The sequence below is a fragment of the Vreelandella rituensis genome, assembly GCF_003336665.1.
GTDB lineage: Bacteria > Pseudomonadota > Gammaproteobacteria > Pseudomonadales > Halomonadaceae > Vreelandella > Vreelandella rituensis.
In genome coordinates, this window is the sequence record NZ_QPIJ01000042.1 from 1 (window position 1) to 42,975 (window position 42,975).

A 42,975-nucleotide genomic window follows, 5' to 3' on the forward strand; every position below is an offset into this window, starting at 1 on the left:
GGAACACCACCGCCGCCAGCATCTGCTGGGTGAGTTCGACGGTGCCGAGAATGGGGGCATTGAAGAAATAACGGCCGACGACATCGGCGGTGGTCAGCAGCATCAAGGCAAAGAGGGTGGCGCCCGCCACCCCCTCCAGTCCCAGCTGCATGACCTTACCGACGTTCGACCAGCGACTCGTCAGGGTCTGCATTATCTAGTCTCCCGGGACCGGTGGTTAATGTTCCACGACGCGCGGAGCGATACTGTCCTGCTCGGCGGCAACGTCCAGCTGATCGTAGAAATACGCCAACGCCTCTTCTGCATCGACACCACGTTCGCTGACGGATTCGGACCAGTCGGCAATCAATTGATCGGTAATATCACGCAGCGTTTCGACATCGCCTTCCGGCACGGGGGTGAAGGTCTGCCCTTCCGCCTTGCCGAACTCGACACCGCGCTCGTCGGAAACGTCCATCATGTAGCCGAACAAGCGGGAGAGCGGCTCGCCGGAGACGCTATGCACCGCCTCGCGGTCTTCCTCGGACATCTGATCCCAGATCATCGGGTTGACCACGATGGCGAAGCTGCCGCGGTAAAAACCACCGTCCACGGTCAACGTATGCGGCGCGACTTCCGCCACACGAAAGCTTTTCAGGCTTTCCAAGGTCAGCATGGCCCCATCAACCACGCCTTGAGAAGCCGCCTCGTAGACGCCGGTAGGCGGCAGGGCCACACCGATCACGTCCATCGCATCGGCGAGACCACTCATCACGCCGCCTCCGACACGCAGGCGCTTGCCGGCCAGGCCGTCGATGTCTTCGACCTTGTCGCGAGTGAAGATTTGTCCCGGACCATGGACGCCCATCGCCATGACATCGATGCCACGATGCTCACCGGCCTGAGCCAGATGCTCTTGGTGGGTATGCCAATAGGCGGCAGCGGCATCTTCGGAAGAGAAGTCTTCGAACGTGGGGAATTCCGGCAACTGGGTGGCCAGGAAACGGCCCGCCATATGCGCATGGAAGATCCAGCTGGCATCCGCGACACCATCCGCTACCAAGGCCATTTGCGACGCCGGTGGCCCCATGTCGTGAATCACCTCGACGGTCACGCGGTCATCGGTCGCTTCTTCGATCCACGCTTTCCAGGTCGGCCAGACCATGGTGTTGACCCCATGGTTAGGCCCACCCCAGGTGCTTACTGTAATAGTGGTCTGGGCCAGGGCTTGTGTCCCGAGACTCAAGCCAACCGCTGCCACGGCACCGATCATCAGGCGGGTTGAATTATTCATGTATGTACCTCGTCGTCACGGGTGAGGCGCCTTTGCGCCATATTGTTGTCATGGCTGGCTCTTGCTGAACAGCAGGCGAAGAAGAGACCCAGCCTTAGGCATCCTGACGCTTTTACCATGCCGACAGATACTCTCTTTCGCAACTAATTTGCGAAAATCACTATTATACTTATGTGTTAAAAAACCGAAAAAACCATGATTAGAAACAATTTTTTGACTCAACTTACTAGCTAGCTAACGAATTAACTTGGTGGATTACTGGACACATAGTTTCATTGGAAACTATGATCGAGCGACATCCTCATGCCACGGCAAGTCCCACCGGGAACATTGCCGAGCATGATGCCCTGACGATATTGGAGGAACCATGAGCAAGAAATTCGCATCCCACGCCGACACCGAAGAAAAGAACATCAGTTTTACCAAGCTGGCCGAGGGTCTCTACGCCTACACGGCCGAAGGTGACCCCAACAGCGGCATCATCATTGGCGACGACAGCGTAATGGTCATCGACACCCAGGCCACACCGATCATGGCCCAGGATGTGATCCGTCGCATTCGTGAAGTCACCGACCTGCCGATCAAGCATGTGCTGATGACCCACTACCATGCGGTACGCGTACTGGGCGCCTCGGCGTATAACGCTGAAAACATCTATGCCAGCCAGAACACTTACGACCTGATCGTCGAACGCGGCCAGCAGGATTACGAATCTGAAGTCGGGCGTTTCCCGCGCCTGTTCCAGGGCGTCGAATCGGTACCTGGCCTGACCTGGCCCAACATCGTCTTCCAGGAAGAACTCACCGTCTTCATGGGTAAGCGCGAAGTGCGCATCATCCACCTGGGCCGCGGCCACACCAAGGGCGACACCATCGTCTGGCTGCCTGAAGAAAAAATCATGTTCGCCGGTGATCTGGTCGAATACGGCGCCACGCCTTATACCGGCGATGCCTATCACGAAGACTGGCCCGCCACCTTGGATCGTCTGCAGGCCATGCAGCCGCAGAAACTGGTACCCGGACGCGGCGACGCCCTGGAAACCCCGGAAAAATGTCAGGAAGCGATTCAAGGCACACGCGACTTTCTGGGCGACATGTACGAAAGCGTCAAGGCAGGCAAGGCAGCCGGCAAACCTCTTTCCGAGTGCTATGCCGAGACTTACGCCAAGCTTAAGCCCAAGTACGGCCACTGGGTGATCTTCGATCACTGCCTGCCGTTCGATGTGACGCGTTGTTATGACGAAGCCGGCGGCGAGTATCCGGACCCACGCATCTGGACCGCCGAGCGCGACACTGAAATGTGGCATTCGCTGCAGGACGTTCTCGAAAAGCAGTAATCGACAGCCAGTCACTGAAAACCGGCAATCGAAACATTCAATAGCCGTTAGCTTCCCGGTCAGCCGGGATCAAGATGCATCGCCGGGCTGCGTGCCACGGCGATGCCATGGGAGAGTTGCATGATTACAACCTATAAAAATCCCGTCTATCCCTACCATCGCCCGCCGGAACTGGACCGCAGCGACGTCCGCCATTGCCCGGTGGTTATCGTCGGCGCCGGCCCCAGCGGCCTGGCTGTCGCCATCGACCTGGCCCAGCAGGGCATCGATAGCGTCGTGCTGGATGACAACAACACCGTGAGCGTGGGTTCGAGAGCGATCTGTTTCTCCAAGCGTACCCTGGAAATTCTCGACCGCCTGGGGGCCGCTCAGCCGATGCTGGACAAGGGCGTCACCTGGCAACATGGCCGCGTGTTTTTCCAGGAACGCGAAGTCTATGACTTCAACCTGCTGCCCGAAGAAGGCCATCGCGTACCGGCTTTCATCAACCTGCAGCAGTATTATTTCGAAGAATACCTGGTCAACCGCGCCGACGAGCTCAAGGATCAAATCGATCTGCGCTGGATGCACAAGGTCACCACGGTGGACAGCCAGGCCGAACGTACCCTCGTTTCAGTCACCACCGAAGACGGCGACTACCAGCTGAGCTGTGACTACCTGCTGGTGGCCGACGGCGCCAACAGCAAGATTCGCGACATCCTGGGGCTGGAAAGCAAAGGCCAGGTATTCCAGGATCGCTTCCTGATCGCCGACGTGGTGATGAAAGCCGAGTTTCCGACCGAGCGCTGGTTCTGGTTCGACCCGCCCTTTCATCCCGACCAATCGGTCCTGCTGCACAAGCAGCCGGACAATGTCTGGCGTATCGATTTCCAGCTGGGCTGGGACGCTGATCCGGAAGAAGAGAAGAAGGAAGAGAACATTCGCCCCCGCGTGCAGCAGATGCTCGGCGAGGATGTCGAGTTCGACCTGGAATGGGCCAGCGTCTACACCTTCCGCTGTCGCATGATGGACAACTTCATCCACAATCGGGTGTTCTTCATGGGCGATGCCGCGCATCAAGTGTCACCCTTCGGCGCTCGCGGTGCCAACGGCGCCCTTCAGAGCACCGACAACCTGGCGTGGAAACTGGCGCGGGTACTCAAGGGTCAAGCGCCCCAGGCCCTACTCGAGACCTACAACACCGAGCGCCAGCACGGGGCCAAGGAAAACATTCTCAACTCCACCCGAGCCACCGACTTCATCACGCCCAAGAGCCGTGTCAGCCGGCTGTTCCGCGATACCACCCTGGAACTGGCGGAGCACTATCCCTTCGCCCGCAGCCTGGTTAACAGCGGCCGCCTGTCGCTGCCCTGTCATTACGATGAGTCACCGCTCAACGGTACCGATGATGATGGCTTTCCCGCAGAGTTGCGCCCCGGCACTCCGGCCAAGGATGCCCCGATCAAGCAGGACGGCAACGCTGCCTGGCTGCTCAACCAGCTCGGTGACCGCTTCGTGCTGCTGCTTGACGGGCGCGTCGAAAGCGAGCGGGCGGCCTCCCTGGGTGCCGAGCTCAGGGCGTTGCTGGACAAGCAACCTGATCTGGACCTGTTGATTGTGGGGCCGGCCCCCGCCGAGCTCAGCGAATTGCCACGCAGTCGGGTGATCGACGATGCTCAAGGGTCGGTCCGTGAGCGCTATCGGCTGAGCGGTGGTGCGGGCTATCTCGTGCGCCCCGATCAGCATGTCACCGCCCGCTGGGCCGAGGTTTCCGCCGAGGCGGTGAACAGCGCCCTTGCCTGCGCCCTGGGCGCTCATCTTGACGAAGTGGAGAAACGCTATGCCACGGCTTGAACTCACTCCCAATTTCACGCACCCGGATGCTTTCTACGCGGCCTTGACCGCCACCCACCGCGAGCGTAGCGACGAGGAAAGCGAACGCATCAATGCCCGCCTGATCCTGTTGCTGGCCAACCATATCGGTGACCAGCAGGTGCTTGAAGAAGCGCTAGGCATTGCCGGACAAGCCGTGACCCCACAGCACTCCCTGCAACAAGGCTGAGAAGAGGTTTTCATGAGTACCGAAACACTGGATTATCAGAGTGGTTTTCGTAATCACTTCGCCACGGAAGCCCTGCCCGACGCCTTGCCGAAAGGCCAGAATTCCCCGCAGCGCTGCGCCTATGGCCTATATGCCGAGCAGTACACCGGCTCGGCGTTCACCGCGCCACGCCACCAGAACCTGCGCAGCTGGCTCTACCGTATCCGCCCGTCGGTGGTACAGAGCGCCTACCAGCCGCTGAAGGAAAAAGCCGTAGCTACCGCGCCGCTGGCCAAGCCTGCGGCCGACCCCAACCAGATGCGCTGGGACCCGCTGCCGGTGCCCGCCGAGCCTACCGATTTCATCGACGGCCTGCTGACGATTGCGGTCAATGGCGATGCCGGTGCTCAAAGCGGGGTCGGGGTGCATGTCTATGCCTTCAACCGCGACATGACCGAGCGCTTCTTCTATAACGCCGACGGCGAACTGCTGATCGTGCCGCAACTGGGCACGCTGCGCCTGCGCACCGAGCTGGGCGAGCTGGATATCGCCAATGGCGAAATTGGCGTGATTCCCCGCGGCATCAAGTTCCAGGTGCGTCTGGGCGAGGGCGCGGACGCCGCCCGTGGCTATATCTGCGAAAACTATGGCAACCCTCTGGAACTGCCGGGACTCGGCCCGATCGGTGCCAACGGCCTGGCCAACCCGCGGGATTTCTTGAGCCCCGTGGCCAGCTACGAAGACCTGGAAGGCGACTATTCGCTGGTGGCCAAGTTCTCCGGACGCTTCTGGGAAACCAAGCTTTCGCACTCACCGCTGGACGTGGTGGCCTGGCATGGCAACGTCGCGCCCTACAAGTACAACCTGGCTAACTTCAACACTATCAATACGGTGAGTTTCGACCATCCCGACCCGTCGATCTTCACCGTACTGACCTCGGCATCCGATACGCCGGGAACGGCCAACCTGGACTTCGTGATCTTCCCGCCGCGCTGGATGGTGGCCGAGAGCACCTTCCGCCCACCCTACTTTCATCGCAACCTGATGAGCGAGTTCATGGGCTTGATTCACGGTGAATACGATGCCAAGGCGGAAGGCTTCCTCCCCGGCGGCGCCAGCCTGCATAACTGCATGTCGCCCCATGGCCCCGACGCCGACACCTTCGAGAAGGCCACCCACGCTGACCTGACACCCCAGCATCAGAGCGATACCATGGCCTTCATGTTCGAGAGTCGCTACGTCTACCATCCGACTGAAGCGGCGCTGAATGCCGATATTCGTCAACGCGACTATGTCGATGTGTGGTCGACTTTGCGCTCGCACTTCGACCCGACCAAGCCGTAACGGCACCGTCAAGTAGGAGGGTGCTCTAGCGCGCGAGGGGTTAACAAAAAGCTCGCCCGACAAATCGGCCTCCTACCATAACGCCCCTGACAAGAAGGATTGAACAACGATGAAGCTCGCTACCCTCAACATCGGCCGCGACGGCGAACTGCTCGTGGTCTCGAAAGACCTGACCCGTGCCGTGCGCGCCACCGACATTGCCGCCACCCTGCAGCAAGCCATCGAGAACTGGGATTCCTTGGCGCCCAAGCTCGACGCGCGCTACGCCCAGCTCAATGAGGGCAAGGCCGAAGGTGCTTTCGATCTGGATCAGAGCGCCCTGCACTCGCCGTTGCCGCGCAGCTACCACTGGGCCGACGGCTCCGCCTACCTCAATCACGTCAAGCTGGTGCGCCAGGCGCGCAACGCCGAGATGCCGGACACTTTCTGGACCGACCCCTTGATGTACCAGGGCGGCGGCGATAGCTTCCTGGCGCCGACCGAAGACATCGAAGCCGTCAGTGAAGAGCACGGCATCGATTTCGAAGGCGAAATCGCCGTGATCACCGACGATGTGCCCATGAATGTCACCCCGGAACAGGCCGCCGGTCATATCAAGCTGATCATGCTGGTCAACGACGTCAGCTTGCGTGGCTTGATTCCGGGAGAACTCGCCAAAGGCTTTGGTTTCTTCCAGGCCAAACCGGCCTCGAGCTTCTCACCGATCTGCGTCACGCCAGACGAGCTCGGCGACGCCTGGCAGGAAGGCAAGGTGCACTTGCCGCTGACGGTGCATTTCAACGGCGAGAAATTCGGCGAGCCGCAAGCCGGTCCCGACATGATTTTCAGCTTTCCGCAGCTGGTCGCCCACGCTGCCAAGACGCGTTACCTGGGGGCCGGGGCCATCGTCGGCTCGGGCACCGTTTCCAACCCCGATCCGGACGGCGGCCCCGGAAAGCCAGTGGCTGACGGCGGCGTGGGTTACAGCTGCCTTGCGGAAATCCGCATGGTGGAAAAGATTCTCCACGATGAAGTCAAGACCTCCTTCATGCGCTTTGGTGACCGGGTGCGCATCGAGATGTTCGACGGCGATGGCAACAACATTTTCGGCACTATCGATCAGCGGGTCGTCGAGTACAAGCCCAAGGCCTGAGGAGTTCGCATGACGACGCTACACGGCTATTTTCGTTCGTCGGCCGCCTATCGGGTACGCATCGCGCTGAACCTGAAGGGCCTGGCGCATGAGCAGGCCCCGGTCAACCTGGTCAAGGGCGAGAACCGCGGTGATGCTTACCGCACGCTCAATCCCCAGGGGCTGGTGCCCGTGTTGGAGACCGAGGAAGGCGTGCCGCTCACCCAATCGCTGGCGATCTGCGAGTATCTCGAGGAGCGCTACCCCACCCCGGCCCTGCTTCCCGACAATCTCGAGGAGCGCGCCCGGGTGCGGGCACTGGCGCAGCTGGTCGCCTGTGAAATGCATCCGCTCAACAACCTGCGGGTGCTGAAGTACCTGGTGGGCGAGCTGGGCGTCAGTGAGCAGGACAAGCTGACGTGGTATCGCCACTGGGTCATCGAAGGCTTCGATGCCCTGGAGTCGATGCTCACACCGGCCGCCGGTACCGGCGACTTCTGCCACGGCGATACACCCACCCTGGCGGATCTTTGCCTGGTCCCCCAGGTGTTCAACGCCGAACGCTTTGAATGCGATCTGGCGGCCTATCCGACCATCCAGCGCATTACCGCCAACTGCCGCGCCCTGGAAGCATTTCGCCTGGCAGCGCCCGGCGAACAGCCTGACGCCAACTGAGCAGACGAATACCGACTGAACAGATGAGCGTTTTGCGGTTACAATAAGCAGGCTAATTAAGTGGGTGTGCTCCTTGGGGATCGCACCCACTTCTCGTTCCATTGCTTTCAAGGCAGCCCCGCCCACTCCTCGGCTGCCCAAGGAGATTCGGGTGCTGAAGCTGACGTCCCCCACCACCGTTGCGGTGCTCGCGGCCCTGACGGCGCTGGGCCCCTTGGCAACCGATATGTATCTGCCGGCCATGCCGGCCATGGCCGAAGCCTTGAATACCGGTCCCGACCAGGTGCAATTGACCCTCAGCCTTTACATGGCGGGTTTCGCCATGGCGCAGCTGCTCTGCGGGCCGCTTTCCGACCGGTTCGGCCGCAAGCCGATCATGGTCGGGGGGATTACACTCTTTTTGCTGGCCAGCCTGTTGTGTGCCTTTGCGCCCAGCATCGAGGTGTTGCTGATAGGGCGTTTTCTGCAAGCCTTCGGCGGCGCTGCCGGCCCGGTATTGGGGCGGGCGGCAGTACGTGATATTTACGGCCCCCTGGAAGCCGGGCGAATCCTTTCCTACATGGCCAGTGCCATGGCGTTGGCGCCGGCACTGGCCCCCTTGGTAGGCGCCGGGCTGCTGGTGTTCTTCGGCTGGGAGTCGGTGTTCGTGGTGCTGGCGCTGTATGCCGGCGTGATGTTGCTGATCCTCAGCCTGGCCCTGCCCGAGTCATTACCACTCGAGCATCGCCAGTCGATTCATCCGGGCGCCATCCTGAGCAATTTTCGCATGTTGCTTACCCAGCGCGCCTTCATCGGTTACACCTTGACCAATGCCGCCGCCTTTTCCGGGTTGTTCGCCTATCTTTCCGGTTCCTCGTTCGTGTTGATCGAGTTTCTGGGTGTCGCGCCCTTTCATTACGGGCTTTTCTTTATCCTGATCGTGGCCGGTTTTTTCACCGGGACCTTGCTCAGTGGCCGTTATAGTCACCGTCTGGGACGCGACCGTCTGATACAGCGGGGAACGCTGCTGTGCGCATTGGGGGGGGGCAGCATGGCGGCACTGGCCATCGCCGGGGTCTTTGCGCCCTGGGCGGTGGTCGGTCCCCATGTGATCTTCATGATAGGTGTGGGTATTCTCATGCCGCAGACCATGGCCGGTGCGCTTTCGCCCAACCCCCACTGTGCCGGGGCGGCGTCCTCGCTATTCGGCTTCTTGCAGATGAGCATCGCCGCCGTGGTCGGCGGCGTGGTCGGGCAATTGCATGACGGCACATCGCTCACCATGGCGCTGGCGATCGGTGCTTCCGGGCTGCTTGCGCTGGTGAGTTACCTGAGCCTGGTGCGTCACCACGCAGCACCGGCTCAGGCAGTCGACAGCAAACCGGAATCAGGCCACTGAGGCAATGGTCACCGGCTTGTCTTCGCGCAGCTCCTTGAGCAGCCGGGCCTGACGCTCGGCGGCTTTCTCGGCGGCCTGCTCACGTACCGGGCCGTAGCCACGCACCTCTTCCGGCAGTTTGGCCAGGGCCAATGCCGTGGCGTGGTTGCTGCCGTCCAGACGCACCAGCAATTCATCGACCAGCTGCTCGTAATCCGCCAGCAACTTGCGATCGAGCTTGCGGTCGGCACTGAAACGGAAGGGGTCGAGGGCGGTATTGCGCAAACCGCGCATCTTCGCCAGCACTCCCATCGCCTTCAGCACCCAAGGGCCGAAACGGCGTTTCACCGGGCGCCCCTGGGTATCCTTGCGCCCACCCAGAAGCGGCGGTGCCAGGTGGATGTTCAACCGATAATCACCGGCAAAGGTGGCCTTGACCTCGTCGAGGAAATCGCTCTGGGTGTACAGCCGCGCCACTTCGTACTCATCCTTGTAGGCCATCAAGCGGTAGAGCTGCTGAGCGACTGCCTCGCTCAACGCTTCGCCAGCGCCCAGGGGCGCCTCGGCCTCACGCACCTGGGTCATCCGCGCGGCGTAGCGCTCGGCCAGGGCACGGTTCTGGTAGCGCTCCAGGTAGCGGCCGTTACGCGCCACCACGTCGTCCAATGTGGCACCCGTGGGCAGCGGCACGGCATCCAGGCGCTGTTGGAGGTAGTTGGGTTCCACCGCCGCCAGACGTCCCCAGGCGAATGCCTGACGGTTCTTTTCCACCGCCACGCCGTTGAGTTCAAGGGCCCGCTGCAGCGCCGGTTCGGAAAGCGGCACCAGCCCTTGTTGCCAAGCGAAGCCCAGCATCATCATGTTGGAAAACACCGTATCCCCCAGCAGCTGTTCGGCGAGGCGATTGGCATCCAGGGTGGCGAAACGCGACTCACCCACGGCGTCACGTAGCAGTTGCAGGCGCTTGTCGGGCTGCATGTCGGCATCGCGGTACAGGACGTAATCCGCGGTGGCCAGCTCCGCCAGGTTGGCAACGATTCGGGTGGTCGGCTGCAGCACATTCAGCGCTTTCTGAGAACTTGCCACCACCATGTCGCAGGCGATCAGGGCGTCGGCCTGGCCGGTTTCGATACGCACCTGATTCAGCTCGCCCGGCAGTGGCGCCAGGCGAACGTAACTGAGTACTGCCCCGCCCTTCTGAGCGAAGCCCATGAAGTCGAGCACACTGGCGCCCTTGCCTTCCAGGTGCGCGGCCATGGTGATCAGCTGGCCTACCGTGACCACCCCGGTGCCGCCCACACCGCCTACCAGGAGGTCATAAGGCGCCTGGAGACTGGCAAGCGTCGGGGTCGGCAAGCGTGAAATGCGTTCCCAGAAGGCGTTATCTGCCGTCACGCCCTGACCTTTGCGCAGCTCGCCGCCTTCGACGGTGACAAAACTGGGACAAAAACCACTCACGCAGGACATGTCCTTGTTGCAGGAGGATTGATCGATCTTGCGCTTGCGACCCAGTTCGGTCTCACGCGGCACCACCGACAGGCAGTTGGACTGTACCGAGCAGTCGCCGCAACCCTCGCAGACGTGGTGGTTGATGAACACCCGGCGTGCCGGGTCTTCCAGCAAACCGCGCTTGCGACGCCGACGTTTTTCCGCCGCGCAGGCCTGGTCATAGATCAGCACGGTGCAGCCCGGGATCTCGCGCAACTCACGCTGCAAGGTATCCATCTCCTCGCGCCCGTGAAAGGTCACGCCCTTGGGAAATTCCTTTTCATGACCGCGGTATTTCTCCGGTTCGTCACTCACCACCATCACCCGGCGCACGCCTTCGTCCAGCGATTGGCGGGCGATCATCGGCACGCTGATCTGGCCGTCCACCGGCTGGCCGCCGGTCATGGCCACGGCATCGTTGAACAGGATCTTGTAGGTGATATTGACGTTGGCGGCCACGGCCTGGCGCACCGCCATCGACCCCGAGTGAAACCAGGTGCCTTCGCCGAGGTTCTGGAAGATGTGGCCGTTGCCGGTAAAGCGGCTCTTGCCCACCCAATTGACGCCTTCACCGCCCATCTGGATCAGTGATTCGGTGCTGCGATCCATCCATGAGGCCATGAAATGGCAACCGATGCCCGCCAGGGCCTTGCTGCCTTCGGGCACCTTGGTCGAGCTGTTGTGCGGGCAACCTGAACAGAAATACGGCATGCGGCGTACGCCACCCAATTCCTTGACCCCGGCCTGGCAACGATCGATCGCCGCCAGGTTTTCGCTGAGATCAATCCCGAAAAAGCGCTCCAGACGCTCCGCCACGAAACCCGCCAAAAGACGCGGGCCAAGTTCGCCGACAAAGGGAATCAGCGGCTTGCCGGTTTCATCCTGCTTGCCGGTTACCAGTACTTCGCCGGGGTGATCGGGTTCCGACATGTACTCCTTCAGCTGGCTTTCGATGATCCCGCGCTTTTCTTCAATGACCAGCACCTCGCGCTTGCCATGGATGAACTCCAGGATGCCCCGCCGGTGCAGCGGCCAGACCATGCCGACCTTGTAGAGCTCGACCCCCAGTTCGCCCAGCTTGGCTTCATCCAGCCCCAGCAGGCGCAGCGCCTCGAGCAGATCCAAGTGCCCCTTGCCCGTGGTGACGAGCCCGAAGCTTGCATGCTCGTGGCGGAACAGCCGCTGATCGATGGGGTTGGCCGCAGCAAAGGCTTGCACGGCGGCCAGCTTGTGCTCAAGGCGGGTCTCGAGCTGAGGCCCCGGCAAGTCGGGCCAACGGTAGTGCAGCCCACCTTCGGGCATGATGAAATCGGGCATCACATAGTCGGGCAACGGCGGCACCTCGACCGAAGCACCGCTTTCCACGGTTTCGGAAACGGCCTTGAAGCCCACCCAGCAACCGGAGAACCGCGACAGGGCATACCCCCACAGGCCGAAGCTTTCGTATTCCGCCAATGACGCGGGGCTCACCACCGGCATGAACCAGGCCATGAAGGCCACATCCGACTGGTGCGGCATCGAGGACGACACGCAACCGTGGTCGTCACCGGCCACCACCAGCACACCGCCGGTGGGCGAGCTGCCGTAGGCGTTGCCATGCTTCAAGGCATCGCCCGCCCGGTCGACCCCCGGCCCCTTGCCGTACCACATGCCGAACACGCCTTCCACTTGCCGCTCGGGGTCGGTCTCGACCTGCTGGCAACCCAGCATCATGGTCGCGGCAAGGTCCTCGTTGATCGCGGGCACGAAGTCGATTTTATGCTCGTCCATGGCGGCCTTGGCCTGCCAGATCGCCTGATCGACCCCACCCAGGGGCGAACCACGGTAACCGCTGATCAGCCCCGCCGTCTGGCGGCCGTCACGGCGGTCAAGCTCGGCCTGGCGCAGGGCGATACGCACCAGTGCCTGGGTACCGGTCAGAAAAATACGCCCCTGGCCACGGCTATAGCGGTCAGCCAGCGCATAGTCATCGAGCGTGATATCGACACGAGGAGAGGTTGTCATGAGGTGTCACCAGTCAGGTCGGAAAATTATGGTTGTAATGACCTGAAGTCTAGCCAAGAGCGCGCTAAAGGTGCTTGCTAAAACACTCTTCAAAACCCTATGTTTCAACAATTCCTTTCATTTTTTTAACTTTAACGCAATTATATTCAGCAATTCACCAAAATATGAAATATGACCATGAAAGAGACCACCAAAGAAACCACCCTGGACGGGCATGACCGGCGCATTCTCACGCTACTTCAGCAGCAGGGGCGCATCACCAACAATGAACTCGCCGAACAGATCGGCCTTTCGCCCGCCGCCTGCTGGCGCCGGGTCAAGGCCTTGGAAGAGAGCGGCGTCATCCGCCGCTTCGCCGCACTGGTGGAACCCAGCCGGGTGGGACAGCCGTTATCGGCGTTGGTGATGGTGACGCTGGTTCGCCACCATATCGACAATACCGCCGAGTTCGAAAATCGTATCCTGCAGTACCCGGAAGTGCTGCAGTGCTACGCCACCACCGGCAACGCCGACTTCGTGCTGCGCGTGGTGATCGAGGACATGGCGGCCTATGACCGCTTTCTCAACGAGAAACTCTTCACCCTCAACGGTATTTCCCAGGTCAGTTCCAACTTCGTGCTGCGTAATATCAAGGAAGAAACCGCCATTCCGATTGCCAAGGGCTAGCCCTTTGATGACTACGTTTCCAGGCCGTCGCGCGCTTCCCGTATCGCCGCCATCACCTGCGCCACGTCGGGCACACGATGGGCCAGCGCCAGCGCCAGCTGGGCAAGAAACAACGTTTCCTGCGTCTCGGGTAACGCATCCAGCGTCACGGCCAGTTGCTCATAGACCTCTTCGAGGTCGGAAAACGGCAAGGTTGGCTGTGGCTGTGGCTGTGCTTGTGTCTGCATCGAAGTCGGCGTGGTCATCAGTGTTCTCCCAGAGCAGTCTTGAAGGCGGTGTTCAGGGTGGAAGCATCGAGTGTCTTCCAGCGGGCCGTGACATGGCGATCCGGGCGCACCAGATAAACACTGCCGGGTTCGGCGTCATAGCCATCGAAGCAAGCGCCCTGCCGATCGACCAGGGTGGTGCCCAAGGGTGCCGTTTTGGGATGACGCGCGATAACCAGCACATCCAGGCCGGTCTGACGTGCCTGCAGGTCGGTCAATGCCGCCTGCAATTCAGGCGTCACGCTGCCATCCTCGCTGAACACCAGCAGGTTGAATCCCACGCCCAGATGATCGAGCAGAAAATCGTCTTCGCCCAGGCGGCGGTTGATCAAGGGTGCCCCGGGCATCGGACCGGCGGTGAAACCGGCGTCACCGGCCGGGGTTACCGGGCTTTCGGCATAGGTGTAGGGAGTGACCTGACGCGGGTCGGCGAAGTTGCTGGCGTAGTCGTTACGCAGCGCCAGCGATAAAGCGGCATCGCGCATCAGGCGATAGCCACGGCTGGGCGGGGTCATGAAGCGGGTACTCTTGCCAGCGTTGGTGAAGACTTCCAGTGTGGCCCCACGCCGTTCCGGGCTATAGCTATCCAGCAGCTTCTCCGATGCCTCGCCCTTGAGCACCCAGGCCAGCTTCCAGGCGGCATTGACCGCATCCGCCAGGCCGTTATTGAGCCCGCGCACCCCGAAGATGGGCACCAGATGGGCACTGTCGCCAATGAACAGCACGCGCCCATGACGATAATCATCCAGCGCCAGGGTGTAGGCCTTGTAGAGACTCCACCACTCAAGTTCCCAATCGCTGTCTTCGCCAAGCATCTCGATAATCAAGCCCACGCGTTCGCGGATGGCCGCCTCGGTCACCGCCAAGTCGGGGTCCTCATTGGGCAGCAATTGATAGTCGATACGCCAGATATCGTCGGGCTGCTTGTGCACTAAAAGCGTGGACTCGGGCATCACGGAGGGGCTGAAAAAGGCCCGGCGTTCGGTGGGAAAGTCGGATGTCATGCGTACATCGGCAATCACATAACGGCCTTCGTAAGCCTCCCCGTGCAAGGGCAGATCAAATGCCTTGCGTACCACGCTACGCCCCCCGTCGGCCGCCAGCAGATAATCGGCCTCAAGCCGATAGTCGCCTTCGGGGGTGTTGACGCTCAAGGTCACGCCGTCGTCGCTCTGTGTCACGTCGGTGACCGTTTGCTGCCAGCGCATCTCGATCAAGCCGCTCTGCATGGCCGCGTCGACCAGAAACTGCTCGATGTACTGCTGTTGCAGGTTGTACATCGGCAGAAAACGCTCCTGGTCGGAGTGCGGCATCTCGAAGCGATAGACTTCATGGTCATGAAAATAGGTGCGCCCTCTCGTCCAGCCCAAGGCCTTTTCGATAAACGGCTTTTCGACACCCAGCTGCTGGAGGATTTCCAGGCTGTGGCGCGAAAGACAGATCGCCCTGGACCCGTCGTTGAGCGTGGTCTTGTCATCGAGCACCACCGACTCGATACCCTGGCGGGCCAACTCGAGTGCGGCCGCTACGCCGACCGGCCCCGCCCCCACGATGGCCACTCGATGGCGGGGTTGATCGCCGTTCAATTCAGCGGGACGCACGAAGGGAAAATGCGGATAATCGAAATACAGCGAGTCGAGCTCGCCCTTGCCGGCGGGTCGCATGGCGTCTCCTGTTACTGTTGTTTTAATTTTACGAATAGTAAGTACAAAACGGGTAAGTTCAGCTCAGGGATAGCCTATACCCAAGTCGCCCGGGGGGTTGTCCCGCAAAAGCAGGGACACTGCGATATGTTTAAACCGCATCACTACCAAGGCCTTCCATGAACGAACCTTTCGACACCCAGCTGACCGACTGGCCGAGCCTGTTGCCCGGCGTGGCCACTTGCATCGAGGCGATGGGAAGCGACGCCTTCGAAACCCAATTGCTCGCCTTGCTGCAACAGGCCGTGGGCATTGAGCAATGCATGATCTTTGCCTACGCCGGTAATGACGAAGTCGACTGCCTGTTGGCCGCCAATCAGAATAAACCGCGGGTGGCCGGGCGCCTGGCTCGGCTTTATGCCGGTGGATTGTTTCGCCAGGACCCCAATTACCTGCACCTGCGCCGGTTGGTCGACAGCCGGGGAAATCTTTCCAGCGAAGAATTGACCACCATGCAGGGCGAGGCCATGTCACCTTCGTATCGCAGTCATCTGTTCGCTTTTCCCGATCTTATCGACAAAGTCTCGCTCAACGTGGCGGCCAGTGACGGTGCCTATTATCTCAATCTCTATCGAGACACCCAGCGGGGCCCTTTCACTTCGACCGATCTGGCCTGCCTGAATGGCCTGGCGCCGCTGTTGGCCAGTTTGATTCGCCGCCATTACAGCAGCACCCGCGCCGGGCCCGAGCAACCTAGCGCCCATGAAGTCGCGGTATTGGCGCCGCTCTCCGAGCGTGAGCGTCAGCTGTGCCTGTATCTGTTACGTGGCCACACCCTCAAGAGCGCTGCCGCCGAGCTCCATATCGCGCTTTCCACCACCGAGACCTACCGCAAGCGCGCCTATGCCAAGCTCGGCGTTCCTTCCAAGGCGCGCCTGGTGGCGCTCTGTCGGCAAGAGTCCTGAACGACTAAACCCCGACAGAGCCGGGGTTTACGCGTGAAACGAAAGAGCCTCGAAAGGTTACTCTTTGACCTGAGCACCCATCCGATCGAACGACTCGGCGTTGGGGCAGAAGTCGCGGAAGGTCTCGACATCGGTGGTGTGGCGCAGCGACTTCCAGCAATGGCCAACCACAGGGCATGCATTGCAGGTGGTTTCGAGAGATGCTTGCTTCTCGCCGAGGTTTTCGAGCACCAGGCCGAAGCGCTGCACCATCACCGGCATCAATGATTGGGCGGGGCGAAACCCGACATAGGTACCCTGTGCCAGCTGTTTGGCCACTTCCTGCTCGAAGGTGGCATCCAGCGGCAGGGTGACATCGTTGACCAACTCATGAAAGGCACCCGGCGACTCGTTCTGCATACCTCGCGCCAGCGCGGGGGTGGAAGCCCGATAGCAACGCTCACTGACACGTTCCCACCAGGATGGACGGCTTTCAGGGGCTTGAGATTGGGGATGAGTCATGACGGTTCTCCCTTCTAATTCTAGTTTCATAGACTAACCGCAGTATCGTTGCGATAGTCAGTGCCTGCCTTGACCAGGATCAAATTTGTTTCATTTGAAACTATAAGCCTGCAGGGAACCGGCTGAATATTTTTGCCCACTTACTACCGGACGCCAGATCGTGACTCATTCGGATACTCCCCAACTGACATTGAAGCGTTTCTTCCCCTACCGCCTCGCCAATCTGCAGGCAGCCGTGAGTGCCGCTGTGGGGCGGTTGTATACTGGGCGTTTCAATCTGACGCATCAGGAATGGCGGGTGCTGGCGACCCTCAGCGAATATCCCGAGCTTTCCGCCAAGGATATCGCGATCCATACCAATCTTGAAAAAATGCAAGTGAGCCGGGCGATTTCCCGCATGACCGAGCACGGGCTTCTGTTCCAGCAACCGGCAGCGCATGACCGGCGCTACCTGCGCCTGCAACTGACGGAAAAAGGCCTGCAAACTTACCGGGATATCGTACCGTTGGTACTGGAAAGAGAGGCCTACCTGCTGGACGCGCTGAGCGCTGAGGAACGACAACTGCTCGATGGGTTGCTCGACAAGCTGCTGGAACGCACCCACCAGCTTGCCGAGCAGGACAGACTCAAGGAGTGAATTCTTCCTCGTGCAGCCAGGCGGCATGCTTGGGTGCTTTCTTGGTGACCGACCATTCTTCGATCATGGCGGGGGCGACTTCCTTGAGCTGCTTCATCTGCTCCGCCGTGCCTTTCACGTAGGTCAGCTCCAGTCGGTGGCCATTGGGGTCGAAGAAGTAGATCGAGCCGATGATGCCGTGCTCAGTCGGGCCAATCACGTCCACGCCCTTGGCCTCCAGTTCGGCCTTGGCTTCCAGCAGCGCCTTTTCATCCGCTACCTGAAAGGCAATGTGCTGCACCCATTCCGGGGTATTGGGGTCCCGGCCCATGGGAGGCGAATTGGGAATTTCGAAAAACGCCAGAATATTGCCTTGGCCCGCATCCAGAAACAGATGCATGTAAGGGTCCGGTTCCTTGGTGGAAGGTACCCGGTCTTCGGCAATCGCGACCAGAAAATCCATGTTGAGCTTGTCCTGATACCACTCGACGGTTTCCTTGGCATCGTTACAACGATAGGCCACATGGTGAATCTGCTGGATATTGATCATGTGCTGCTCCGGTTGCTTGTTGTTGGTTACCTGACGTGTTCTGGTGACCCCAAGAATATAGTAACAAACGTTACTACCTGCAAATACTTTCTTGCGTGGCCAGCATTTTCGAGAGGCCGAAGGCTCAACGCCAGGGGAATGAAAGGCTGGTTACTGGCGCCCTGTCCCAGATAACCGCTAAACTGCGCGGCCTCTTTTCCCCTCCAAGAAAGCGGGGGGAGCTACCCACCCCTTCGAGTTACAAGAGTCTTATGAATGCCATTGTTCTTGCCATCCTGGTCATGGTTGGCCTAAGTCTTGCCCGGGTTTCCGTGGTGTTTGCGCTGATTATCGCAGCCTTGGTAGGCGGCCTGTATGCCGGCATGCCTCTGGACGAGATTCTCGATTCCTTCAACGACGGCCTGGGTAACGGCGCGACCATTGCGCTGTCTTACGCGGTGCTCGGTGCTTTCGCCGTGGCGCTGTCGCGTTCGGGCGTCACCGAGCTACTCGCCAGCCGTGCCATCCACCGCCTTAATCTCAACGATTCCAAAAGCGCTACCGGCGATAACCACCGTTTGATCATTTACACCCTGCTGGCAGCACTATTGGCGGCATCGGTCAGTTCACAGAATTTGATCCCGGTGCATATCGCCTTCATTCCGGTGCTGGTGCCGCCCCTGCTCAAGCTCATGAATCACCTCAGGCTCGACCGGCGGGTGGTTGCCTGTGTGATCACCTTCGGTATCACCGCGCCTTACATGTTGCTGCCGGTGGGTTTCGGCTCGATCTTTCTGAATGACATTTTGCTGGCCAATCTCAACGAAAGCGGTGCCGAGCTAGGCCTGGAAGTAACCCGGCAGATGGTGCCCATGGCGATGGTGATTCCCATCGGTGGAATGGCATTGGGGCTGGCTGTCGCGGTGTTATTCAGTTATCGCAAGAAGCGCGATTATGAAGACCGGGACCTGGCCCATGGCGATGAGACGCCCGCCGAGGCGGCACGCCATCTCGCCACCTGGCAAAAGGTTGTGCTGCTGGCCGCGCTGATCGGGACCGTCACCGTTCAGCTACTCAGCGGTTCCATGGTGCTCGGTGGCATCTTCGGCTTCGCGCTGCTCTCGGTAAGCGGCGTGTTCCGCTGGCATGAGCAGGACGGTATTTTCACCGAAGGCATGCGCATGATGGCCCTGGTCGGCTTCATCATGATTTCGGCGGCGGGCTTTGCCAGCGTGATGCAGGCCAGCGGCGAAGTGGAAGGCCTGGTCGCAAGCTCCGCCGACTTGATCGGGGACAACAAGGGGCTTGCCGCCTTGGTGATGCTGCTGGTGGGCTTGTTCATCACCATGGGCATCGGCTCCTCTTTCTCGACGATTCCGATCATCGCCTCTCTCTATGTGCCGTTGGCACTGAGTTTCGGCTTCTCACCGATGGCGACCATTGCACTGGTGGGTACCGCTGCGGCCCTGGGGGATGCCGGTTCTCCGGCCTCGGACTCAACGCTCGGCCCCACCGCCGGCCTGAATGCCGACGGCCAGCATGACCATATCTGGGACAGCGTGGTGCCCACCTTCCTGCACTATAATATCCCGCTGCTCGCCTTCGGCTGGGTGGCCGCGATGACCCTGTAACTCTGCCGCACCTTGCACCAAGCAGCGCTCGCCGTTGACATTCGGCGGGCGAGAGCCCCAGGGAAAGCAGGCGTTTCTCATGCCGCCCTCTGGCACACCCTGGCAGCATGCTAAGATAGCCATACCAGCGCCCCAGCAAGCAACAGGAGCGACATAAAATGAGCGCGAAACGCAAGCTACCCATCGGGGTGCAGACCTTCGCCGACATGGTCAACGGTGAGTACTACTACGTCGACAAGACGCCGCAGATTCGCCGACTGATCGATCAGGGTAAATACTATTTCTTGTCGCGCCCTCGTCGTTTTGGAAAGAGCCTGCTGGTGGACACGCTGAAGGAACTGTTCGAGGCTAACGAGCCGTTATTTCGGGGGCTGTATATTCACGACAAATGGGATTGGCAAGTCCGTCATCCAGTGATTCGGCTGAGTTTTGCCGATGGCGTATTGCAAAGTCGTGACGCCCTGGATGAACGTATCCGCGACCAGCTGTTCGTCAATCGACAACGACTCGGAATTTCACTTACCCGCGATACTGATATTCCCGGGGAGTTCTCAGCCCTCATTCGTCAGACACATCAGCAATATGGCCAACGCGTAGTAGTGTTGATTGACGAGTACGACACACCCATCCTGGATAACATCACCGAGCCCGATGTGGCGCGGGAGTTACGCGAAGGGTTGAAGAATCTTTACTCCGTGCTCAAGGATGCCGATCCCCATCTGCAGTTCTGTTTGCTCACTGGTGTCTCCAAATTCAGCAAGGTCAGTCTATTCTCGGGCCTGAACAACCTGCGTGACATTACCCTCTCTCAGGACTACACCACTATCTGCGGCTATACCGACGTGGATCTCGATAGCGTGTTTGCCCCCGAGCTTACCGGACTGGATCGCGCTGAGATCAAGCGCTGGTATAACGGCTATCGATGGGGCGATAGCAGCACCACCTCGGTCTACAATCCCTTCGATGTGTTGCTGTTGTTCCAGGAGCGCAAATTCGCTCCTTACTGGTTCGAAACCGCTACCCCCGCTTTTCTGGTCAAGTTGCTCGCCGAACGAGGCCTCTACACGCCGCAGTTCGAGAAGCTTCAAACCGAGGCGGAATTACTCGGCCGCTTCGATGTGGATGAGATTACCACCGAAGCTCTACTGTTCCAGACGGGTTACCTGACGGCACATCAGGTCGAGGAACCCATGACCGGCTATTGGCTCTATACGCTGGGCTATCCCAACCGCGAAGTGGAGTCCAGCCTTAACCAGGCGCTGCTCCCTGCACTGGGCGTTCGGGAAAGTCCACGTCAACGTCTATCGCTTTTCCGGTTACTGCAGGCTAATGACATGGCCGGCCTGGAAAAACACTTCAAGGCGCTCTATGCCAGCCTCCCCCATGACTGGTATCGCAACAACCCTATCGCTCAATATGAAGGCCACTACGCCAGTGTCTTCTATAGTCACTTCGCGGCGCTGGGCCTGGATATCGTGGTGGAAGACGCAAGCAATGTCGGCAAAATAGACATGAGCGTCGATTTCAACGGCCATCTATATTTATTTGAATTCAAGGTGGTGGAGCAAGTGCCGGAAGGCAAAGCGCTGCAGCAAATCAAAGACAAGGGCTACGCTGAGAAGTACCAGGCCCAGGGTAAACCCATTCATTTGATTGGGGTGGAATTCTCACGCGAGCAGCGCCAAGTGGTCGCCTTTGCGCATGAAATGGGTTGAAGCGGATCAACTTTTACCAAGTCCACTGGCAAGTGAATGATCAGCGCGTTGACATCCTCCTCCCTCAACGTCTTAGGACGTTGACACTGGTCTAAGGCGCCTTGCCCTTTGAACGCTCCACCCAGGAGATAACCATGACCCAGCCGACGACGCTTTACGTTTATTACGACGCCAAATGCCCCGGTTGCCGCCGGGACAGGCAGCGCTACGAACGGCTTGCCGGCAGCCAGGCGAAGGGTATCGAATGGGTGGATGTAACCGACAATGCAACGCTGCTGCGCGAGCGAGGAGTGGACCCGCAAGAGGCCCTTTTATCGCTGCATGTCGAAGATGAGCAGGGACGGATCTACAACGGCCTCGATACGTATATCTTGCTGATGAACCGCGCGCCCAGGCTCAAGCCATTGGCCTGGCTGATCGGGCTTCCCGGCATCAAGCCAATGTTGAGCGGGTTCTATCAGCGCTGGGTAAAGCGTCGCCTAGCCCGCCAAGGGCGCCTGCCCGAGTGAGTGAGTGAGTGAGCTTATTTTTCTGAATTCATTGATAACCAACCAAGCATCGAGAGCAGCGTATGTCCCAATCATGGCAGAGTTATCGGAGCGCCCCTTCCCCGGGCACACGCCTCGTAAAGGAGGAGGAGTTGCTGCCCAACAGCACGCTTAGCCTCACGCTGGAAAATGAAAAGGGACGTTTTCCACTTCTACTGATCAAGCTGGAATCCACGCTTGTCGCCTATGTCAACGCCTGTCCCCACCAGTACTTGCCGTTGGACCAGCGCGGCAAACGTATTCTGAGCCAAGACGGCGAGATTTTGCGCTGCACCAACCATGAGGCGAGTTTTTCAACACGGACCGGCGAAGGCGTCGGTGGCCATGGACTGGGGTGTGCCCTGGATGCTGTGCCAGTCAGCGTCGAAGAAGATGGCTGGGTAGTGATCGCTAATCCTGCGTAAATCACGCTAATCTTCTTCCAACCTGAACGGTAACGCCTCGAACAGCGTGGCCAGTTCGTTGCACACGAATCGCGGCTCGATCCACTCTTCCAGATGATCCCGGGTGTACTGCAGGAAACGCTGGGCCGGCTGCGGCAGGCGGCGATCACTGCGTATTATCAGCTGCCAATGGCTTTCGATCGGCAGGCCCTCTACCCGCAGTACCGCAAGCTCGGGATGCTCCTTGGGCAACACATGCTCAGAGAGCACCGCCACGCCCATCTGGGCTCCTACCGACACCCGAATCGCCTCGTTACTGGCCATTTGCAGGGTCGAACGCATCACCAAACCGTGCTCCTGCAGCCAGCTTTCCAGCAGCATCCGCGTGGCCGAACCCGGCTCGCGCAGCAACAAGCGTTCGTTGAGCAGCTGTTCCATCGAGAGCACCCCTGGCGCTTGAGCCAACGGATGCGCGGTAGAGGCAATCGCCACCAGCGGGTTACGCATGAAGCGGGCGGCCACCGCATGGTCCAATGCAGGCGGGTGGCTGAACACATAGATATCGTCTTCCTGGCGCTCGAAGCGGGTCAGCATCTGGCGGCGGTTGCCGATATGCACCGTCACATCGACGTCTGGGAAGGCATGACTGAAAGGCCCCAACAGGCGTGGGAGCACGTACTGGGCGGTATTCACCAGCGCAATGCTGAAGCGTCCCTTGCTGCCTTGCTGCAGCGCCCCCAGCTGATCGGCGAAATCCTCGAAACGGCCGAGTACGTCGCGGCTCGCCTGGTAGAGCGCTTGGCCGGTGTCGGTCGTCCTGAGTCCCTGGGCATGATGCTCCAGCAAGGGGCCGCCCACCGCTTCGCTCAGCCGCTTTAGCTGTTGAGAGACCGTGGGCTGGGTGAGGTGGAGTTGCCGCGCCGCTTCGCTGATGGAGCCGCAGCGCACCACGCTGACATAGACCTGCAACAGTCGAAAGGTGAGATGGCGGATATTCATCGTAATAAACTCATATAGAACATCATCTATGCTAAAAACCCGATTTATTATTAGTCGACTAAGCCCACCATGGGCAAACTCCTGCACCAAATCAACTCGCGGAGCGATGTACCCATGCCTGATATCGTGGTGATGTTTTTTCTGCTGGGCTTGGTGGCCGGCGCAGTGAAGTCCGACCTGCAAGTCCCTAAGGCCACCTACGACACTCTCAGCCTGTTGCTGATGCTGACCATCGGCTTGAAAGGCGGCATGGCGCTACACGGCAACCTGCACTGGGGGCTGGTGCCGGAGCTTGCCGGCGTTGCGCTCCTTTCGGCGCTGATTCCGCTGATGCTGATGCCGGTGCTGCGCCGCCTGGTGCAGCTTTCGGCGGCCGACAGCGCCAGTATCGGGGCGCACTACGGCTCGGTGAGCGCGGGTACCTTTGCCGTTGCGCTGGCTTACGTCGAAGCGCGCGACCTCCTGGTAGGCAGCGAGGTCACCCTGTATCTGGTGGCGATGGAGCTGCCCGCGATCATGATCGCCATTGCACTGTTTCGCCGCCATCAAGGGGCCGAAGTCAACGAGAGCGTCAGCAAGCTATGGCACGAAACCCTGACCAACCGCGGCGTGATACTGCTGGGCGGCGGCGTGCTGATCGGTGCGCTCTATGGACCTGTCCAGGGAGGCGAGGTAACCGCACTGTTCACCAATGCCTTCAAGGGCGTGCTGGCGCTGTTTTTGCTGGAAATGGGGCTGACCGCCGCCCAGACGCTGCGCCCGTTGCCTTGGCACCACTGGCGCCTGCTGACGTTTGCCATCGTCACACCCCCACTATTGGCGATGCTGGGTATCGCCATGGGCGTGGCCTTGGGTCTGCCGATCGGCTCCGTGGTGATACTCGCGGCCCTGACCGCCAGCGCCTCTTATATTGCCGCGCCGGCGGCGATGCGCGCGAGCATTCCCCAAGCCAATATCGGCCTTGCGATGCTGGCATCGCTGGGCGTGACCTTCCCGCTCAACGTCATGATAGGCATACCTTTTTATCACGTCCTGATTGAGAAAATGATGGGTTGAGGCCACGTCTCAGAAGCCAAGCGCCAGCCCAGCGTAGAAGGTGCGGCCGGCGGCGGGTTCGTAGAAGCGCCCGCCGAAAGCGTTGATCCGCACGTTCTCGAAGTAGGCCTCCTCCAGGAGATTTCGGATACCCAAGTTGAGGGCGAGGCGCGTATCGCCGCCACCCAGCCGCCAAGCGTCGCCGCCGCGCAGGTTGACCACCCAATGGTCGTCCACCGCCACCTCGTTAGCGTTCTCGGCGTAGTAGTCGCCGGTGTACTGGGTCTCCAAGGTAGCAAAGCGCTCGCCGTCGCCGTACCAGGTCAGGCTGTTGTGCCAGACTTGCCGGGGTTGCCCTGGCAAGCGGTTGCCGGCGACATCCCGGTCGCCGTCAGTAAAGCGGTCGAAGCGGTAATCGGCGAGGGTTAGGGCGCTGGTGAGTCGCCAGGCCAGCGAGGGGCTCCAGTCCAGGCTCAGCTCGATGCCATCCCGCGAGGTCTTGCCGGCATTCTCGTAGTAGGTGCGCCCATCATCGGCCTCGAAGCCAATCAGCTCGTCGTCGACGTCTACCGAGAAGGTGACAAGCTCGTAGTAGATCCCGTTGCTGAAGTTGCCGCGCAGCCCGGCCTCACGATTCAAAGCGCTCTGAGGCTCGACCTGCGGGTTGAAGCCGCCGCCGCCATCCGGGCGGGCGAACTCGGTGAAGGTCGGCGTCTCGAAGGCGTTTCCGATGGTAGCGTAGGCCTGGTGGTTGAGGTGGTAGCGATAGCTCAGTCCCAGGCTTCCGGTCCACTCGCGGAAGGTCCGTTCTCCGCTGTCATCACGCCCGTCCTCCAGGAACCGGTCGTCGATGTTCATGCGTACTTGGTCATGGCGAAGCCCGGCGCTGAGTTCCAGGGCCTCGGTAAGGCCCAGTTCGCTTTGCAGGAAGACCCCCGCCGCGGTGGCTTTTTGCTGCTCGTCAGCGGTTCTTGCGATCACCCTGCCCCGCCCATCCACGGCATGACGACCGCGGTCATCCTCCTGGCGCGCCAGATCGATACCAGTGATGTAGCGCAGCGGCCGGTCGCCTAGGGTGGTGGCCCCGGTGTAGTTGGCACCGCCACCGTAGTAGAGGCGCTCATAGTCGATCAGGCTGCTGCCGGGGAAGGGTAGCTGCTGTTCGAAGTCTCGGCGGCTGAGAAAACCCTGCAGCTCGAGTTCGCCGCCGATGAAGCCGCGGTCCGCGTAGCGCAGGCCGATTAGCTGCTGGGCTACCTCCTGACCGGCATCCAGCGCGACGGCCACGTCGCGGGCTTGACGCGGATTCTCGGCGGCCTCCTCCAGGGTGAGGGCACTAGGGTCTTCGGCGGTCGGCATGTCGAGAAGGTTGACCAGCGCGGTGAGGGTACGGTCGTCGCCCAGACGATAGCCAACCTGGGCATTGAGCAGGCGCTTATCCACCGCGCTCTGCTGTCGATAGCCGTCGTAGTCTAGCGCCGAGACACTGATACTGTGCACCCAGTTGCCGCTCTCGCCGCCCTGGCGAAGGGAAAGCTTCTTGAAGTCGTCGCTGCCACTCTGAAGCTTGACTAGCGGCGAGTAGCGCATCTTGCGGCCATCGCCGGTGGTAATGTCGAGCACGCCGCCGGCGGCGTTGCCGTAAAGTACCGAAGAAGGACCCCGGATCACCTCGATGCGCTCGACGCTGTCCAGGTCCACAGCATCGATCTGGGCCTGACCGTCGGGCAGGGTGTAGGGAATGCCGTCGACACGGATATGCAGCCCGCGGATGCCGAACGTACCCCGCGCGCCGAAACCCCGGCTCGAGATACGCTGCCCTTGGGCGAAGTTATCGCGGTTTTGCAGGAACATTCCCGGAACCCTCACCAGCGCCTCGTCCAGACGAACGCCCTGCCGTCCCCGCTGAATTTCCTCGCGAGTCAGTACCGATACCGCCGCGGGGGTGTCATAAAGGCTACGCTCCAGGCGCGGCGCGCTGATGGTGATAGTCGGCGGCTCCATGACATCATCATTTTCGATGGATTCCTGCTGGGCCATGGAGGTGACACTTCCTGCCAGCATGACGCCGGCTGCCAGGCCTATGCAGATGCACTTCTTGTCAGGCATGTTGTTCTTTCCTCCCTGGAGCAGTGGGCATTGCGAGTACTGTGTCTAACTGTTGCTTATCGTCCCGGCTTGGTTGCTCTACACTCAGGGTTTGCGTTCTATGGACAAAGGATAGTCGTATCAATGTTGGGATTCCTGCAGGGATTTTCCTATGGCCTCTTCATGACCTGCCTGCCCTGGCTACTGGTTGGCCTCTTCAATCCCGCCCTGGCCCTTCCGATGTCGGCCCCCGGGCGGTTGCAGGTGATCCTGCGCTATTGCCTGGTGGTTCCCTTCATCAGCATGCTGCTGTGGCTGACCTCCCTGTGGGGCGGTTTCAGCCCCAGCCTGCTTGGCTGGCTGGCCGGCATCGTCGCCATTCCCGTGGCGCTGCCTGTCGAGCGAACGCTGCGCGGCTGGCTGGCCCGCCGCCGCGAGCGTCGCCGGGAGGCCCAAAGCGTGGCCGAGGCACGCAAGCGCCGTGAGCAGGAGGAGCGTAAGGCCTATGAGGCCGGGGTAACCGTGCTCGATCCGGCAAGGCCGCCCGAGGGAGCTGATGACCTGGTGCTGGCCATGTGCCGGGCCAAGCAAAGCTTGCTGGTGGTTAACCGCCCTGACCTGGCGATCCAGGCGGACCGCCTCTACAGCCGCTACCGTCATGTACTGGACGTGCTGAGTGGCCGATTCCACAGTGGCGAACTGACCTTCGAGCGTTCGCGCGGCCTGGTGACCCAGGTCTGTCTCGGTGCGGTGGATACCCTGACCACCATGGCGTCTCAGGCGCGCGGGGTGGTCAGCGTGGACGGTGACTACGTGCGGCGTCGCCTGACCCGGGAGGGCAAGCGGTTGAGCGAGGAGGAACGTACCGCCCTGGTACGGCGCCTGGATTTGCTGGTGGAGACCGAACACCGGCTGAGTGAGCTCTCCGCCCGCATCGAATCGGCCTTGACCGTGCTCGACGATACCGCTGTTTCCATGGCGCGCATCGAGACGGCTCGCCCCCAGGCATCGGTCACCACCGAGAAGGCACTGGAGGACCTGCGCCGCTTCGTCGAGGGCGCCGATCGTTACACGCGCAAGGATTGAACAGCCGTCCGATGGTACTGTGCAGATAGTTACGGTGCAGATAGCACTTTGTAGATAGCACTTTGTAGATAGCACTTTGTAGATAGTGACTGTGTAGATAGTGACTGTGTAGATAGTACCGTGACGGCCTTCACAACGGTCTTTTTAATCGCTCACTTTTAATCGCTCAGGAGGTGCCCCATGGCCCAGCAATCCGATGGTGACCGTCGCCTCTCCCTGCCACCGGTGGACGAGATCGCCGGCCAGTTGGGGGCGAGCCAGGCCGACTCGGTCGAGCCCGATGACCATGACATCGAACGTGACATCGACCCCGAACTCGAGGCGATGGCCGAGCGCTTCGTCGAGGAAGTGCTCACCGAGGGTAACGAGGAATCAATAGTTCGCCAGCGGCGTGCCGTGGACGAGATGGGTCTGGAGTTGCAACAGCAGGCCGCGCATCGTAGCGCCATGCTGCAGACGCCGTTGCGCAAGCTGGCTCACCAGGGCGACGAGGGTGGGCCGGTGGCCAAGGCGCTGGTCGATCTTCGCGGGCGTATGGAAGGGCTCGATCCCGCTCGCCATCGCCTGGCACCGAGTGCCCTGGACCGCGTCCTGGCGATCATTCCCGGCATCGACAGCCGCCTGCAGCGCTATTTCCAGAAGTTCGAGAATGCCCAGCAGGCGCTGGACGCGATCATCGAGGACCTGAAAGGCGGTCGCGACATGCTGCATCGTGACAACCTCACCCTGAGCGATGACCAGCAGGCCCTGCGCGATATCCTGCGCGAGCTGAACCGCCAGATCGCCCTGGGCCGCTTGATCGATCGCCGCCTGCAGGACGCTATCGCCGCTCGCGATGCCGATGATCCGCGGCGTCGCTTCCTAGAGGAAGAACTGCTCTTTCCCCTGCGTCAACGGATCGTCGATCTGCAGCAGCAACTGGCGGTGAGCCAGCAGGGCGTGCTGGCGCTGGAGGTCATCATCCGCAACAACCGGGAACTGATGCGCGGCGTGGACAGGGCCATCAACGTGACCGTCTCGGCCCTCACCGTGGCGGTGACCGTGGCCATGGCCATGGCCAATCAGCGCCTGGTGCTGGATCGCGTCGAAGCCCTCAACACCACCACGTCGCAGATGATCCGCGGGACCGCCAAGGCCCTGCGCCAGCAAGGCGTGGACATCCAGAAGCGGGCATCCGGCGCGATGCTCGACATGCAAGCGCTCGAGGAGGCCTTCGGTGAGGTGATGGGCGCAATCGATGATCTCTCGACCTATCGCCAGGAGGCCCTGCCCCGGCTGGATGAGCAGATCGACCGCCTGGCGACCTTGTCTAGGCAGGGAAATGCGTCCATCGAGCGACTCCGAGAGGGTAGCGAGGCGCAACCACTGGATGGTCGCGACTTCTAGCTGATCATCAACAATGGCAAGGCAGCACGGTGAGCCTTACCTCAGCGGCTGAAGGTCGAAAATATCACCCCAATTCACTGGAGATGCCCCATGATCATCATCAAAGGACTTGTGTTTCTGCTCCTTCTGTCCGGTCACGCCGCACTGGCCAACGCCGATTACGCCGACGGGATGCGCTACTACGAGCGGCAGGAGTATCGCCAGGCGCTGCAGGAATTCGGCAAAGTGGCCCGTAGCGGCGATGCCGATGCTCAGTACATGCTGGGTCGCCTGCACGAGGCCGGCAGCGGGACACCCCAGGACTTCGTGCAGGCTCACCAGTGGTACAACCTGGCGGCGGCCCGCGGCCACCGCCATGCCGCCGAGGCGCGCGATTCTCTGTCCGAACGCATGACCTCCGGACAGATTGCCGAGGCCCAGCGGGCGGCACGTGCCTGGCAGCCGGAAGAGGAGCCTTCTTCACAGGCGACACCGCGATCGCGTCCCGATATCGAGACCCTGTCGGATCGGCAGGGTGTGGCTGAGATACAGCGCGAACTCAACCGCATCGGCTATGATGCCGGCCCGGCGGATGGTCTCATGGGAAGCCGCACCCGCAACGCGATACGCGAATACCAGGCCGACATCGACATGGCCCGGGACGGCAATGCAACGGCGGAGCTGCTGAAACGCCTGCGCCAGACGGAACGAGAAGAGATGACGGCAGCCTCCGAGCCGCCGCCCACCGCCTCACCCCGGGTAGCCCTGCAGGACGACTTCAGCGACGGCGATTACCGTCGTAATCCATCCTGGACGGTAATCAGTGGCGACTTCGAGGTCGATCAAAATGGATTGCGCAGCATCGTGGAGACGCAGCGGACGACCGGTCGCGAATCACGCAAACTCAGCGCTGAACGGCCGGAGGAGATCGGCCTGGCAATGCTAGAGTTGATCCTCGATCAGACGGGTAGCGCCAGACGGAACGGGGCTCCCACCCCCGCAGAGCCGGCACGCATCTTCGTCAATGCACCGGTCGACAATGCCTTCAGGATCGAGCTCGAGCTCGCTTCCCGCGAGCGGCCGGGCAGTCTGGAACTGGGGCTCTTCCAAGGCAACCGGCCCAATGGCACTGGCTATCGACTGGTCTACTCTCCCGGCTCGCGCCCGGGGCTCAGTCTGGTCAGGCTGACGTCTGGAAGCGTCGAGGTGGTTGCCCGTCACGAAGGCAGGCTCGACCTCGAGGACGGTGGGTTCCACACCATCACCTGGACCCGTGACGAGAACGGAACGATGCAGGTTCATTTGGATGACCAGCGTCTGCTGCGGATTCAGGACACGGGACTGCGCGATCGCTTCCAGGGCTTCGTGCTGGCCAATCAGGGGGGCGACTACACCCTGGGCCGGGTGCAGCTCGAGGATTACTGAGCCGAGCAGCCGCATTTTTTCCTAACCCAACTGCAGGATGGGAGGCCGCTTCAGCGGGCGAGGGGTTTCAGGCTCAGCCACCCAAAACATCGTGCGATAAATCGCCCTCCCACCCTATATAAGCCTTGGAAGCGAAGCCGACGCGGCAATTCCAAGCCTGACAGACCGCTCGCCATGTTGACAAAAAGGAAACTGATGAACTAATCTGCTGTCACTGTTCAGGAGGGGCGATGCGAATAGTCACAAAAAAAGTCTTCGACGAGGCAACCAAGAAATACCCGAACGATGCACCCTCGATACAACGAACATACAAGTTACTGAGATCCGAAAGCTTCCAGTCACCAGATGACCTCAAGAAGGCACTCCCGAGTCTGGATAACTTCCGCTACAAGGACCGTTGGTGGATCATCGACATTGCTGCTGGAAACAGCCTGAGACTGATCGCCTTTATCTCATTCGAGCAACAGATTCTATACGTGAAGCACATCACAACACATGCCGAATACGACAAACTTTGCCGTCGGTATGCCAAGGAGGCCGATAAATGAACGCCATCGCCTACCTCGAAGAAGCCAAGGCTGTTTTCCGAGCCGTTCCGTTTCTGTCACGCATCCACTCCGAAGAAGAGTATCAGGCGGCGCTGACCATCGTTGAGGACTTGATTGACGACTTTGACAACAACACTGCCCTTATCGAGCGCCTGACCGATGCCATTGAGGAGTGGGAGAACACCTCAGAGACATTCGCCGAGTTCAACGCCGGCGTTCAGTCCCAAGACGCCGTGGATATGCTCAGGTTCCTGATGGATCAGCACGGGCTTGGTGTTGCGGACCTGCCCGAAATCGGCAGCAAGTCGCTGGTCTCCAAGATCCTCAACCGCAGGGGACGAGACCTTACCCGTCGCCATATCGAAGCTCTCTCCAAGCGCTTCGGCGTCAGCCCCGCCCTGTTTTTCACGAGGTAAGCACGGCCTGCCCCATTCTTCAGCATGCTAGACTCCTCGCCAACGTAACATGAACGGTTTCGCCTTTGGAGGGCCTGCATGTCATCCACCCATCGCCGCAAGCTCCCCGTTGGAATTCAGACTTTTTCGGATATCCGCGAAGGCGATTACTATTACGTGGATAAAACGCCGTTCATTGAGCGCTTGGCCAACCAGAACAAGTACTACTTCCTCTCCCGCCCCCGGCGGTTCGGCAAGAGCCTGCTGCTGGATACGTTGCGCTGCCTGTTTGAAGGCCGTAAATCTTTATTTGAAGGCTTGTACATTCACGATAAATGGAACTGGCAAACCCAGTACCCTGTCGTGCGCTTAAGCTTTGGTAGCGGTGTTGTGAACAGCCGCCAGGACCTGGATGCAAACATTCGCTATCAGCTGCAACAGCAGCGAGCGAGCCTGAATATTGAGACACCGCTTCCCGAGCGAATTGCCGACGACTTTGCCAACCTCGTAGAGCATGCTCACCGTGGCCATGGTCAGCGGGTCGTGGTGCTGATCGACGAGTACGACAAGCCGATTCTGGATAACCTGCTCAATCCCGAGCTTGCTCGCGAGCTGCGTGAAGGGCTGAAGAATCTTTATAGCGTGCTCAAGGACGCCGACCCGCACCTGCATTTTGTGCTGCTCACCGGCGTCTCCAAGTTCAGCAAGGTCAGCCTGTTTTCGGGGCTGAACAACCTGAATGATATTACGCTGGATGCACCTTTTGCGGCCATTTGCGGCTACACCGACCATGATATTGACACCGTGTTTGCGCCGGAGCTGCCTGGTCTTGACCGCGAGGACATTCGCCGCTGGTACAACGGCTACCGCTGGGGCGGGCAGGACGTTGAGGCGGTCTACAACCCCTTCGATGTGCTGTTGCTGTTACAAAAGCGCAAATTCAGCCCTTACTGGTTCGAGTCCGCCACGCCGACATTTCTGGTGGATCTACTTAAGCAGCGTGGCGTATTTACGCCGGCGTTGAGTCAACTGCAGACGGAAGCCGAGTTACTGGGGCGCTTTGACGTCGACCATATCGCCACCGAAGCGCTACTGTTCCAAACCGGCTACCTGACGGTACATGCAGTAGAAGAACCCATGACCGGCTACTGGCTCTATACGCTCGGCTACCCCAATCACGAAGTGGAAACCAGCCTCAACCAGGCACTTTTACCGGCACTGGGCGTACACGAGCCACCCAAGGAACGATTGACGCTGTTTCGTACCCTGCAACGCCATGACCTCGGCGCCCTGGAAACCCACCTAAAGGCCCTCTACGCGGGGCTACCCCACGACTGGTACCGCAATAACCCCATTGCCCGTTATGAAGGCCACTATGCCAGCGTGTTCTACAGCCATTTCGCCGCGCTGGGCGTCAACGTGACGGTGGAAGATGCCAGCCACCACGGCAAGGTGGACATGAGCGTCGACTTTGGTGGTCATATCTACCTGTTTGAATTTAAGGTCGTTGAGCAGTTGCCGGAAGGTAAGGCATTGGCGCAAATCAAGGCCAAAGGCTACGCCGACAAACACCGTGCTTCCGGCAAGCCGATTCACCTGATTGGGGTGGAGTTTTCCAGCGTTGAACGGCAGATCGTCGCGTTTGAGGTGGAAACGCTTGGCCCTGACGCAGGCTAAGCTCGGCATCAACACACCTCGCAAACCCTACGCCTTCACGCTGGGAGGGCAGCTACGCCACCGGTGCGAACAGCAGCGCCAGGTCTTCCTCGTCGAACAGCGGGCCGTCATTCTGGCGTTCGGCACCGCCTTCCAGGATGGAAGCGGCCAGATCCGCCTTGCGCGTCTGCAAGTCGTGGATGCGCTCCTCTACGGTGCCGGCACACATCAGCTTGTAGACAAACACCGGGTTCTGTTGGCCCATGCGGTGTACACGGCCTGTCGCCTGAGCCTCCACCGCCGGATTCCACCAGGGATCATAGTGAATCACGGTATCTGCCGCAGTAAGGTTGAGCCCGGTGCCCCCGGCCTTGAGGCTGATCAGAAATACCGGAATCTCACCCTGCTGAAATAGCGCCACTCGCTGTGTCCGGGTCTTACCGGGGGTATCGCCCGTCAGGGTGGTGTAGGGAATGCCGTCTTTCTCCAGCGCCTGGCCGATCAGCCCAAGCATCTCGGTAAACTGGGAGAACACCAGGATGCGCCGCCCCTCTTCAATCAAGGGCGGCAACAGCTCACGCAGTTGTTCCAACTTAGCCGAGCGTTTTATCTTTTTGGCACTGTCGAGTTTGACCAGCCGCGGGTCACAGCATACCTGGCGCAGCTTGAGCAGCGCGTCGAGCATCACGATGCCGGAGCCGGCCAGTCCGCGTTCGGCAACGGCTTGCTGCACGCGTTGGTGCTGGGCCAGACGCAGGCTCTCGTAGAGCTCGCGCTGAGCACCGCTCAGGATGATCTCGCGACGCGTCTCGGTCTTCTCCGGCAGCTCGCCAAGCACCTGCTGTTTGGTCCGGCGCAGCATCAGCGGCGCCAGGCGTCGAGATAGCTGCTCGCGGAGCGCGACATTGCCCTCTTTCTCGATAGGCGTGCGAAAGCGCTGACCAAACCATTGCTGGCTGCCCAGCGCCCCCGGCGCCACGGCATCCAGTTGAGCCCATAGTTCACCCAGGTGGTTCTCCAGCGGCGTGCCGGTCATCGCCAAGGCACGCTTCGTATTAAGAGCGCGCACCGCCCGAGCGGTCTGGCTGGCCGCATTCTTGATCGCCTGGGCTTCATCGAGTACCAACAGGCCGAAGGCCGTCTCGCCTAAACGCTCAAGATCGCGGATCAGGAGCGCATAGGTGGTGATCACCAGGTCGGCATCGGGCAGCGCCTCCTCGAACTGGCGCTCGCGCTGGGCCTTGCCACCTTGCAACGCCACCACCTGGAGATCCGGCGCGAAGCGCGCTGCCTCGGCGCACCAGTTACCCACCAAGCTCGTGGGGGCGATCACCAGGGTCGGTCCATTGAGCGCGCCGCGGGCACGCTCGTCGAGCACATGCGCCAGTACTTGCACCGTCTTGCCAAGCCCCATGTCATCGGCCAGGATGCCGCCGGTGCCGAGCTCGGCAAGAAAACGCAGCCAGGCCAGGCCGCGGGACTGATAGTCGCGCAACTCGCCCGCGAAACCGGGTGGCTTGGGTAGGCTCGCAGGTAGCTCGCGTAGGCGCTGCGCCAAGGCGCTCACTTCCTCACGACCTGCCCAGCGCTCGTGCTCGGCCAAGGGCGCCACTTTCTCGGCGGCGGTCAGTGGCAGCCTCACTGCCGATTCGGAGTCGCGCTCATCGCCCAGCCAATCCAGAATCGGTGCCATCAAGGCGCGCAGCCGGGACAGGGGTAGGGTCAAGCGGCGATGCTCGTCCAGTTCCAAGGTCCAGCTCGCGTCATGGGCTTCATCTTCACGGGGCTCTAATGGGAAATCCTCGCGCTTGAGCAATTGACGCAAAATGGGCAGAAGGTTAAGCCGCTCGCCTTCCACCTCGATGTCCAACGCCAAATCGAACCAACCGTTGCCGGCCGGTTCCAGTTCGCCGTACCACGCTTCGGGTTCGAGATAGGTTGGCTCTTTAGGGAAATCGTCACTGAATTCGATCAGGCAACCCGCTTGGCGCAACCTCTCGATCATCTCCCACCATTGATCAGGGTCGGCGAGGTGCGTTGGCCACTCTGCCGCATGTGCTGGCGGCGTACCGTCCTTAGGCAGCAGCAACGTCCAGGGAGGCAGTTCCAGATGCTCGGGTACCGCGTCCATCTCGGCCAGTTGCTCAAGGGTCACCATGCCCGAGGGCAAGTTACGCACCAGGGACCGCTCCGCCTTGGTGTCGCGCGGGATCGTCAGCCGCCGTCCATCCCGGTAGCCTTTAGCGATGTCGCCTTCTTCCGGCGCTACCTCAATGCCTTCATAGTCGAAGCTCACCACGCCGGCACCCGCCTGGATCCAGCGTGGCAGTGGCGCACCATGGCGAAAGCCAATCTGACCTTCCGCCACACACATGGTCACCTTGAGCCGGGGGGCTACCTCCTCCAGCCGTTGCTCCTCCACCCGGGTAGGTGCCGGCAGTCGATCAGCGAGTGTCGGCGCCTGGCGAAGCCGCTCGCCCAGCCATTCACTGATCTCCGGTGGCAGCGGCGGCGAGTGGCGCAGCTTGTCCAGCAGCTCGGGAGCGCCGTCCATTCGACCGAACTGCCCACGCTCGGGGTCGAGATAGCAGAGGCCACGTCCGATCCTGGCGATCACCGCTTCGGATGAGAGGGCACCTTCTGGCGCTGTGGTCGGCTGCAGGCGCTGTATTCCCTCACTGTCCGCTTGCCAACTGGGGGCCAACTGGCATGTGGATCCAAGCTTAAGCAGGGTGCCCGTCTGCTTGCGATGAAACAGCAAAGGGGGCGTCTCACTCTCCAATAACGCCCATAAGGCCCGGGCCTGAAAAGGATGTGACACCAGTGCCCACAGGCGCTGCGTGCTTGACCACGTCACTTCGTGCTCGCCGTGCATCAGCTGATCGATGGCCTCCTCCTGCTCGGGGAGCCAGCCCGCCTCGGGTGCCGGCAACAGCGTTCCCGAGGGAGTTACGTCGATAGCGCGTGGTGAGACCCAGCCGTTACCGCGGGTCTTCTGCTTGGAGGGACGCAGCCACACGGGCAGCACCGAGAGGACAGGCGTCTGGCCAACCCGCTCACGACTGTCCAGAAACAGCGCAAGACGATACGCTGCCTCAACATGGCTTTCATCGTCCATGGGTTCCGAAGGCTGCGCCAACGCCTTGATCCACTTTTCCCAGCGCTGCTTAAGCGATTCCTCGTCGGTCTTGCCCGAGGTGCTGGGGTATGGCTGACGCTCTGCGAAAGCCTTGGGTCCATTACCCATTTGGTTCAAGAACACCCGGATAAGCGCGACGGCATGCTTACACCCGACGCCCACCGGACAGCTACAGTCGGTAATGAACTCCTCATCGAGCCCAATAATGCTTATCGTGACCTCGGTCTGATAAGGCCTCCTCTCGCTCCCCTCCACGTCTCCTAACAGCGTCAGCCACTCCTCGTCACGCTCCAACCTCAGCTCACCCAGCACGCGACCCTGCTGAGCATAACGCTTGCCGCGCTGCAGCGAATTGGAGTCGAAGAAACCCTGCCAATCATTCTGTTGGAGGGCAATAAACAGCGCCATGGCGTCATTCGCGCGGAGATGATCAGACACAGGAACCTCATGGAGATAGAAAGAAATGTAGTGGTCGACAGCCCTGGGTGTTTGGTCCCGCAAGAAAGTGGTTTGGCTCATCATGAAATCTTTGAGGCTCTTTTGCCACTGTCCAATAATAACGCAGACGGCAGCTGCGGCGCACATTAGCGCGTCCGCTGACCTGGCTTATTAGCAGAGATATCCTTGAGACCACCGGAGACATACTTATGCAGGACAATGAATACCAGAGACTGATAGGGAGCGCTTCCTCCAACGCCCGACGCTGAAGTGCTTCCAGATCCTGACTAGAAATTCGGATATTGATCCGCTTGTCTTTCTTGAACGTTCCTTCAGCTACCGCTCATTAGGGGAAACCTAGCAAATTGTGTGCCTATCGGCATCTTTCCAACAGGTACCAGACCGCACCCTTCCACCTTATATCAGCCTATATCTCAGCTACTTACCTCTTTCTAGATCAGCTAAACCATCAAGCTGTAACACTGGTAAAACGTGAGTTAGCCAGCGAGTAATTGGCCTTGGCATGGATTGATCAGCGCGAAGAAAACGGGAACGCTCGTAGACACCTTTGACAGAGACAAGTATACATATAAACTAAACTTATATAGTCCAGGCGTTTACTTATGAACCAGATGACGGCATTACATCGACTGGCCACATGGGATAAAGCCGGGCGCTATATCTTCACGCTGGGTGACTTGGCCAAAGTGTTTCACGAAGACAGTCCCAAGACCCTGCAGGAAGGCGTGAACCGCCTGCGTCGGCAAGGTGTCCTCGAAGGGGTTGCTCGCGGCATCTATTGTTACGCTTTTTCTCGCACGTCAGATCCGCACCGGCTCGAACGTATCGCCCGTACTATGCGTCGTGGAGAGTACAATTATGTATCGCTGGAATCCGCACTATCCGAGTACGGCGCCATATCGCAAATCCCTGTCGATCGCCTGACCGTGATGACAACAGGCCGAAAAGGCACCTATCGTACTCCCTATGGCACGCTAGAATTCACTCATACGCGCCGTCCTGTCAGGGATTTGGTAACGCGCATGCGAGACATCGGCCGCCCTATCAAGATAGCAACGCCTGCCGCTGCCTGGGCTGACCTAAAGCGCGTCGGACGGAATACTCACCTGGTCGATACGGAGATGCTGAATGGTCAAGATTGAACCGGCTGATTTTGACACGCTAGTCGCCATGGCGATGGAAGATCCCGCACGCCAAGCGATGCGACCGGTCATTGAAAAAGAGCTGTTTCACTTCGACATTCTCTTCGCTCTGGATCGTGAGGGACTGCTCGATAAATTAACGTTTCAGGGGGGCACCTGTCTGCGGCTTTGCCAAGGGTCACCTCGGTTTAGTGAAGACCTCGACTTTGCCGGTGGCTGGGCGTTTCAGTCTGACGACGTCACCTTGATCAAGACGTGTATCCAGGACTACATCAGCCATCGCTACCGCCTTGACGTGACGGTGAAAACGCCCAAGGAACTCAAGCGCGACCCTCGGTATGCGGAAGTGCGCGTCGATAAGTGGCAAGTTGCCGTCGTGACATCGCCAGCGCGGCCTGATATTCCCAAGCAGCGCATCAAGCTGGAAATCGCCAGCCTTCCCGCTTACACGCGAGAACCTTACGGCATTCATATCCACTACCCATTTTTACCGGAGGGTTATAGCGACCTGCTGGTCATGGCAGAAACGGCTGATGAGATTATGGCGGACAAGCTCGTCTCGCTAGTGAACACACAGAAGTATGTTCGTTACCGCGATATCTGGGATCTTCAATGGCTTAAGCAACAAGGAGCCGTTCCCAATCAGGATTTATTGCAGCGCAAGATTAGCGACTATAGTGTCGAATGCTATACGGATAAGGCCCGCGACATGGTGAGCCGACTTCCCGGTCTTATTTCGGGACGCGCATTTCATAACGAAATGACGCGTTTTCTTCCTGCCGACACATTAGCAAGAACCCTGGACCGCCCGCGATTTACGGACTTCCTTACCCGCGAGCTGACCACCATGTTCAACAACGTGGTGGTTGCCTTGGATGATACCAAGCCATCGCAACCACCCCCTGAGTTCACACTTTGATTCCAGCCCTTAACCCAACTGCAGGAGGCCGCTTCGCCGGGCGAGGGGTTTAAGCTTGGCCACCCAAAACATCGCGCTATAAATCGCCCTCCCACCCTATCTCAGCCCTGGAAGAGACGCGACGCAGCTTGTGGCGCGGAAGCCAGCAGGTTATATTTTTATATAACAAAACATCGATGCGCTGCCATGCGCAGGAGGCCTGTATGAGCACAACCCATCTTCGCCGTGTCGGCGGTTCCGTCATGATGTCGGTGCCGCGTGCGTTTCTGGATCAGCTGCACCTAGACGCAGGCTCCCCAGTCGAGATCGAAATCGAGCATGGACGCCTGATCATGGTGCCTGCCAAACCGACGTATTCCCTTGAGGAGCTTCTGGCCCAGTGCGACACCACGGCGGAGATGCCCGCCGATGAGCGCGAGTGGCTGGATTCCGGCCCTGCCGGGCGTGAGCTTCTGTAATGCGGCGTGGTGATATTTATCTCGTCTCGCTCAACCCCACTCGGGGCCATGAACAGCAAGGAACGCGCCCGGTACTGATCGTGTCGCCGGACGCGTTCAATCTCGCAATGGGTACGCCTCTGGTCGCGCCTATCAGCACTGGCGGTGGCTTCGCTCGATCACGAGGGTTCAGCGTTTCGCTGGACGGTGTTGGCACAGCCACAACCGGCGTTGTGCTGTGCAATCAGCTACGAACCCTGGATATCGAAGCGCGGCAAGGGCAGCGCCTGGAAAGCGTCCCTCAAGAGGTGATGGACGACGTTCTGGCGAAGCTGGCAACTTTGGTTAGCTGATGGGGCGGCCCTCTTTTCAACCTGACTTGGCTAACCGGCAGGTATAAGGCCGCTTAAGCGGGCGAGGGGTTATTTCCCAAAGTTCAATGCTGTGTCATGGCGAGGAGCGAAGCGACGTGGCCATTCTGGCATGGCGGCCATTCGCACCGCCAAAGCTGTTACTCACTAAAAATAAAGGCAGGATTTGAACCTGCGACCCTCGGCTTCGGAGGCCGTTTTCAAGCGTTCTTCTTATTGCTTCCATTACTGGAAAAATTCAAAAATAATTCATTAAAATCAAAAATTTATATTAATAATTTGCAATTTTAAGGCTTTTGGATCTATGCCACTTAACGCCGAGTTGTGACCATTGATGACACAAGCTGGCACATAGCGTGACTTTTTCGCGTCTTGATTTTGACCACTTTTGACCTTTGGCCATCACGCCATATGTGCTCTGACAACTGATCTAGCTGAGCGTTAAACGCACATAACGCCTCCGCTGAAAAACGAAGCATCATACGCACAACCTGCCCTATCTGCCACCGTGCTAAACTCACCACCAACGCAAACACGCGTACGGTTATCATGGGGGGTCAGCATGTCATCCGCTCATCGTCAGACACTGCCCATTGGCATACAGTCCTTTGAGAAGCTGCGCAAGGGTCAGTATTACTACGTCGATAAAACACCCTTGGTTCACACGATGGCCGAGACAGGCGGTTACTATTTTCTTTCCCGCCCACGGCGTTTTGGTAAAAGCCTACTGCTGGATACCTTGCGCTGCCTATTTGAAGGCCACGAAGCTTTATTTGAAGGGCTTTATATTCACGATAAGTGGGACTGGCAACAGCAGCACCCGGTGGTGCACCTCAGTTTCTCCAGCGGTATCGTCAACAGCCGCCAGGATCTGGACGCCAACATTCGCTATCAGCTGCAGCAGCAACGAGCGAACCTGAAGATTGAGACACCGCCCCCTGAGCGAATTGCCGACGATTTCGCCAACCTGATCGAGAACGCTCACCGTGTCCATGGTCAGCGAGCTGTGGTGCTAATCGATGAATACGACAAACCCATACTGGATAATATTCTTGATACTGGACGGGCTCGCGAACTGCGTGAGGGGCTGAAAAACCTCTACAGCGTGCTCAAGGATGCCGACCCGCACCTGCATTTTGTGCTGCTGACCGGTGTATCCAAGTTCAGTAAGGTCAGCCTGTTTTCGGGGCTGAACAATCTGCGTGACATCACGCTGTCATCAGACTATGCCACCATCTGCGGCTACACCGACCACGATGTCGATACCGTGTTTGCCCCAGAGCTGCCTGGGCTTGACCGTGAAGAGATTCGCCGCTGGTATAACGGCTATCGCTGGGGTGGGCAGGAAGTCCCCAGCGTTTATAACCCCTTTGATGTCCTGCTATTGCTCGAAGAACGTAAATTTAGCCCTTACTGGTTTGAGAGCGCCACGCCCACCTTTCTGGTGGACTTGCTGCAAGCGCGCGGCGTGTTCACGCCTGCGTTGAGCCAGTTACAGACGGAAGCCGAGCTGTTGGGGCGCTTCGACGTCGACCATATCGCCACGGAAGCACTATTGTTCCAAACCGGCTACCTGACAGTGCATGACGTAGAAGAGCCCATGACAGGTTACTGGCTCTATACCCTTGGCTACCCCAATCACGAAGTGGAAACCAGCCTCAATCAGGCACTGTTGCCGGTGCTGGGCGTGCAAGCGCCGCCCAAAGAACGCTTGACGCTGTTTCGTACGCTGCAAGGCCATGATCTCAACGCCCTGGAAACCCACCTCAAGGCCCTCTACGCCGGCCTGCCCCACGACTGGTACCGCAACAACCCGATTGCGAAATACGAAGGGCATTATGCCAGTGTATTCTACAGCCACTTCACCGCTCTGGGCGTGAGCGTCACTGTGGAAGACGCCAGCCACCACGGCAAGGTGGACATGAGCGTCGATTTCGGCGGGCATATCTACCTGTTCGAGTTCAAGGTGGTGGAGCAGCTGCCGGAAGGCAAGGCGCTCGAGCAGATCAAGGCAAAGGGCTACGCCGACAAACATCGTGCTTCTGGAAAGCCCATTCATTTAATTGGCGTGGAGTTTTCAAGCGCAAAGCGTCAGATCGTGGCGTTTGATGTGGAAACGCTGGGGTAGGAGGGGAAAGAGACCGACTCTGCTGGACGAGGGGCTTTCAGGCTCAACTACCCAAATACTCGCGCGGCAAGCCGCCCTCCCACCCGGTATTCAGGCTTAGCCATGGTGGGAGGCCGCTTCAGCGGGCGAGGGATTCCTGCATCATGGTGAGGAGCGCTTACCCCCGAATTTCCACGCCCTCGGGAATATTACCGGGCCAGGGGTTGATATCCACGCCGGTTACCTGGGCGGCTTCCGGGCCATTAGGTACCGCATCGCACAGCGGTTGCAGACGTTCCGCCGTCACCAGCCCCTAGAATAGGAAAACTTACCTCCCCTCGAATATCGCACGCTCGCTTGGAATCTGTGGCCCACTTTCTTGGCCCAACCAGTATCTATGCCCCGGCGGTACTGGGCCGCCCTCATTTTCCGGGCAGAGAAAACTTCGTAGTCTCCGTGAGCCCTCTAGATCGCCTATTTCTTCAAGACGTGCAATTAGGTTTTGATGTGACGACCGAACCAACAGGACGCGTTCGATCAGGGAAAGAAAAGCGTTCAGGTATAGCCGCAATGCCCTCGCGTTGCGGTTAGTGCCGTACTTGCCTTTCGGATCCGGCACATCAAACTCCGGTTCGGTGCCTCTCGCGATCCACACCGCCGCCACCAACGGGTCCAACACCGCACTCCGATAGCCCTGCCTTGACTCCTGTTTTTCCTCACCGTAGCGATCGCGCATGACATTGGGAAAGTACAGTCGCCCCTGATCGACCAGGATCGAAAGAGAAATCGCCAATTCACTGGACTGCGCAATTGCCTCAGGATGATTCAGACGATCAAAGTGAGTATGCATCCGGACCATCGTGTCAATGACACGCCCAGCCCATTCTTCAACACCGGCATTCCACTGTGCCCTATCACTGGCCACTGCCAGCCGGTAGCTCCTGGCTTGCCAGTAGTGGCTCAGAAGCCATCCACAGAGCGCAGCCAGAAACGCAATACCCGAACCAATTAGAACTTCTAACACCTCAACTCCCTGCTGCCTGAATAAAAGAAACGGATTCGCCGACCAACCCCCGCATTACTTCGCTACGTGATGACACAGGGCGACAGCCGTGGCATGTCGAGGAACGCAGCGACGTGGCCATCTCAGGCTCGGCCCCACTCACACCTTCGCTTTCCCGGCGATGACCGACTGAAACCCCGCTTCGGTAACCGGCTGTTTCTCCGCATCGACAACCTTACCCCCTAGCCGCGCCATGTCTTTCGCCAACGACACCAAGCGCACAAGCTGTAGCTTGTTCGGCGTGGAGGAACCTCGTTCTTTGAGGATTTTCACGCTCAGGCCTTTAATCGGCCACTGGTCGTTATCGTCATTGAACGAGGGTAGCTTGCCCGGTGGGTAGGCATTGACGATGTAAATCGGGTTACGCGGCGAGACCCCCGCGACGGTGAACGACTTGGACTCGCTCTCGAACACCGCGCCTGCCGAGGCGAGCACGCTGCCTATGCGTTGATTCAGCGCGGCTTCAGGGCTATCGAATACCACAAACAGCCCCCAGGCCTGCGATTTCTCATCCACCAGCACCGGTACTTCAGCGCTCACTACGGGGCTACTAGGGCCTGTTGACCTTTCACATGGGTAGCCATAAAAAACCGCAGGCCAAGGCCACCATGCTTTCGTAGTTTCGTTTGAGTTTGTCATACCGCATCGCTATCGCGCGATACGGCTTCAA

39 protein-coding genes, 1 tRNA gene and 1 pseudogene are annotated in these 42,975 nt (G+C 59.6%); 26 read left to right on the top strand and 15 right to left on the bottom strand.

Going from position 1 to position 42,975, the window contains the following annotated elements; all coding sequences use genetic code 11:
* On the bottom strand, positions 1–193 hold a 193-nt coding region (locus DU506_RS15220), incomplete at its 3' end, for a TRAP transporter small permease subunit (RefSeq protein WP_220254405.1).
* A gap of 24 nt (positions 194–217) precedes the next feature.
* Positions 218–1,273: a TRAP transporter substrate-binding protein gene (locus tag DU506_RS15225; RefSeq protein WP_114487754.1), complete on the bottom strand. Its 1,056-nt coding sequence runs from the start codon at positions 1,271–1,273 to the stop codon at positions 218–220.
* 367 nt (positions 1,274–1,640) lie between these two features.
* Between DU506_RS15225 and DU506_RS15230 the strand changes: the two genes are divergently transcribed.
* From DU506_RS15230 to DU506_RS15260, 7 genes are all read left to right on the top strand, one after another.
* The gene (locus tag DU506_RS15230; protein WP_114487755.1) at positions 1,641–2,609 is read left to right on the top strand and encodes an MBL fold metallo-hydrolase; all 969 of its coding nucleotides are present in this window, start codon (positions 1,641–1,643) and stop codon (positions 2,607–2,609) included.
* Between the two features lie 120 nt (positions 2,610–2,729).
* Positions 2,730–4,442, top strand: coding sequence for an FAD-dependent oxidoreductase (locus DU506_RS15235; protein WP_114487756.1), 1,713 nt, complete (start codon positions 2,730–2,732; stop codon positions 4,440–4,442).
* Positions 4,429–4,650 (top strand): DUF2783 domain-containing protein, encoded by a 222-nt coding sequence (locus tag DU506_RS15240; RefSeq protein ID WP_114487757.1) that lies wholly within the window; start codon positions 4,429–4,431, stop codon positions 4,648–4,650. The genes DU506_RS15235 and DU506_RS15240 overlap by 14 nt, the downstream gene beginning before the upstream one ends.
* A 12-nt stretch (positions 4,651–4,662) precedes the next feature.
* Complete coding sequence (gene hmgA, locus DU506_RS15245; RefSeq protein WP_114487758.1) at positions 4,663–5,973, top strand: homogentisate 1,2-dioxygenase; 1,311 nt, start codon at positions 4,663–4,665, stop codon at positions 5,971–5,973.
* A 109-nt stretch (positions 5,974–6,082) separates the two neighbouring features.
* Entirely contained in the window at positions 6,083–7,105 is a 1,023-nt protein-coding gene (locus DU506_RS15250) for a fumarylacetoacetate hydrolase family protein (protein WP_114487759.1), read from the top strand.
* Between the two features lie 9 nt (positions 7,106–7,114).
* Positions 7,115–7,759, top strand: coding sequence for a maleylacetoacetate isomerase (gene maiA / locus DU506_RS15255; RefSeq protein WP_114487760.1), 645 nt, complete (start codon positions 7,115–7,117; stop codon positions 7,757–7,759).
* A 151-nt stretch (positions 7,760–7,910) separates the two neighbouring features.
* Positions 7,911–9,137, top strand: a complete 1,227-nt coding sequence (locus tag DU506_RS15260) for a multidrug effflux MFS transporter (RefSeq protein WP_114487761.1) — start codon at positions 7,911–7,913, stop codon at positions 9,135–9,137.
* Here DU506_RS15260 and DU506_RS15265 read toward each other — a convergent pair.
* Positions 9,126–12,608 carry an indolepyruvate ferredoxin oxidoreductase family protein gene (locus DU506_RS15265; protein ID WP_114487762.1) on the bottom strand — a complete coding sequence of 1,161 codons (3,483 nt, stop codon included), beginning with the start codon at positions 12,606–12,608 and terminating at the stop codon, positions 9,126–9,128. The two genes, DU506_RS15260 and DU506_RS15265, sit on opposite strands and share 12 nt — an antisense overlap.
* A gap of 177 nt (positions 12,609–12,785) precedes the next feature.
* On the opposite strand from DU506_RS15265, the gene DU506_RS15270 reads away from it, so the two are divergent.
* On the top strand, positions 12,786–13,274 hold the full coding sequence (locus tag DU506_RS15270) for an Lrp/AsnC family transcriptional regulator (protein WP_114487763.1): 489 nt from the start codon (positions 12,786–12,788) through the stop codon (positions 13,272–13,274).
* An 11-nt stretch (positions 13,275–13,285) separates the two neighbouring features.
* Here the strand turns inward: DU506_RS15270 and DU506_RS15275 are convergent, their stop codons facing one another.
* Complete coding sequence (locus DU506_RS15275; RefSeq protein WP_235825676.1) at positions 13,286–13,519, bottom strand: hypothetical protein; 234 nt, start codon at positions 13,517–13,519, stop codon at positions 13,286–13,288.
* Positions 13,519–15,204: an FAD-dependent monooxygenase gene (locus DU506_RS15280; protein ID WP_114487764.1), complete on the bottom strand. Its 1,686-nt coding sequence runs from the start codon at positions 15,202–15,204 to the stop codon at positions 13,519–13,521. Before DU506_RS15280 ends, DU506_RS15275 begins: the two co-directional genes overlap by 1 nt.
* 158 nt (positions 15,205–15,362) lie before the next feature.
* Between DU506_RS15280 and DU506_RS15285 the strand changes: the two genes are divergently transcribed.
* Positions 15,363–16,148, top strand: coding sequence for a LuxR C-terminal-related transcriptional regulator (locus tag DU506_RS15285; RefSeq protein WP_114487765.1), 786 nt, complete (start codon positions 15,363–15,365; stop codon positions 16,146–16,148).
* Between the two features lie 57 nt (positions 16,149–16,205).
* Here DU506_RS15285 and DU506_RS15290 read toward each other — a convergent pair whose 3' ends face one another.
* Positions 16,206–16,649, bottom strand: coding sequence for a hypothetical protein (locus DU506_RS15290; RefSeq protein ID WP_114487766.1), 444 nt, complete (start codon positions 16,647–16,649; stop codon positions 16,206–16,208).
* Positions 16,650–16,809: 160 nt separating this feature from the next.
* Here DU506_RS15290 and DU506_RS15295 point away from each other — a divergent pair, with 160 nt between their 5' ends.
* Complete coding sequence (locus DU506_RS15295) at positions 16,810–17,286, top strand: MarR family winged helix-turn-helix transcriptional regulator (protein ID WP_220254407.1); 477 nt, start codon at positions 16,810–16,812, stop codon at positions 17,284–17,286.
* Here DU506_RS15295 and DU506_RS15300 read toward each other — a convergent pair.
* On the bottom strand, positions 17,276–17,815 hold the full coding sequence (locus DU506_RS15300; RefSeq protein WP_114487767.1) for a VOC family protein: 540 nt from the start codon (positions 17,813–17,815) through the stop codon (positions 17,276–17,278). The two genes, DU506_RS15295 and DU506_RS15300, sit on opposite strands and share 11 nt — an antisense overlap.
* A gap of 251 nt (positions 17,816–18,066) precedes the next feature.
* Here DU506_RS15300 and DU506_RS15305 point away from each other — a divergent pair, with 251 nt between their 5' ends.
* The 4 genes from DU506_RS15305 (at position 18,067) to DU506_RS15320 (ending at position 22,092) form a co-directional block, all read left to right on the top strand.
* The gene (locus DU506_RS15305; RefSeq protein ID WP_114487768.1) at positions 18,067–19,425 is read left to right on the top strand and encodes a Na+/H+ antiporter family protein; all 1,359 of its coding nucleotides are present in this window, start codon (positions 18,067–18,069) and stop codon (positions 19,423–19,425) included.
* A gap of 158 nt (positions 19,426–19,583) precedes the next feature.
* A complete protein-coding gene (locus DU506_RS15310; protein WP_114487769.1) occupies positions 19,584–21,140 on the top strand; it encodes an ATP-binding protein in 1,557 nt (518 codons plus the stop codon).
* A gap of 134 nt (positions 21,141–21,274) precedes the next feature.
* The gene (locus DU506_RS15315; RefSeq protein ID WP_114487770.1) at positions 21,275–21,649 is read left to right on the top strand and encodes a thiol-disulfide oxidoreductase DCC family protein; all 375 of its coding nucleotides are present in this window, start codon (positions 21,275–21,277) and stop codon (positions 21,647–21,649) included.
* A 131-nt stretch (positions 21,650–21,780) separates the two neighbouring features.
* Positions 21,781–22,092, top strand: coding sequence for a Rieske (2Fe-2S) protein (locus DU506_RS15320; RefSeq protein WP_235825678.1), 312 nt, complete (start codon positions 21,781–21,783; stop codon positions 22,090–22,092).
* A 6-nt stretch (positions 22,093–22,098) separates the two neighbouring features.
* On the opposite strand, the gene DU506_RS15325 is transcribed toward DU506_RS15320, so the two are convergent.
* Positions 22,099–23,070 carry a LysR family transcriptional regulator gene (locus DU506_RS15325; protein WP_114487772.1) on the bottom strand — a complete coding sequence of 324 codons (972 nt, stop codon included), beginning with the start codon at positions 23,068–23,070 and terminating at the stop codon, positions 22,099–22,101.
* 114 nt (positions 23,071–23,184) lie between these two features.
* On the opposite strand from DU506_RS15325, the gene DU506_RS15330 reads away from it, so the two are divergent.
* Positions 23,185–24,126, top strand: a complete 942-nt coding sequence (locus DU506_RS15330) for a sodium-dependent bicarbonate transport family permease (RefSeq protein ID WP_114487773.1) — start codon at positions 23,185–23,187, stop codon at positions 24,124–24,126.
* A 9-nt stretch (positions 24,127–24,135) separates the two neighbouring features.
* On the opposite strand, the gene DU506_RS15335 is transcribed toward DU506_RS15330, so the two are convergent.
* Positions 24,136–26,214 (bottom strand): TonB-dependent receptor family protein, encoded by a 2,079-nt coding sequence (locus tag DU506_RS15335; RefSeq protein ID WP_114487774.1) that lies wholly within the window; start codon positions 26,212–26,214, stop codon positions 24,136–24,138.
* A 123-nt stretch (positions 26,215–26,337) separates the two neighbouring features.
* Here DU506_RS15335 and DU506_RS15340 point away from each other — a divergent pair, with 123 nt between their 5' ends.
* The 6 genes from DU506_RS15340 to DU506_RS15365 all read left to right on the top strand — a co-directional run bounded on the left by DU506_RS15340 (position 26,338) and on the right by DU506_RS15365 (position 32,689).
* Entirely contained in the window at positions 26,338–27,279 is a 942-nt protein-coding gene (locus DU506_RS15340; RefSeq protein ID WP_114487775.1) for a cobyrinic acid a,c-diamide synthase, read from the top strand.
* Positions 27,280–27,459: 180 nt separating this feature from the next.
* Complete coding sequence (locus tag DU506_RS15345; RefSeq protein WP_114487776.1) at positions 27,460–28,665, top strand: toxic anion resistance protein; 1,206 nt, start codon at positions 27,460–27,462, stop codon at positions 28,663–28,665.
* A 90-nt stretch (positions 28,666–28,755) separates the two neighbouring features.
* Positions 28,756–30,069, top strand: a complete 1,314-nt coding sequence (locus tag DU506_RS15350) for a peptidoglycan-binding protein (protein WP_114487777.1) — start codon at positions 28,756–28,758, stop codon at positions 30,067–30,069.
* Between the two features lie 230 nt (positions 30,070–30,299).
* Positions 30,300–30,617: a type II toxin-antitoxin system HigB family toxin gene (locus DU506_RS15355; protein ID WP_114487778.1), complete on the top strand. Its 318-nt coding sequence runs from the start codon at positions 30,300–30,302 to the stop codon at positions 30,615–30,617.
* Positions 30,614–31,033, top strand: a complete 420-nt coding sequence (locus tag DU506_RS15360; RefSeq protein WP_114487779.1) for a helix-turn-helix domain-containing protein — start codon at positions 30,614–30,616, stop codon at positions 31,031–31,033. The genes DU506_RS15355 and DU506_RS15360 overlap by 4 nt, the downstream gene beginning before the upstream one ends.
* A 78-nt stretch (positions 31,034–31,111) precedes the next feature.
* Complete coding sequence (locus DU506_RS15365) at positions 31,112–32,689, top strand: ATP-binding protein (protein ID WP_114487780.1); 1,578 nt, start codon at positions 31,112–31,114, stop codon at positions 32,687–32,689.
* Between the two features lie 52 nt (positions 32,690–32,741).
* Here the strand turns inward: DU506_RS15365 and DU506_RS15370 are convergent, their stop codons facing one another.
* On the bottom strand, positions 32,742–36,245 hold the full coding sequence (locus DU506_RS15370) for a DEAD/DEAH box helicase (RefSeq protein ID WP_181870783.1): 3,504 nt from the start codon (positions 36,243–36,245) through the stop codon (positions 32,742–32,744).
* 623 nt (positions 36,246–36,868) lie between these two features.
* On the opposite strand from DU506_RS15370, the gene abiEi reads away from it, so the two are divergent.
* The 4 genes from abiEi (at position 36,869) to DU506_RS15395 (ending at position 39,117) form a co-directional block, all read left to right on the top strand.
* Positions 36,869–37,408: a type IV toxin-antitoxin system AbiEi family antitoxin gene (abiEi, locus tag DU506_RS15380; RefSeq protein WP_114487782.1), complete on the top strand. Its 540-nt coding sequence runs from the start codon at positions 36,869–36,871 to the stop codon at positions 37,406–37,408.
* On the top strand, positions 37,395–38,327 hold the full coding sequence (locus DU506_RS15385) for a nucleotidyl transferase AbiEii/AbiGii toxin family protein (RefSeq protein ID WP_114487783.1): 933 nt from the start codon (positions 37,395–37,397) through the stop codon (positions 38,325–38,327). The genes abiEi and DU506_RS15385 overlap by 14 nt, the downstream gene beginning before the upstream one ends.
* A gap of 203 nt (positions 38,328–38,530) precedes the next feature.
* Positions 38,531–38,785 (top strand): AbrB/MazE/SpoVT family DNA-binding domain-containing protein, encoded by a 255-nt coding sequence (locus tag DU506_RS15390; protein WP_114487784.1) that lies wholly within the window; start codon positions 38,531–38,533, stop codon positions 38,783–38,785.
* A complete protein-coding gene (locus DU506_RS15395; RefSeq protein ID WP_114487785.1) occupies positions 38,785–39,117 on the top strand; it encodes a type II toxin-antitoxin system PemK/MazF family toxin in 333 nt (110 codons plus the stop codon). The genes DU506_RS15390 and DU506_RS15395 overlap by 1 nt, the downstream gene beginning before the upstream one ends.
* 168 nt (positions 39,118–39,285) lie before the next feature.
* Here DU506_RS15395 and DU506_RS21725 read toward each other — a convergent pair.
* Positions 39,286–39,354 (bottom strand) — tRNA-Leu (locus tag DU506_RS21725).
* Between the two features lie 343 nt (positions 39,355–39,697).
* On the opposite strand from DU506_RS21725, the gene DU506_RS15400 reads away from it, so the two are divergent.
* On the top strand, positions 39,698–41,263 hold the full coding sequence (locus DU506_RS15400; protein WP_114487786.1) for an ATP-binding protein: 1,566 nt from the start codon (positions 39,698–39,700) through the stop codon (positions 41,261–41,263).
* Between the two features lie 157 nt (positions 41,264–41,420).
* Here DU506_RS15400 and DU506_RS22545 read toward each other — a convergent pair whose 3' ends face one another.
* The 4 genes and pseudogenes from DU506_RS22545 to DU506_RS15415 all read right to left on the bottom strand — a co-directional run.
* Complete coding sequence (locus DU506_RS22545; protein ID WP_268877333.1) at positions 41,421–41,549, bottom strand: hypothetical protein; 129 nt, start codon at positions 41,547–41,549, stop codon at positions 41,421–41,423.
* Between the two features lie 21 nt (positions 41,550–41,570).
* Entirely contained in the window at positions 41,571–42,266 is a 696-nt protein-coding gene (locus DU506_RS15405) for a hypothetical protein (protein ID WP_114487787.1), read from the bottom strand.
* A gap of 138 nt (positions 42,267–42,404) precedes the next feature.
* On the bottom strand, positions 42,405–42,845 hold the full coding sequence (locus tag DU506_RS15410; RefSeq protein ID WP_114487788.1) for a hypothetical protein: 441 nt from the start codon (positions 42,843–42,845) through the stop codon (positions 42,405–42,407).
* Positions 42,846–42,873: 28 nt separating this feature from the next.
* A pseudogene (locus DU506_RS15415) lies at positions 42,874–42,975 on the bottom strand (IS5/IS1182 family transposase); the annotation flags it as partial.

Bases quoted from the DNA above. Each gene is read 5' to 3' on its own strand.
- DU506_RS15365 (WP_114487780.1), top strand. From the start codon at position 31,112: ATGTCATCCACCCATCGCCGCAAGCTCCCCGTTGGAATTCAGACTTTT.
- DU506_RS15270 (WP_114487763.1), top strand. From the start codon at position 12,786: ATGAAAGAGACCACCAAAGAAACCACCCTGGACGGGCATGACCGGCGC.
- DU506_RS15285 (WP_114487765.1), top strand. From the start codon at position 15,363: ATGAACGAACCTTTCGACACCCAGCTGACCGACTGGCCGAGCCTGTTG.
- DU506_RS15225 (WP_114487754.1), bottom strand. From the start codon at position 1,273: ATGAATAATTCAACCCGCCTGATGATCGGTGCCGTGGCAGCGGTTGGC.
- DU506_RS15305 (WP_114487768.1), top strand. From the start codon at position 18,067: ATGAATGCCATTGTTCTTGCCATCCTGGTCATGGTTGGCCTAAGTCTT.
- DU506_RS15250 (WP_114487759.1), top strand. From the start codon at position 6,083: ATGAAGCTCGCTACCCTCAACATCGGCCGCGACGGCGAACTGCTCGTG.
- DU506_RS15335 (WP_114487774.1), bottom strand. From the start codon at position 26,214: ATGCCTGACAAGAAGTGCATCTGCATAGGCCTGGCAGCCGGCGTCATG.
- DU506_RS15330 (WP_114487773.1), top strand. From the start codon at position 23,185: ATGCCTGATATCGTGGTGATGTTTTTTCTGCTGGGCTTGGTGGCCGGC.
- DU506_RS15240 (WP_114487757.1), top strand. From the start codon at position 4,429: ATGCCACGGCTTGAACTCACTCCCAATTTCACGCACCCGGATGCTTTC.
- DU506_RS15315 (WP_114487770.1), top strand. From the start codon at position 21,275: ATGACCCAGCCGACGACGCTTTACGTTTATTACGACGCCAAATGCCCC.
- hmgA (WP_114487758.1), top strand. From the start codon at position 4,663: ATGAGTACCGAAACACTGGATTATCAGAGTGGTTTTCGTAATCACTTC.
- DU506_RS15280 (WP_114487764.1), bottom strand. From the start codon at position 15,204: ATGCGACCCGCCGGCAAGGGCGAGCTCGACTCGCTGTATTTCGATTAT.
- DU506_RS15360 (WP_114487779.1), top strand. From the start codon at position 30,614: ATGAACGCCATCGCCTACCTCGAAGAAGCCAAGGCTGTTTTCCGAGCC.
- DU506_RS15400 (WP_114487786.1), top strand. From the start codon at position 39,698: ATGTCATCCGCTCATCGTCAGACACTGCCCATTGGCATACAGTCCTTT.
- DU506_RS15310 (WP_114487769.1), top strand. From the start codon at position 19,584: ATGAGCGCGAAACGCAAGCTACCCATCGGGGTGCAGACCTTCGCCGAC.
- DU506_RS15355 (WP_114487778.1), top strand. From the start codon at position 30,300: ATGCGAATAGTCACAAAAAAAGTCTTCGACGAGGCAACCAAGAAATAC.
- DU506_RS15325 (WP_114487772.1), bottom strand. From the start codon at position 23,070: ATGAATATCCGCCATCTCACCTTTCGACTGTTGCAGGTCTATGTCAGC.
- DU506_RS15385 (WP_114487783.1), top strand. From the start codon at position 37,395: ATGGTCAAGATTGAACCGGCTGATTTTGACACGCTAGTCGCCATGGCG.
- DU506_RS15230 (WP_114487755.1), top strand. From the start codon at position 1,641: ATGAGCAAGAAATTCGCATCCCACGCCGACACCGAAGAAAAGAACATC.
- DU506_RS15345 (WP_114487776.1), top strand. From the start codon at position 27,460: ATGGCCCAGCAATCCGATGGTGACCGTCGCCTCTCCCTGCCACCGGTG.
- DU506_RS15290 (WP_114487766.1), bottom strand. From the start codon at position 16,649: ATGACTCATCCCCAATCTCAAGCCCCTGAAAGCCGTCCATCCTGGTGG.
- DU506_RS15265 (WP_114487762.1), bottom strand. From the start codon at position 12,608: ATGACAACCTCTCCTCGTGTCGATATCACGCTCGATGACTATGCGCTG.
- DU506_RS15390 (WP_114487784.1), top strand. From the start codon at position 38,531: ATGAGCACAACCCATCTTCGCCGTGTCGGCGGTTCCGTCATGATGTCG.
- maiA (WP_114487760.1), top strand. From the start codon at position 7,115: ATGACGACGCTACACGGCTATTTTCGTTCGTCGGCCGCCTATCGGGTA.
- DU506_RS15275 (WP_235825676.1), bottom strand. From the start codon at position 13,519: ATGACCACGCCGACTTCGATGCAGACACAAGCACAGCCACAGCCACAG.
- DU506_RS15395 (WP_114487785.1), top strand. From the start codon at position 38,785: ATGCGGCGTGGTGATATTTATCTCGTCTCGCTCAACCCCACTCGGGGC.
- DU506_RS15235 (WP_114487756.1), top strand. From the start codon at position 2,730: ATGATTACAACCTATAAAAATCCCGTCTATCCCTACCATCGCCCGCCG.
- DU506_RS15300 (WP_114487767.1), bottom strand. From the start codon at position 17,815: ATGATCAATATCCAGCAGATTCACCATGTGGCCTATCGTTGTAACGAT.
- abiEi (WP_114487782.1), top strand. From the start codon at position 36,869: ATGAACCAGATGACGGCATTACATCGACTGGCCACATGGGATAAAGCC.
- DU506_RS15350 (WP_114487777.1), top strand. From the start codon at position 28,756: ATGATCATCATCAAAGGACTTGTGTTTCTGCTCCTTCTGTCCGGTCAC.
- DU506_RS15340 (WP_114487775.1), top strand. From the start codon at position 26,338: ATGTTGGGATTCCTGCAGGGATTTTCCTATGGCCTCTTCATGACCTGC.